Genomic DNA, 50,576 nt, shown 5'->3' on the forward strand with positions numbered 1-50,576 from the left:
GAACCTGAAGTTCCAGAAGTAAAACCTGAAGTAAAACCTGAAACTCCTGAAGTAAAACCTGAAACTCCAGAAGTAAAACCTGAAACTCCAGAAGAGAAGCCTGATACATCAGATAAAAAAGAAATACCAGTTAGTGTAGAATCTTCAGAAAAAAATAATAAGGAAGATGATAAATCAATACCTAAAACAGGAGGAGTTAATTCTCTTGGAATAATAGGACTTGGATCTACTATTTTAACTTTAGGTGGATTATTAACATTCAAAAAGAAGAGGAAAAAATAAATAAAATCATTTATAAATTGATTAAGTAAAGATAGTTTTGCTGATTATATAAATTAGCAAAACTATCTTTTTGTAATTTATAATAAAGAAAAAAAGATAGTTTTCGATAAATATTTTAGAAGAGATTTTAATTATTAATATAGTATAAAGGAGGAAATAATTCTATGAATAAAAAAATTAATAGAATTATTATAGGGATATTTTTATTTTTAGGTGCTTTATATATTGGTGGTTCATTAAGCCAGTATGCAGTTGGAGATAGAAGTAAAGAATTTTTATTATTAATTACTGGGAGTATAATAATAACAAATTTAGTAGCTATTATAGAATATAAGAGAAATAAATTGAGTAAAACTATTCCGTGGATATATTCAATTATATATTGTATTATATACTCAATAACATTATTAACAACCAAAACTGTAGTAACATATGTAATTGCATTTGTTTATATAATCTCTATAATTTTATGTAAAAATGTAAAATTAATAAGATTTATGTGTACATGGTGTTCTATTACAATAGCAATATATGTATATATGTTAATTTCGCAAGGAAATACCAGTGAGTCTATTATAGTAATTGCAAGTGTTATTGGATTTATACCTGTAAGTTTATTTGTAACAAGCAGTTTAAAAACTTCTGAGGAAATTACAGCAAAAATATTAGAGGAAATAAGTAATAAAAATTTACAACAACAACAATTAATAGATGATATGAAAAAAATAGTTGAAATATTATCAGAAAATTTTATATCACTAAATGAAATTATGAATGATTTTAATAATAGCAATGTAGAATTAAATAAATCATTTTTAGAAATAAAATCAAGTTCATCAAAAACTGTATTGGAAATAGAAGAGGAAAGTTCTTTAATAGAAGATATTAAAAATAAAATTGAAGATGCAACTAAAGCAAGTGAAAATGTAGAAGATTATTCAACGGATGCAGATAATGCTATTAATACAGGAATACAAAAGGTTAAAACATTACTAGAAACAAGTAAATTTGTTAATGAGAAAAACAATTTAGTAAATGAATCTATGAAAAATTTAGAAAATAAATTTTCTAATATAGCAAATATAACAGAAATTATATCTAGTATAGCAGAGCAAACCAATCTTTTATCTTTAAATGCATCAATAGAAGCTGCTAGAGTAGGAGAAGTAGGAAAAGGGTTTTCAGTTGTAGCAACAGAAATTAAGAAATTAGCAGAAGAAAGTAAGACTAATGCAGAAAATATAGAGCGTATCTTAGCAGAATTAAAGAATGAAACTCAGGTATCAGTTATGCAAGTTGAAAATTTATTAAAAGAAAGTATAAAACAACAAGAGTTGGTTTATGACACAAATGATGCATTTAACAAAATTCAAGATAATATGAATACTGTTAAAGGTGAAATAAATGTAGTAACCAATATGATGAGATTGGTATTAAATAATAGTGAAAAAGTATGTGATAGTATTTCAAATATTTCTATATTATCAAAAGAAACTATGGATAATTCAGAGTATACTGCTTCAATATCTAATAAAAATTCAGAAAAGTTAGAAGAAGTTAAAGAAATTTTTATGTCTCTAGAAAAGACTGTTAATGAAATAGAAAAATATATTTAGAATTAATAAAAGAAGCTTCCAATAAGTAATTATAGGGAGTTTCTTTTTTTAATTTAAATAAGGTTATGGTACTTAAGAGTATTGAAAATCTCATCTTTATCAAAAATAATTTAATTTTTGCAATTAAAGAGTCAATAGATAATATAATGAATAAATAGCAATAACAATGGAGGAACATATGGTACAACTAATGTTATGTTGTGGTTTGATACTTCTTATATGTATTACTTCTAGTAAGGTTTTATACAAGTTTGGAGTGCCTCTTCTTTTGATTTTTATATTTTTAGGCATGATATTTGGAATAATAGGAATTGACTTTAGTGACTTTCAACTAACTGGAGAAATTGCATCAATAGCTTTAGTTTTTATAATGTTTTATGGTGGTTTTGGAACTAATTGGAGTATGGCTAGACCAAAGGCAGTACCTTCTATTTTAATGTCTACTTTAGGAACTATCATAACTTTTTTTATTACAGGATTGTTTGTATATTTAATATTTAAAATATCTTTATTAGAATCTTTACTTATAGGTGCAGTGGTGAGTTCCACCGATGCAGCATCAGTTTTTACTATACTTAGATCACAAAAATTAAATTTGGAAGGTTCTTTAGCATCGCTTTTGGAAGTAGAAAGTGGTAGTAATGATCCAGTAGCTTATATGTTAACTTTGATTATTCTTACTATAATGGGGAACGGTACAGTAATGCAGCTTATACCAATGATAGTAAGTCAGATAGTTTTTGGAATTATTGTAGGAGCTGTGATAGCAATAGCTTCTATATATTTAATTAGGCATGCAAATTTTGAAATAGAAAGCTTTTACATTATTTTTATCATAGCTATAGCTATAATTTCATATTCATTGAGTGAATGGATGGGAGGGAATGGATATTTAAGTGTTTACATCAGTGGAATAATTATTGGTAATAGTAAGATACCTCATAAGAAGACTTTGGTACACTTTTTAGATGGTGTATCTTGGATTATGCAAATAATATTATTTTTTATTTTAGGACTTTTATCAAGTCCCATAGAACTACCTAAAGTAATAGGAAAGTCAGTGGTGATTTCTCTTGTTATAATTTTTATAGCAAGGCCAATATCAGTTTTTTTAGTGCTTAGAAGGTTTGAGTTTAATACTAGGGAAAAGCTATTTATATCATGGGTAGGTCTTAGAGGTGCAGCATCTATAGTTTTTTCCATATTTGCTTTAAATTATGAGGTTAATATAAATAATGATATATATCATATTATATTTTTTATTGCTTTGATGTCTGTTGGAGTTCAAGGAACTTTGATACCTATAATAGCAAGGCGTTTAGAACTTTTAGATAATAACAAACCTGTATTAAAGACATTTAATGATTATGTTGAAGAGAAAAATACAAAGGTTATGGAATTAAAAGTTGATGTGGGCTGTAATCTTATAAATAAAAGTATAATTGATGCTAATATTCCAGAAGAAATACTTATAGCTATGATAAAAAGAGAAGGTGAAATAATAATTCCTAAAGGATCTTCTATAATAAAGGAAGGCGATGTATTGGTGGCAGTTGGTAATTGTTTAGATGAGGACTTTTATAAAGTTATAAAGGCTAAATAGTAAATTTTTAAATAAAACAAAAAAAGAAGTTCAAAATTGAACTTCTTTTTGGTGCTGAAGACCGGAATCGAACCGGTACGGTATCGCTACCGCAGGATTTTAAGTCCTGTGCGTCTGCCTGTTCCGCCACTTCAGCAAGAACAATGTCAGTATAATATAAAAAGCTTATATGGTCAACACTTTTTTACAAAATAGTTATAAAAATTATTTATAGTATAAGTTTATATTATAATTTAATATGATAAAATTAATAAATAAAGTAAATAAGTAAAAGGGTGGTGATTAAAAGTATGAATATTATTTTTGAAGTTTTAAATAAATACTATGGATATACTTCATTTAAAGAAGGACAGTATGAAATAATAAGCAATATATTAAAAGGTAGAGATAGTTTTTGTATATTACCTACTGGGGGAGGAAAATCAATTTGTTATCAGATACCTGCAATGATATTTAAAGGAATAACAATAGTAGTATCACCACTTATATCATTGATGAAGGATCAGGTGGACAGTTTAAATGAAAATGGTATTGTAGCAGAGTATATTAATAGTACTCAAAGCTTAAATGATATAAATGACATAATAAAAAAATGTTATGAAGGAAAAGTTAAATTATTATACATAGCACCTGAAAGATTAGAAAATGATTTTTTTAAAAGAAAATTAAAAAATCTTAATATAAGTCAAATAGCTATAGATGAAGCTCATTGTGTATCAATGTGGGGACATGATTTTAGAAAAAGTTATAGAGAAATAGCACAGTTTATTAATGAATTTGATAAAAGACCAGTAATAACAGCATTTACTGCTACAGCTACAGAGGTGGTGAGAAAAGATGTGCTTGAATTATTAGGGCTTAGCAATCCTTATATTTATATTGGTGGTTTTGATAGGGAAAATTTAAATATACACTTATATATAGAAGAAGATAAGCTAGAATTTGTTAAAGATATAATTAGAGAAGAAGATAGCTCAGGAATAATATATTGTGTAACAAGAAAAGAAGTAGAAGGGCTCTATAATTACCTAAAAGATTTAGGCTATATAGTAGGAAAATATCATGGCGGTCTTAAAGATGAAGAAAAAGAATATTATCAAGAAGAATTTCTTAAGGAAAATATCAATTTAATGATAGCTACTAATGCATTTGGTATGGGAATTGATAAATCAAATGTAAGGTATGTTATACATTTTACCATGCCAAAGAATATAGAAAGTTATTATCAGGAAATAGGAAGAGCCGGACGTGATGGAGAAAATGCCAATTGCTATCTTTTATATAATAGAAGTGATGTGCGTACTTTAGAATATCTTATATATACGACATCGTCTTTAAATAGGAAAGAAATAGAGATAAGAAAGTTACAAGAAATGATAAATTTATGTGAAAGCAAAGGGTGCTTAAGGTATTTTATCTTAAACTATTTTGGTGAAAAAAATGCAAGGAATTATTGCAATAGCTGTAGCAATTGTTTAAAAGATGAAGAAATTCGTGATTATACCATAGAAGCACAAAAAATATTATCTTGTGTATATAGAAGCAGAGAAAAATATGGAATTGCTGTGTTGGTAGATGTTTTAAGAGGGATGACAGGACCTAAGATAGTTAATGATAAATTAAATCAATTGACCACTTATGGAATAATGAAAGAGTACAGTAGCAGATTTATTAAGGATATAATAAAGACATTGATAGATTTTGGTTATGTGGATTTAAAAGAAGGTACATATTCTATGCTTAAGCTAAATAAGAAGTCATTGAAAATATTAAAATCTGAAATGAAGGTTTTATTTAAGCTAAATGAAAGCGAAGAAGAAGTAATGTTAAATAAAGATTTATTTAATGTGTTAAGGAATTGGAGAAAGGATAAAGCTCTTAAAGAAGGAATTAAACCATATATAATATTTTCAGATGCTACTTTAATTCAAATAAGTAATATATTACCTAAGAATAAGGAAGAGCTTCTTGGTATAAGAGGAATGGGAGAAAAGAAATATGAAAAATTTGGAGAGGAACTATTAGATATAATAAATAATTATAAGTAGAAATCCATGTATGGCTCGCAACTAATATAGGTTGTGAGCCAATATTATAATATTACAAAAATTTTATATTAAATGTTTTTAATACTGTTGAAATAGGATTGAAAATACTATAGGAGGTGCTACTAGTAACGATATTATATATTTTGACACTAAAATCATTATTGGTCATAATATTACTCCTTATCATTTGTTAAAGAAAATAGCATAATATATACTACTAGGTTATTTTTAAAATTTGATATTAAATGAATAAATAATGGCATAAAAGGAAATAGTGGTAATTATAGAAAATAATATTAAGGAGGTAGTATGTTTAAAAAATTTTTAATAGGTATATTATTACTATGCATTAATCTTGTAGGTTGCTTAGAAAGTAAAGCAGTTAATTCTAACAATGTAGAGGAAAGCTATAAAAGTGAGAAATTAATAGAACTTTATGTACCAGATGATAATATTTCAAAATGGGTAGTTGAAGAGAAAAATGTAGATATTTCAGAATTAAAAAATGTTATTACAGCATTAAAAGATACTGAAAAATGTTGTATACCAAAAGAAACAGAAGTTAATTCAATAAAAATAGAGAATAAAATAGCATATGTAGATTTAAGCAAGGATTTTGATGATAGTCAAACAGGCTCTTCTGCAGCTGTTAAAGTAAAAATATATTCAATTGTAAATACATTATGTTTAAATGAATGTTTTAATGTGGATGGTGTAAAATTCCTTATTGATGGGAAGGAAGTGGAAACCATAGGTCCAATGGATGTAAGCCTTATAAAAACACCAAAACTAGAGCTTTAAAAAATAAATAAGATAGTAGAAGCTAATTGTTACTACTATCTTATTTATTTTTTAATTAAACGCTGTTTGATTTTATTGATAAATAATAATTGGTGCAGGTTAAATCAAAGTAAGCATTTATCCATAAATAAGCCCATGGTTTGGCTACGTTTATATTTTATTTAATCTAAAAAGATAAAAAGAGTAATATATTACGTTTGGTAATTAATATATTAAAGTAAAGGGGGGAGTGCTTATGAACTTCAAAGAATTTATTGTAACAGATAGAGAAAGTAGAAATAAAGAAAAATTTGAAGGTACATTTATAGATTACTTAGAACTTGTGAAGGCTAATCCAGATATTGCACAGCTTTCTCATAAGAGATTATATGAAAGGATTATGAGTGAAGGTGTTGAGGTACTAAAGGGGGATGAGAATCCTAAAATAAGAAAAATCTATGGAAATGAAACTATAAAGAGATATGGATTTTTTAAAGATGATTTCTTTGGTATTGATAAAGTATTAATGAAATTGGTAAATTATCTTCATTCTGCATCAATGAAAGGTGAAGAGGCAAGGCAAGTATTATATTTAGTAGGACCTGTTGGTGCTGGTAAATCATCTTTGGTTGAAGCATTAAAATTAGCTTTAGTAAGCTGTGATCCTATTTATTCTATAAAAGGCTGTCCAATGCATGAAGAACCTTTACATCTTGTTCCTAATCATCTAAGAGGAAAATTTAATGAAATGTTAGGCACACAAATTGAAGGAGATTTATGCCCAGTATGTAAATATAGGCTTATTCATGAATTTAATGGGGAATATGAAAATGTTCCTGTTGAAAGAAAGAATTTTTCTATAAGATCAAGAAAAGGAATAGGTGTAGTGCCTCCAGTTGATCCTAATAATCAAGATACATCTATTTTAACAGGATCAATTGATATATCTAAGATGGATATGTATCCTGAAGACGATCCAAGGATATTCTCATTAAATGGTGCATTTAATGTAGGTAACAGAGGGTTGGTAGAATTTATTGAAGTGTTTAAAAATGATGTTGAATACTTACACACTATAATAACAGCTACTCAAGAAAAATCAATTCCATCACCAGGAAAAGGTTCAATGATTTATTTTGATGGACTTATTGTAGCTCACTCAAATGAAGCAGAATGGGAAAAGTTTAAATCAGATCATACTAATGAAGCTATATTAGATAGAATTGTAAAGATTGAAGTTCCATATTGCTTAGAGCTTGATGAAGAAGTGAAGATATATGAAAAGATATTGAAGAGAAGTAATTTTAAAGCTCATATAGCTCCACATACCATAGAAATAGCAGCAATGTTTGCTATACTTTCAAGATTATCTCCTTCAGCTAAAGTAGATCCTATGACAAAGTTAAAACTTTATAATGGTGAGGATATTGTGGAAAAAGGAACTACTAAGAGGATAGATATACAGGAATTAAGAGAAGAAGCTGGAAGTTATGAAGGTATGAAAGGTATCAGTACTAGATTTATTGTAAAAGCAATAGATAATGCCTTATCTATTTCAGAATATGATTGTATAAATCCATTAAGCATAATGGAGAGCATTATTAAATCTATTAAAGAGATGGATGCTTCAGCAGAAGATAAAAAGAGATATTTAGGATTTATTCAAGACACTATTAGAAAAGAATATAATAAGGTATTGGAAAAGGAAATAACAAAGGCCTTTATACATTCATTTAGAGAACAAGCTGAAAGCCTATTTAATAATTATATAGATAATGCAGAAGCATTTGTAAATAAGACTAAGATAAAGGATAGTTCAACAGGAGAAGAATTAAATCCAGATGAAGACTTCATGAGAAATATAGAAGAACAAATAGGTGTATCTGAAGCATCTAGCAAGGGATTTAGAGCAGATGTTACATCTTATATGTTCTACTTAGTAAGAAATGGCATGAAAATAGATTATACTTCATATGAACCATTAAAAGAAGCCATTGAAAAGAAGCTTATGGCATCAGTAAAAGATTTGTCTAGAATAATAACTAAGACAAGAGTAAGAGATAAGGAGCAAAATGAAAAGTATGATGCTATGGTTGAAGAAATGAAGAACAATGGATATTGTCTACACTGTTGTGACGTCATATTAAAATATGCAGCAAACAATTTGTGGAAGGATTGATAAAGATGGCTATCTTTCGAGATAATAGTGAAAATCCAGTAGAACACGATAGAAGCATTGAAGATAGAAGACGTCATAGACAATTAGTTGAAAAATCTATCAAAGAAAATTTAGGTGATATCCTTTCTGAAGAAAGTATTGTAGGGGAAACGAAAAATAAAAAATTTAAGATTCCTATTAGAGGGATAAAGGAATATCAATTTGTATTTGGAAACAACAATAAAGGTGTTGCTACTGGTACAGGAGAAGAAAAAAGAGGAGACAAGATAGGTTCGGCAGAAAGTATTGGAAAAAAAGGTAAGAAAGGTGCTGGAAACAGTGAAGGTGATGATGTTTATGAAACTGAAATCACTTTGGAAGAATTAATGGACTATATAGTGGAAGACTTGGAGCTTCCAAATTTAGATAGAAAGAAATATTCACAGATTCTTTCTGAAAGCGCCAGCAGAAAAAGAGGATATGCAAGACATGGTATTAATCCAAGACTTGCTAAAAAGAAGACTGTTATAGCTAAAACAGCTAGAAAGCAAGGTAAAAAGAGAGCTTTAGCAGAAGCAGGCTTAGAGCAGGATATAGATAGATTTCCTTTTAGAGAAGATGACCTTAGATATTATAGAGTAAAAATGAAACCAAAGAAAGAAAGCAATGCTGTGATGATATTTATCATGGATGTATCAGGCTCTATGGATAGTACTAAGAAATATCTAGCAAGATCATTTTTCTTTGTATTATCTAGGTTTATAAAGAGAAAATATAATAATATAGCTTTTGAATTTGTATCTCATACAACAATAGCCAAGCTGGTAAATGAATATGAATTTTTCCATAAAGCTGAATCAGGTGGAACATATATATCCAGCGGACTTAATGTAGCTTTAGACTTGATTAAGGAAAAATATCCTCCAGAAATGTGGAATATATATCCTGTATATGCTAGTGATGGTGACAATTGGTCAGAAGATAATGAAAGGGCAATAACAGCACTTAAAGAACTTTGTGAAGTGAGCAATATGGTAGGCTATGCTGAATTGCTTCCTTCAACCTATTCAACTACAATGTACTATAGGTTTAGTAAAGAAGTAACCAATAAAAATTTCATTTCTGTGGTGGTAAAAGAAAAGAAAAATTTATGGGATGCATTGAAATTGATGTTAAGTAAAGAGCTTAGGGAGGAGTAGCCATGGAATATACAGTGAGAGAATTAGAAAAATGGAATAAGATTATAGAACAAAAGGCTACGGAGCTTGGACTTGATTATTATCCTCAAGAATTTGAGATAATAGGATTTAATGAAATGATAGGGTATGAAGCTTATGTTGGTATGCCTTCTAGATATCCTCACTGGAGTTATGGTAAGGCATATGAAAAGAATAAGACTTTATATTCATTTAATTTAACAGGTCTACCTTATGAAATGGTTATAAACTCAGATCCATGTTTAGGTTATTTAATGAGGGAAAATACCTTGTTATTACAAATATTGACCATGGCTCATGTGTATGGTCACAATGATTTTTTTAAGAATAATAGACTATTTAGAGAAGGGACTAAAGCTTATTATACCATTGAAATGTTTAAGCTTGATGCAGATATAATCAGAGATTATATTAATGATCCTAATATAGGATATGATAAGGTTGAAAAGATTCTTGATGCAGCTCATGCTTTGAGATTTCAAATACCAAGAGTTGTAGGTGTAAAGGAGCTCACTCAGGAACAAATCAAAAAAGCCTTAATTGATGAGTATAATAGCAAAGTGGATAATAAGGGAGCCTTTGATGAAAAAGAGGAAATTATTCTTCCTAACTTGAATAAGATACCTTTAGAGCCTTGTGATGATGTCATGGGCTTTATAATTAAATATTCTTCCCTAGAAGACTGGGAAAAGAATATATTAAAGATAGTTAAGAGAGAAAGCGAATATTTCTTGCCACAAATAGAAACTAAGATAATGAATGAAGGCTGGGCAAGCTATTGGCATTATACTATATTAAATGAGCTTAAATTAGAGTCAGGTTTACACTTTGAGTTTATTAAGCGGCACAATGATGTTATAGCACCTATTTTAGGAGGCTTAAATCCTTACTATATAGGTTTTAGAGTGTTCCAAGACATTGAAAAGCGATATGGACGAGAAAAGATGTTTGAAGTGAGATATTTAGAAAGAGATAATTCTTTTTTAAGAAAATATTTAACACAAGATTTATGTGAGGAATTAAACTTATTCCAATATGCTAAGAAAAATTTTGAATTTGTGGTAGAAGAGGTATCTGATGAAGATGGATGGAAGAGTATAAGAGATACTATATCAGATACTTGTGGAGTAGGGGGAATACCGTATATCAGAATAGTTGATTTTAACAGAAATGATGGTACTCTTACTTTAGAGCATGTATATGATGGACGAGAACTAGAACTATTATATGCAAAAGAAACCATAAAATATCTATTTGATTTATGGGGTCATAAGATAGTTTTAAAAACAAAAACAAAGGAAGGTAGGCAAATAGAATTAACTTGTGATAATGAACGAAAGGTTATAGTAAATTAATAAACAGGCTGTGTCAACGATTTTGATGCAGCCTGTTTATTTATAAAGAAAAAGTAACTAGAAAAATGTATTTGTATCGAAAATAAAAGCAACGAATATTTTATTTAATGAATAATTTTATAAATAATAAGGAGAGAGTTAAATGAAATATAAGGAAATGATGAAGAGTTATTATGGAGAAGTATACAATATATCTGAATTATTAAAGAAGGTAACAGACTCATATAGGCTACTAATTGCTGGAGCAGCAGAACTAAACAATATTCCTGAGGCTAAATCCAGTTATGTTAAAGATGCTGTAAAAAGAGCAGATAAATTAGGAGAAACTATAGATCATTTAATAACTCTTCTTGATAAGTGTGGTGAATCTTATTTTCAATATTGTTCAGTTTTAGGAAATTATATCATGAATAAAAGCACTCAAAAGGATATTTTAACTGAAATAGATGATGAATTGTTATATGATAATTCTTCTAATATAGGACAGGTTAAAAATAGGGAGGATAATTTTGTTAATTTTGATGACGATGATAATTAATTAAAGAGTATATTAAACTAAAAAATAAAAAAGAATTCAGCAATTTGAATTCTTTTTTATTTTAATTATGTTATAAAACTAAAATTTCTTTAATTTTAAATTACTGACCATTAAATATGAACCAATAAGCATCAATATTACTAGCAATGTTGGTGCAATAGTATATTTAAATGATAATAATGCCAAAATAGCTATAAAGCATCCTACAACAGTAATTGGAACGCCTGTAAATACTCCATCAAAGGAAACAGCATTATATCTAGCCAATCTGTATGCACCACATATTGGGAAAAGTAATAAAATAATAATTCCTATGATTCCAAATGGGCCATATGAGTTTAAGTCAAATAATAAAAATACAAGAATTGATGGTGCTACACCAAAGGATACTAGATCTGCTAGAGAATCCAATTCTTTTCCTAAATCACTGCTTACTTGCAGAAAACGAGCGATTCTTCCATCATATCTATCAACTAAAGCAGCTGCAATAATAAAGATACTAGCGAGTCTGTAATTCCCATTATGGGTTTCTATAATTGATAATATTCCAAAAGATAGATTAATAAAGGTAAATATATTAGGAACACAGCTTTTTCTCATTTTAATCACTCCTAAATAATTTCTATGTCAAAATATAATTATAGCACAAAAGTATTCACAATTTAATACTGAAAATATATGTATTATAAAATATAGATTGCAAAAAGCAATATATTTACAAGTTATTTATTTTATAAGTATAGAAATCGTGATATAATTTAAAAATAATGGTAGTAGGAGAGATAGTGTTATGAAAGTAAAGTTTATTTATAATCCATATTCAGGTGAAAATCTTATATTATCAAAATTAGATAAAGTTATAAGTCTTCATCAAGAGGCTGGATATACGGTAGTTCCATATAGAATCACAGCTGGAGAAGATGTAGGAGTGGCCTTAAGTGATATAAAAGATGGAAATTATAAATACATATTAATAGCTGGTGGAGATGGGACTGTTGATTCAGTTGTTAATGCTATGGCCAAGAGTGGTATATCATTACCAATAGGTATATTACCGGTTGGAACAGCCAATGATTTTTCTAAGTTTTTAGGGATGTCTTCTGATGTAGAAGAAGCATGTAAACAGATATTATCTTCAGAAGTCAAATCAGTAGATTTAGGAAGTATTAATGATAAGTATTTTGTAAATGTTGCTAGTACAGGATTATTTACTGATGTTTCTCAAAAGACAGATGTAAATTTAAAAAATACTATAGGTAAATTAGCATATTATCTAAAAGGGTTAGAAGAGTTACCTAATTTTAGAAAGCTTCATGTAAATATTTCATCAAAAGAAGTAGAGTTTGAAGGCGAAATGTATTTATTATTAGTATTCAATGGGGCTACGGCAGGGAATTTTAATCTGGCTATGAGAGCAGATGCTTGTGATGGTTTATTGGATATAATAATGTTTAAGGCTGTGCAGATATATGAGCTTTTACCTTTATTTATTAAGGTTCTTAAAGGTGAACACTTAGATTCAAATAAGGTGTTATATTTTAAGACAGATTATTTAAAGGTTGAATGTCATGAAGATATAGTTACTGATATTGATGGAGAAAAGGGACCAGATTTCCCATTAGAAATTAAATGTATAAAAGGTGGACTGAAAATTTTAGGTGTTAAGTAATTATATGTAGAATAAAATATAAAAAAAAATAATAGTTATAAATAACAGTAATTATGGAAGGAAATAAATGTGAAGGCTTTTTATTATTTATGTCTTTTGTTATTTATAATTACTATAATATTTTATTTAATTATGAAAGCAAGAAAAAGATGTCCAGTTAAGGTTAGGAAATACTATATTATTACTTTAACTATTTTATTACTGAGAAACATTACGTTACTATTGTTATCTTTAATTGAAAAGCAGGAAATAATGTATTTTTTAAAGCCCATGTCAATGATGGATATAATTACAATTCCGTTATTATCAATGGGGGCATTATATATATTTTTAAGAAATGAAAGGATGAGGTTTGATTATAATTTTATCTTGATGATATCAATGATAGGAATATATTGTTTCTTGATATCCTTTTATAGATTAAAGAGCTATATTGATGCTGAATTTGGCTACGTAGTTATTTTTAAAGATACGATGATTCCAAGCCTTATATATTTAATTGTTATGGCCATGGTTACAGTTATATCCTTAATAAATATAGATAAGCCATACAGTAATACTTTAGGTATGAAGCTTTTGACTTTTTCAACTGTAGTATTTGTTATAGAGTATATATTGTTCTTAGGGGGAATAAAGATATTTCCTTATCCTTTTATTGGTGAAATTAGTTTATTGATAGTGGTATTGCAATCTATAGATACTTTTAATTAGTTTAACCATTAGGAAGAATTTTTCATAAGTAAAAAGGAAAAAATAGTTGCCTTTTAAAACTAGTGTAATATAATATAAGTATATGAAAATGCCCTTTTATGGGCTTTTTTGATGTGTATAAAAATGAGTTTTTAAATAATGGTGGTGAATTTAAATGGAGGGTGTCCCTCAGAGGAATAATTTTAGAAAATTGAATAGGGATTATTAGAGGGAATGCTATTTATTAAATAAGCTCCTCTGATAATATAGGAGGAAGCTTTATGAAGAAAATGTCAGTATTTTTATTTACAAATATTTTAGGTAAAAAAATATATGATGAATTTGATGATGTTTTAGGTGAGTTAAAGGATATCTATGTAACTACAGATGAAGGATATCCAAGAGTAATAGGCTATAAAGTTAAGAAGGATGGGTCTACTTTTCACTATGAATTTAGAAACATTAATTTTTATGCTTCTGATAATAAGGTAAAGATACTTACTAGAGGAAGTAAAGAAATTTTACCTAGAACGTACTCATATCTATTATCTGAAAATCTATTAGATAAGAAAATAGTAGATATAAATGGAAAGCAAGTGGTAAGAGTTGATGATTTAAGGCTTGCTGAAATTGCAGGAGAATATAGGGTAATAGCTGTTGAAACAGGACCATTAGCTAAATTTAGAAGAATGGGATGCCAAGGCGTAGGAAAATTTATTTATAAAGTTATCAATAAAGATTATGAAGATAGAGTTCTTATGTGGGATGATGTTGAATCATTGGAAATGATAAACAATAATTTAAAGATAGCTGTTCCTTATAAGAAATTATCAACGCTGCATCCAGCAGATTTAGCAGATATTTTAGAAGAGCTTGATGATAGTTCAAGAAAGCTTGTATTTGAATCATTGGATGAAGACCTTGCAGCAGATACTTTAGAAGAAATTGAACCAGAGTATAAAGGGAGCATAATTAAAGATCTTAGTGAAGAAAAGGCTGCAGAAGTTCTTGAAAATATGCCTAATGATGAAATAGCTGATATCTTAGATGATTTAGATGATGATGAAAGAGAAAAGATATTAGTTAACTTAGAAACTGAAGATGCCAAGGAAGTTAAAGAACTTTTACAATATGAAGATGAAACTGTAGGAAGTATTATGAGTAAAGATTTTATATCTTTTAATTTAGATATAACTATAGGTGAAATAATAGAAATATTAAGAGAAACAGAATATGAAGATGATGAATTTAATAGTATATTCATCAAAGATGAAAAAGAAGAAGTCATAGGAGTTGTTTCATTAAAGGATTTAATTTTAACTAAACCTGAAACAAAGGTTAAGGAAATTATGAATGAAAAGACTAACGCTTTAAGATATGACTTAGATATAGATGAGGCAATAGAAAAATGTGCAAAATATGATTTAATGTCTATTCCGGTGGTAGATGAACATGAAGTGCTTATAGGTGTTGTGAATACTCATGATTTAATTGATGAGATATTATATCCTATTTGGAAGAGAAAAAATAAATAGATTTCATTGACATTTAAAAGCAAAGTCATATAATAATATATAAAGGATAGTTAAATAGTCGGAATTAAAACGATGAAAAAGAAAAGTAGTATAGATGATGGTTTAAGAGAGAAGAGGGGGCTGGAATCTCTTCACCTATAGTTTATATGAAGTGCACTTTGGAGTTTAAATCTGAAATATAAGTAAGATTCTACGGTAATCGTCCGTTATAGCGAAAGGGTATTATTTGTACCTGTATTTGAGTTGGAATTTATTGATTTAAAATTCAATTAGAGTGGAACCGCGATTATTACTTCGTCTCTAAGTTTAGAGACGAAGTTTTTTATATTTAAAGGAGGAAATAGTATGATTTATAACAATGTTTTGGAACTAGTAGGAAAGACACCAGTGCTAAAGTTAAATAATTTCAATGTAGAAAATGCAGCGGAAGTGTTTGTGAAATTAGAAAAGTATAATCCAGGCGGTAGTGTTAAAGATAGAGCAGCACTTGGTATGATTGAAGCTGCAGAAAGAGATGGGTTGTTAAAAGAAGGATCAGTAATAGTGGAACCTACAAGTGGTAATACTGGTATAGCATTAGCTATGATTGGTAAGTTGAAAGGGTATAAGGTGATAATAGTTATGCCAGATACAATGAGCAAGGAAAGAAGAGATTTAATAAGTGCTTATGGTGCTGAGTTAGTTCTTACTGAAGGCATAAGGGGAATGAAGGGTGCCATTGAAAAAGCAGAAGAAATGGTAGAAAAGTACGGATACTTTATGCCACAGCAATTTGAGAATTTTGCTAATTCATTAAAGCATTATGAAACAACAGCAAATGAAATATATGAAGATATAAAGGATTTAGATGTATTTGTAGCAGGTGTAGGAACAGGCGGAACTGTATCAGGTATAGCAAAGAGATTAAAAGAGCTAAATCCGCATATAAAAGTAGTGGCTGTAGAGCCAAAAAGTTCACCGGTTATATCAGGAGGGAATCCAGGAGCTCATAAAATACAGGGTATTGGAGCGGGATTTATACCGGGGATTTATGAAGGGAAATATATCGATGAAGTGATGACTGTTGATGATAATGACGCCATAAGAACTGCTGTAGAGTTTGCAGAAAAAGAAAGTGTTCTAATTGGTATATCATCAGGGGCAGCAGTATATGCAGCTATGGAAATAGCTAAGAGAGAAGGTGAAGGCAAGAAGGTATTAGCCATTGCTCCAGATGGAGGAGAAAAATATATATCAATGGGAATATACGGATAAGTAAAAAATAAGCAGCATATACTTCTAAAAAGGAGAATGAGAAGAAATGTTTGATAATTTAAAGTATGATTTAAACAGGATTATGGAAAATGATCCTGCTGCTAGAAGTAAGATAGAAGTTTTTTTAGTATATCCTTCGGTTCATGCATTAATTGCTTATAGAATTGCACATTTTTTGTATAATAAAAAACTATTTTTACTAGCTAGAATAGTATCTCAATTGTCAAGGTTTTTTACAGGGATTGAAATACATCCTGGTGCAACTATTGGAAAAGGTCTTTTTATAGATCATGGAATGGGTGTTGTTATTGGGGAAACCACAGAGATTGGTGATGATGTAACTTTATATCATGGAGTTACTTTAGGTGGTACTGGTAAAGATAAAGGTAAGAGGCATCCAACGGTGGGAAATAAAGTTGTAATAGGTGCAGGAGCTAAAGTATTAGGACCTATCAATATAGGAGATAATAGTAAGGTAGGCTCTAATTCAGTGGTTTTAAAAGATGTTCCGGCAGGTGCTACAGCAGTAGGCGTTCCAGCTAGAAATATTGTAAAGGCTAGTGAAAGTCAGGCAATTATAGATATAAGCCAGCGTAAGGGAATAAAAAGAAAAATATATAATTTATGGTGATTTAGCGTGATAAAGGATAAAATCATAGGATACTGTAATTCTTTAGGTTTAGATACGCTGGGGTTTATACCATGTAGGCGATTTGAAGAATTGGTAGAATTCTATAAGTATAGAAAAGAAAATAATTTAGAAAATGAATTTGAAGAAAAAGAAATTGAAAAGAGAATAAATCCTAAGGTTTATATGGAAGATGGGAAAACTATAATATCTATAGCTTTCCCTTATTATCATGAAGATGTCAATGAAAATAATAATGGATTTTCTATATATACTAAAAGAGGAGATTATCATAGAGTAGTAAAAGAGTATTTAGAGAAAATATGTACTTACATAAATTCTTTAGGATGGGAAGCAATATCTTTTGTTGATAGTAATTATTTACCTGAAAGATATATAGCATATTTAGCTGGTGTAGGTTTTATTGGTAGAAATAATATGATAATCACTGAAAAATATGGTTCATATGTATTTTTAGGAGAAATAATAACTAATGCAAAAATAGAATGCAATGAAGTTAGAAGCTTTCAAGATATAAGGCAATTTGATGAATGTAGTAAATGTGATATATGTATAAAAGAATGTCCTACAAAATCAATAAATAAAAATAGAATTAATCCTAATATATGTCTTTCATACATTACTCAGAAAAAAGATATAAATGATAAGGAAATTAAGCTTTTGAAAGGAAATGTATTTGGTTGTGATTTTTGTCAACTTAAATGTCCATATAACGAAGGTGTAAAAATTAATGTATTAGAAGAGTTTAATACATTAGAGTATATGAATGAAGATACATATATGTTTGCTAATATGGATAATAAAATATTTAAAGAAAAGATAGCTAAAACTTCTTGTGGCTGGCGAGGAAAGAATGTTATAAGAAGAAATGCTATAATTAAAATGCACAATGAAAATTATGATATTGAAGAGTTTAAGGGGCCATCTCCGTATATAAATAATTATATTGAAATTTTAAAGAAGAAATAATTGGAGTGATTAATGATGAAACAAAGGACAAAATTTATATTAGAAAAGCTTAAGGAAATGTATCCAGATGCAAAATGTGAATTGAATTATGAAACACCTTTTCAGTTATTGGTGGCAACAATATTATCAGCACAAACTACTGATAAAAAAGTAAATGAAGTAACAGAGACATTATTTAAAAAATATCCAGATGTTGATACATTTCTTACCATGTCTATTAATGAACTAGAAAATCATATAAAACAAATTGGTTTATATAGAAATAAGGCAAAGAATTTAATGATTATGTGTAACCAACTTAAAGATAAATATAATGGAGAAGTACCAGATACTATGGTAGAACTGGTGACATTGGCTGGTGCTGGCAGAAAGACTGCTAATGTAGTGCTATCTAATGCTTTTAATGTGCCATCTATTGCAGTGGATACACATGTTTTTAGAGTATCCAATAGGCTTGCACTAGCAGATTCAGATGATGTTTTAGAAGTGGAAAAACAACTACAAAAAGAGCTTCCTAAAAAGGAGTGGAGTCTTACACATCATTTACTTATTTTTCATGGTAGAAGATGTTGCACAGCTAGAAATCCTAAATGTGACGAATGTCCATTTACATCTAGATGTAGATATTATAAAGAAAATAAAAAGAAATTAAAATAAATATAAAACTCTATATTTTTATGTAGTAGAGTTTTATATTTATGTAAACTTCTAATTAGATATAGATAATGATATAATTAGTTAAGTGCGTTAATGAAATATATGCATTGTTTAACTTTATAATATGGAGGTAGTTTTGATGAAAGTTGGAGTAATCATGGGAGGAATATCCTCAGAAAGAGAAATTTCTTTAAAAAGTGGAAAATCAATTATTGAAAATATAGATAAAAATAAATATGAGGTAATACCAGTTGTTATTGATGAAAAGGTAGATATAATAAATAAAGTAAAGGATTTAGATTTTGCTTTATTAGCATTACATGGTAAGTTTGGTGAAGATGGAACAGTTCAATCAGTATTACAGACTTTAGATATACCATATTCAGGATGTGGACCATTAACTTCTGCTTTATGTATGGATAAAGATTTGACAAAGACAGTTTTAGAGGCTAATGGTATAAGAACTGCAAGATGGCTTAATGTAAAATCAGTAGAGGAAATAGATTATGAGGCAATAGAAAATATTGGTTATCCAGTATTTATAAAGCCAACTAATGGTGGTTCAAGTGTTGCTACTTTTAAGATATATGATAAAGAAAAGGTACAAGAAGCTGTAGAAGAGGGATTAAAGTGGGATACAGAAGTTATGATAGAAGAGTTTATTGATGGAAATGAAATTACTTGTCCAGTATTTGATAATAAACTATTTCCGGTTATAGCAATAAAGCCAAAAAGTGATTTTTTTGATTATACACAAAAATACTCAGAGAATGGAGCAGATGAAGTGCTTGTGGAACTTGAAGAAGATTTATATAAAGAAGTTAAAGAAATGGCATTAAAAACTTATAAAGCACTTAAGTGTGAAGTTTATTCAAGGATAGATATGATAGTTAATAAAGAAGGAACTCCTTATATATTAGAAGTTAATACACTTCCAGGAATGACTGCTGCAAGTCTTTTCCCTAAAAGTGCAAAGGGAGAAGGATATAGCTTTTCAGAGTTCTTAGATTTAATAATAGAAACATCTTTAAAGGTAAATAGAGCGGTTTAGAATGTTAAGAAGATTGGTGAGTTAAGATGTTAAGGAAGCAATTACATTAAATAGTGTAACTGCTTCTTTTTTAATAGCAGAAGATTGAGGTACGTTTTAAATTCACTAATAAAAGATTTTTATTACCAAATAGGAAACTATTTTGAAAAATATTAATAAGCTATAAAGTAAGGAAATTTTATGTACGGAGGAGCTATGCAAAATAGAACTGATAAAAGTCTTTTTGGTATAGATATAAATGAGTATACTCAGGGAGTAGATTTTGCAGTTTTGGCAAGGACGGTAGATTTTTTATATCTAAGATCATCAGGATCAGCTTCAGGGAGATTTAGAACTGATAGAAAGTTTATTGATTTTGCTTCTAAGGCAAGAAATTATGGTATTCCTGTAGGAGCATATCATTTTGCAGTGCCTAGCTATGATTTGAATACAGCAGATGCTCAATGCGATGGTTTTATTAATGTATTGCAACAAGGATTTGGTGATGGTGATTATGGAGATTTATTTCCAGTAGTAGATGTAGAAACACCTACAGATAAATCTATTTCTACTACAGCTTTAATTAATTGGATTGATAGATTTAGGAAGAGATTTGAAAAGTCCACTAGAAGAAGACTTATGCTTTATACAGGAGTATTTTTTGTACAGTTATATAATAATTTTTATATTGAAGGCAGAGGATATCCTCTAAAAAATATGCCTCTTTGGATAGCTTTATATACTGCTATATCTGGAAATCCTAAAGTACCGCCAGATGTAGGAGGATGGACAAGGTGGAGAATATGGCAATATAGTGAAAGTGCAACAGTTGCAGGTATAAGCAATAAAGTAGATGCAAACTGGGGGCCTAACAACATAGACTTATTAACACCACCAGATGTGGTTAAAGGCTTACAAGCCAGCAGACAAGGTAATGTAATAAATATAAGCTGGATTCAAAATGCAGACTTTGATTTGCTTGGTTACAATATATTTGCCAATGGTTATTGGATAGGAACAGTAGATGCAAATGATACTAGTTTTTCAATTGGAATAAATGAGTTACCATTCACAGTAAAGGGAAATATTTCTATAGCTATAGAAGCATTTGATCAAGATGGTGAAGTTTCTGTAAAAAGAGCCACTGTTAAAGTATAATTATATAATAAAAGCCATCTGTTTCAGGTGGTTTTTATGCTGTTTTGAATATAACAATAAAATCAAGTATATTTTACATTTGCATTGAATTCACATAACACATGGAAAGTTTTCATTGTTGTTTTAGACAAAATAATATACTATAATAGTAAAAGTACTATAAAAATACATTTTTTATAGTATTTCGTATTATTGAAAGATGGGGGAGGTATATTGTTTGCAAGAGAATAATATAGAATCTAAAGATCAAAGTAAATTCAGTGAGTTTATAACTGATAAAAGGAAAATTATAATTTGTACTGCTTCCGTATTAGTAATAATTTTAGCTGCAACTATTGGGTATATATTTAGTATAAAAACTAAAGTTGCTTCTTGGGATAATAGGATTTATTCAGGAGTAAGCATATATGGTGTGGATTTATCAGGACAGACTGCTGAAGAAGCTAAGACAACTTTAGAATCACAATTAATGACGCAAATTAATAATAAAGTAATAGATGTTATGGTAGGAGAGCAGAATTTTCAATTAAGCTATAATGACATAGATTCATCAATAGATGTTGATGGTATTGTTAAGGAAGCATTAGCTTATGGAAAAGGTGAAGGGTTATTTGAAAAAAATTCAATGATTAAAAATGGAGTAAATCATCAAATGAAAACAGTATTAGTTTATGATGAAAGTAAAATTATTGAATTTGCCAATGAAATAAATAATTCAGTAAAGATTGAACCAAAGGATGCTACTATAAATATCAGTGCAGGTGCTATATCAATTTCTAATGAAACTGTTGGAAAGAAGATAGATGTGGATGCATTAGTTAATAAAATAAAAGAAAGTATTTCTCCAGATAATTTTGCAGGAAAAGCTATTGTTATTGAACTTGAGGAAAATGTACCAAGGGTTACATCAGCAGAATTACAAAAAATTAATGGTGTAGTATCAAGTTTTTCAGGTAGTTATGTGAATAATGCAACTGGCAGAGTTAACAATATGAAGATAGCTACAAATTCAGTTAATGGAACGCTTTTAATGCCAGGTGAAGAATTTAGTTATAATAAAGCAATAGGAAAAACTACACCAGAAAATGGTTATCAACAAGCTGGAGCTTATGTAGCTGGTGAAGTAGTACAAGAATATGGTGGTGGAGTATGTAATATTTCTACTATACTATATAGAGCTGCCATGAGAGCTAATTTAAAATCTTCATTAAGATATAACCATTCAATGATGGTAAGTTATGCAGAGCCAAGCTTAGATGCAACTGTTTATGAAGGAGAGATAGACTACAGATTTGTTAATACATATGATTTCCCTATATATATTGAAGGATATATGACTTCTAATACTATAGTATTTAATATCTATGGAAATAAAGAAAGTTTTGGAAACAACACTTATGAGTTAGTAAATGAAGTTATAGAAAAGCTAGATTATACTACAGAATATGTTAATGATAATACACTTGCAGAGGGAAGTAGAGTTACAACTGTAAATGGTATGGCTGGATATAGATCAAAAGCATATTTAGTTACATATTCAAATGGTGTTGAAGTGTCAAGAGAGTTTATTTCATCAGATTATTATGCACCAATGAATACTGTGGTAAAAGTAGGAACTAAAAAAGCAACTACTACAGAAAATTAAAATAATTAATTATACAAAAAATCGTTGTAAGTTTAATACATACAGCGATTTTTTATTTTGGTGAGTTTTTTGCACCATTTTTTCTTTGTTGTTAATAAGGACTTAAATAGAGAAATTATAAATTTAATTAAAATTAACATTCTGTAAAATGCTTTGACTAATAAATAATCATATAGTATTATAAAATTTATAGATAGATACATACATATATTAAAGTAAGAGACTTTCATTTTACTTTTTGGAGGGTGAATTCATTGAATTTAAATATAGTTTTATATAAACCAGAAATACCACAAAATACTGGGAATATTGCTAGAACTTGTGTTTTAACGGATTCTGTTTTACATTTAATAAAGCCTTTAGGATTTAGCATAGATGACAAGGCAGTTAAAAGATCTGGATTAGATTACTGGAAAGACTTAAAGCTTGAAGTGCATGAATCTTATGAAGATTTTATGGCTAAGTATGGAGAACAAAGAATATTTCTAGCTACAACTCATGGAGGAAAATTCTATAATGAAGAAAGTTATAAGCCAGGAGATTTTATTATGTTCGGAAAAGAATCAAGTGGGGTTCCAGAAGAAGTGCATAATGCGCATAAAGGTATACGAATACCAATGATAAAGACTAGTACAAGAAGCTTAAATTTATCCAATACAGTGTGTACAATAGCTTATGAAGCATTAAGACAAATGGATTTTCCAAATATGAAATAAGAAATGGGGGTACTGTTCATGGAAAAAATTAAAATTATAACAGATAGTACTTTAGATTTACCGGCAGAACTTATAAGAGAAAAAGACATTGAAGTGTTACCGTTATTAATAAACTTTGGAGAAGAAAGTTATTTAGATGGTATAGAAATTACCACGAAGGAAATGATTGATAAAATTGATGCTACAGGCGTTTTACCTACAACAGCTCAAGTAACTCCTAATAGATTTGAAGAAAGTTTTAAAAAGTATTTAGATGAAGGGTATAAAATAGTAGCCTTAACATTATCTTCAGACATGAGTGGAACATATCAATCAGCATGTATAGCAAAAGATATGTTAGAAAGTGATGATATTATTGTAATTGATTCTAGAAATGTTACATCAGGATTAGGATTATTAGTATTAAAAGCTTGTGAACTTAGAGATAAAGGTTTAGGAATAAAAGAAATTGAAGAGGGAATTCTTAAAGCAATACCTAAGGTTAAGTGTTCATTAAATTTTGAGTCATTAGAAAACCTTGTAAGAGGTGGAAGACTATCAAAAACTGCAGGAACAATAGGTAGTGTGTTAGGCTTAAGACTAATTTTAGAAATAAAAGATGGTAAAATGTCTGTTAAAGATAAGGTTAGAGGAAGTAAAAAGGCTTTAAAGAAATTAGTATCAGATTTTGAAAGTGCTGATGTTGATTTTGACTCGCCAATAGTATTATTAGAACTTTTAAATGAAGATGTATACCAAGGGTTAAAGATATACTTCCAAGAAAAAAATATAAATTATATAGATGCTAAAGTAGGGTGTACAGTAGGTATTCACTCTGGAATTAAGCCTTGTGGAATATTTTTCTTTGAAAAATAAAAAAAAGCCATGAGGCTTTTTTTATACTGTTAGAAAATACATTACATATATCTAGAATAACCGTGGCAAAATATAGAGGGTAAATGGGGATTAGCCTTCTAATAAAAGAAAGAAGAAGTTAGATAATAAAAAAATATATAAAATTTTACTATAAAGGGTTTAAAAATTCTAAATTCTGTTTTATAATAATATATGCGGGACACAAAAAGTTATAAGTGGGACGCTTTAAGACCAAAAGGAGGGCTAAAAGTGCAGGAAATATTATCAGTTCAGAAAAAGATAGTTCCTGAATTGGTTGATATCTTAGAAAAAAGATACAATATTTTAAAGACTATATATTTCAACCAGCCAATTGGTAGAAGGGTTTTAGCATCAGAACTTTCATTAGGTGAAAGAATTGTGCGTACTGAGATTAACTTTTTAAAAGAGCAGGATTTAATTGAGATAAATACTCTGGGAATGACTGTTACTGAAGAGGGTATCAGAGTAGTAGAACAATTAAACGATTTTATGCATGAGATAAAAGGATTAAACGACGTTGAGGAATTTATTAAAATATCTTTAGGATTAAAAGATGTAATAATTGTTCCGGGAGACGTGGAAAGTAATCCGTATGTATTAAAAGAATTAGGAAAAGCTGCTTCTAATTATGTAAAAGATATTATTAAAGATGATAGTATAATAGCTATTACAGGTGGAAGTACAGTTAAGGAATTAGTTGAAGCTTTCCCTAAAATAAATAATGTCTCCAATGTTCTTGTTTTGCCTGCAAGAGGAGGAATGGGAAGAAAAGTTGAAAGCCAAGCTAATACTTTGGCAGCTGCCTTAGCACAAAAAGTTAATGGGAGTTATAAATTGCTTCATATTCCGGAAAATGTTAGTTTAGAAGTCTTAGATGGGCTTTTAAAAGAAAAGCAAATCAAAGATGTTATAGATTGCATTCATAAAGCAGATATACTTATATATGGTATAGGAAATGCTATTCATATGGCAGGGAAAAGAGGAGCTTCTGAAGAATTTATTGAAGAGCTTAAAAAAAATGGCGCAGTAGGCGAAGCGTATGGATGTTATTTTGATAAAAATTCAAAAGTTGTATCTGAAAATACTACCATTGGTATAAAAATAAATGATGCAAAAAAAATTAATACACATATTGCTGTAGCAGCTGGAAAAAATAAAGTAGAAGCTATAATAGCAGCTGAAATGAATGATAGTAATGCAGTTCTAGTAACTGATGAAGCAGCAGCAAATAAGATAGTGGAACTGATGAAAGCTCAAAATTAATGTTGTTTTAAAATTTTTATTTTAAATATATTATATTTATTATTTAGGAGGTAATTGTAATGGTAAGAGTTGCAATTAATGGTTTTGGACGTATAGGACGTCTAGCATTTAGACAAATGTTTGGAGCAGAAGGGTATGAAATAGTTGCTATCAACGATTTAACAAGCCCATCAATGTTAGCTCATTTATTAAAATATGATTCAGCACAAGGTAGATACGCTTTAGGAGATACAGTTGTTGCTGGAGAAAACTCAATCACTGTAGATGGAAAAGAAATAAGAATCTACGCTGAAGCAGATGCTTCAAAATTACCATGGGGAGAAATTGGTGTTGACGTAGTATTAGAATGTACTGGATTCTACGTATCAAAAGCTAAATCTCAAGCTCATATCGAAGCAGGTGCTAAGAAAGTTGTTATATCAGCTCCAGCTGGAAATGACCTTCCAACAGTTGTATTCAACGTAAACCAAGATATATTAACTGCTGAAGATAACATAATATCAGCTGCATCTTGTACTACAAACTGCTTAGCTCCAATGGCTAAAGCTTTAAATGACTTTGCACCAATTCAATCTGGTATAATGTCAACAATTCACGCTTACACTGGAGACCAAATGATCTTAGATGGTCCTCAAAGAAAAGGTGATTTAAGAAGAGCTAGAGCTGGTGCTGTTAACATAGTACCTAACTCAACTGGAGCTGCTAAAGCTATCGGATTAGTTATTCCAGAATTAAACGGAAAATTAATCGGATCTGCTCAAAGAGTACCAGTTCCAACTGGATCAACTACTATATTAGTTGCTGTTGTTAAAGGTGAAAATGTAACAGTAGAAGGAATCAATGCTGCTATGAAAGCTGCTTCAAATGAATCATTCGGTTACACTGAAGAAGAATTAGTTTCTTCAGATATCATCGGAATCAAATACGGTTCATTATTTGATGCAACTCAAACTATGGTATCTGAAATCGGAGAAGGATTATACCAAGTTCAAGTTGTTTCATGGTATGACAACGAAAACTCATACACTAGCCAAATGGTTAGAACTATTAAATACTTCGCTGAATTAGCTTAATTTTAATAGTAAATTTAATACGGATTTAGATGCTTATAAAAGCACTCTTATAAGATCCTAAACAGGGTCCGGTCTCTAAGGCATACTTATAAGACCGGGCCTATTTTAAAATTATAGATAAAACTATAAAAATTTATGAGGTGAAAAGAATGAGCTTTAATAAAAAGACAATTGAAGATGTTCAAGTTAAAGGTAAAAGAGTTTTAGTAAGATGTGACTTTAACGTACCATTAAAAGATGGAGTTATAACTGATGAAAATAGATTAGTAGGAGCTCTTCCAACAATCAAATACTTAATTGAAAATGGAGCTAAAGTTATACTTTGCTCACACTTAGGAAAAGATGCATCTAAGAGCTTAGCACCAGTTGCTGTAAGATTAAGCGAAATGTTAGGTAAAGAAGTTGTTTTCGCTAGAGACGAAGAAGTTGTTGGAGAAAACGCTAGAAAAGCTGTTGCTGATATGAAAGACGGAGATGTTGTATTATTAGAAAACACTAGATGCAGAAAAGAAGAAACTAAGAACGGAGAAGAATTATCTAAGGAATTAGCTTCTTTATGTGACATTTATGTTAACGATGCATTTGGAACAGCTCACAGAGCTCACTCATCAACTGTAGGAGTAACTAACTACGTTGATACAGCTGTATGTGGATACTTAATCCAAAAAGAATTAAAGTTCTTAGGAGAAGCTGTAAACAATCCAGTTAGACCATTCGTAGCTATATTAGGTGGATCTAAAGTTTCTGATAAGATTGCTGTTATCAACAACCTTTTAGAAAAAGTTGATACAATAATCATTGGTGGAGGAATGGCTTATACATTCTTAAAAGCTCAAGGATATGAAATAGGAACTTCTTTATGTGAAGATGATAGATTAGATTATGCTAAAGAAATGATAGCTAAAGCTGAAGCTAATGGAGTTAGATTCTTATTACCAGTAGATCATAGAATAGCATCTGAATTTAAAGATGTTGAAGCTACTGTAACAGAAGATCAAAACATACCAGCTGGATTCATGGGATTAGATATTGGACCTAAGACAGAAGCTTTATATGCTGATGCAGTAAAAGATGCTAAGACAGTTATATGGAACGGACCAATGGGAGTATTCGAATTTGAAAACTACAATAAAGGAACAATTGCAGTTGCTAAAGCTATGGCAGATGCAGATGCTACAACAGTTATCGGTGGAGGAGACTCAGCTGCTGCTGTTAACATCTTAGGATTTGGAGATAAGATGACTCACATTTCTACAGGCGGTGGAGCTTCACTTGAATTCTTAGAAGGTAAAACTTTACCAGGAATCGCTGCTTTAAATGATAAATAATTATTTAAATTAATAATTAATAATTGATAATTTATATATGAGGTGAAAATAATGAGAAAAGCAATCATCGCTGGAAACTGGAAAATGCACTATACTCCAGAAGAAGCTGTTAAATTAGTAAATGAATTAAAACCATTAGTAAAGGATGCTACTTGTGATGTAGTAGTTTGTCCTACTTTTGTATGCTTAGATGCAGTATTAAAAGCTGTTGAAGGGTCAAACATTAAAGTTGCTGCACAAAATATGCACTTTGAAGAAAAAGGAGCTTTCACAGGAGAAATAGCTCCAGGAATGCTTGAAGCTATGGGAGTTAGCTATGTTGTTTTAGGACACAGTGAAAGAAGAGAATACTTCAATGAAACTGATGAAGCCTTAAACAAAAAAGTTAAAGCTGCATTTGCTCATAACTTAACTCCAATCCTTTGCTGTGGAGAAACTTTAGAAGAAAGAGAAAATGGAACAACTAACGAAGTTGTTGGAGCTCAAATAAAAGCTGATTTAGAAGGTTTAGCACCAGAATTAGCAGAAAAGGTTGTTGTAGCTTACGAACCAATCTGGGCTATAGGAACAGGTAAAACTGCTACTGATGAACAAGCTAACGAAACAATTATGGCTATCAGAAATATTTTAGCTGAAATGTTTGGAAAAGAAGTTGCTGACAAGATAAGAATCCAATACGGTGGATCAGTTAAGCCAGGAACAATCAAAGCTCAAATGGCTATGTCTGACATAGATGGTGCTTTAGTTGGTGGAGCTAGCTTAGTTGCTGCTGATTTTGCACAAATAGTTAACTACTAATTATAAAGTTAAGGAAGCCTTAGGGCTTCCTTTTGTATATTAGTGTAAATTAAGAAAAAGATAAAAATTATTAATTCATAGATAAACATTTACAAAAATAGCTATTTTATTGTTATACACATATAATTATAGTATAATAATTATGAATTAAATTAAAGATAATAAATATAGATAAATTTATTATCTTTAATTTATTTAAAGCATTAATTGATGAACTTTACAATAATTTGTTTTATTGTATAAAAAATGATTTACGATATTTGGAGGGAATTATGGCTAAGAAACCAGTAATGTTAATGATATTAGACGGATTTGGAATAGCTCCAAAAGGCGATGGAAATGCTGTTGAAGCAGCAAAAAAAGAAAATTTTGATAAATTAGTTGCTAAATATCCACATAGTGAATTACAAGCAAGTGGAATGGCAGTTGGTTTACCTGATGGACAAATGGGTAACTCAGAAGTTGGACACTTAAATATAGGTGCAGGAAGAATTATATACCAAGAATTAACTAGAATTACTAAAGAAATTCAAGATGGTGGATTCTTTAAAAATGAATCACTTTTAGATGCAATGAATAATGCTAAAAAGAATAATGCAGCTTTACACTTAATGGGATTATTATCTGATGGTGGAGTTCACTCTCACATCGATCATTTAAAAGGTTTATTAAGATTAGCTAAAGAACAAGAAGTTCAAAATGTATATGTTCATTGTTTCATGGATGGTAGAGATGTTGCTCCAGGTTCAGGAATTGAATTTGTTAAAGATTTAGAAAGCTATATGGCTGAAATAGGTGTAGGACAAATAGCTACTTTATCTGGAAGATACTATGCTATGGATAGAGATAATAGATGGGAAAGAGTTGAACTTGCATATAATGCTATGGTTCTAGGAAAAGGTGAAAAAGCAACTAGCGCTGTGGAAGCTTTAGAAGCATCTTACCATGACAATAAATCAGATGAGTTTGTATTACCATGTGTAGTAAACGAAAATGGTAAAATTAAGAATGGAGATTCAGTAGTATTCTTCAACTTTAGACCAGATAGAGCTAGAGAAATAACTAGAGCTATTAATGATAAGGTATTTGATGGGTTTAAGAGAGAAACTTTAAATTTAGTATTTGTTACTATGACTCAATATGATAAGACATTAGAAGGTGTTGAAGTTGCTTATAGCCCACAAACAATTACTAATACTTTAGGGGAATATGTTGCAAGCAAGGGATTAAATCAATTAAGAATTGCTGAAACTGAAAAATATGCTCACGTAACATTCTTCTTCAACGGTGGTGTTGAAAAAGAAAATGAAGGTGAAGATAGAGCGTTAATTGCTTCTCCAAAGGTTGCTACTTATGATTTAAAACCTGAAATGAGTGCACCAGAAGTTACTGAAGAATTAATAGCAAGATTAGATTCAGGGAAATATGATATGGTTATCTTAAACTTTGCAAATCCAGATATGGTTGGACACACAGGAGTTTTAGAAGCTGCTAAAAAAGCTATTGAAGCAGTGGATGTATGTTTAGGAAAAGTTGTAGATAAAGTATTAGAATTAGATGGTACTGTATTTATAACAGCTGACCATGGTAATGCTGAAGTTATGATTGATTATTCAAATGGTAAGCCATTTACAGCGCATACTACTGATCCAGTACCATTTATATGGGTTTCAAATCATACTGAAGGTAAAACTTTAAAGAATGGTAAATTAGCTGATATAGCTCCAACTATGTTAAATGTAATGGGATTAGAAGCTCCAGTTGAAATGACAGGAGAAAATTTAATAATTTCTAAATAACAATAATAAAAGAGTAAGATATTTTAATAAACACCTTACTCTTTTATATTTCGACAAACTTTGATAATCAAAATATTTGACAATAGAACTAAAATTGATATAATAATATTAAAGAAACAATCTAATGTTTTAGGAGGGTATTATGACTATTAAGATAGTAACAGATTCATCTTGTGATTTAGGTATTGATTTTGTAAAAAAAAATAACATAGAGTTTATTCCATTATTATTAAATTTAGATGGTGAAAATATAGAAGATGATTTAGGCAAGAGTTTAGGATATAGAGAATTTTATGATAAATTAAGGGAAGGTAGTATGCCTAGTACTTCACAAATAAATATTTATACTTTTGAAGAAAAGTTTAGAGAGTTATTAAATGAAGGATATGAAATATTATATGTAGGTTTATCTTCTGCTTTAAGTGGAACTTTTAATAGTGCAAATATGGCTAGAAATAATATATTAGAAGAAAATCCTAATGCGAAAATATCTGTAGTTGATAGTTTATCAGTAAGTATGGGTGTTGGAATGTTAGTAAAAAAATCTTGCGATATGATAGAGGAAGGTAAGGATTTAGAATATATTACAACATGGATTGAAGAAAATAAAAATAAAGTCATTCATTCTATATTAGTAGATGATTTAAAACATTTAAAAAGAGGGGGAAGAATATCGGCATCTACAGCAGCGGTAGGATCGTTATTAAATATAAAACCTATACTTAAAATAGATAATAATGGAGCTGTTGAAGCTACAGAGAAAATAAAAGGAAAAAAGAAAGCACTAAAATATTTAGCTACAGTTGTTAAAGAAAAAGCTGTAAATATCAAAAGTGAAACATTATATATAATGCATGGTGATGCGTTAGAAGAAGCTCAAGCATTAAAAGATATAATTTTACAGGAATTAAATTTTAAAGAAATAAAAATACAATATATAGGAACTGTTATAGGAAGTCATGGAGGACCAGGAACTATTGCAACTATATTTTGGGGTAATGAAAGATAAGTGAATTTAAATATTAATTTAGCAAAATTAATTATGTTTTTGTTAAATTAATATTTTTTTTATAAATAAAAATAGTTACTCACCGATAATAAGAAGAGAAGTTACTTAATTTATAGGAGAGTTTAAATGAAAAAGAAGACAATAAGTTTAAGATTTATTATTACTTTTATAATAGTTATGTTAGTTGCTATAATTTTATTTACATCAACATTACTTAATTATATAACAGTAAAGAAAAGTGTATCTAAAGAAGTTGAGGATAAGGCCAAGCTTACATCTAAGCAATATTCAGATGAGGTAAAGGAGTGGTTAAATGAAGAAATAGGAGTATTAGAGGAAATGTCTAGAACTATTTCTGTTGTGAATAATTTTGAAAATTCTTTTATAAAAAATTATTTAAAAAAACAAGGAGATGAAAAAGGTTTAACATTTTATATGTCTTTAGTTAATGGTACATATATTGGGAGTGATGATTGGATACCTGATTCTGATTATAATACATTAGAAACAGAATGGTATAAAAGTGCATTTGACAAAAAAGATACAGTAATAGGAAATCCATATGTAGACTCTGCAACAGGAAATATTATAATAACTATTTCAGTACCTATAAAAAATTCAGAAAATACAGAAGAAATACTTGGAGTATTGGCTAGTGATATAAATATATATAATTTACAAGAAATAATAAGTAAAAAGTCTATGGGAGAAAAGGACTATTCATTTATAGTGGATAAAAATGGAATAATAATTACACATAAAAATGAAGAATTTATGACAGGTAAAAAAGAATTATCATCTATAAATTCAGGAAGTTTAATGAATTTTGTAAATGATATAAAAAAGAATGATTCAGGTATTGTGAAATCTGTAGATTACGATAATGTTAAAAAATATTTTGCTTATAATACTATAGAAGGAATGGATTGGATATATGTTATTGCTATTCCAGAAAGCCAACATTTAAATAGTATTAATATTCTTTTAAAAACTTCAATAAGTATTTTTGTAGTTTCAGTAATAATAACTATAATTATTGGATATTTTGGCTTGACTTTAATAGTTAATCCTATAAAAAGATTGCAAAAAGAAGCAGCACTACTGTCAGAAGGTAATTTTAGTGGAGTTATTAAAAATACTTCAAGAAGTGAAATAGGAGATTTAATTAATAGTTTTAATACTATTAATGAGAAACAAAGTATATTTATAAATAATCTTAAAGAGATAGTTAAAGAAACTAATGAAAAGAATAGTGAATGTAAAATTGAAATGGATAAGATATCAGAATCAGCAGGTGAAATAAAGAGTGGTATTGAAAATATAACTGAAGGAATTAATGAACAAGCTAAAGATATGATTAATATGGTTGATGAATTAAATAACCTAGCTGATGGAATTGTTAATATTGAAGGTATGTCTAAAGAATTATTAAATATGAGTGATTTAGTTAAAAGTAAAAATTCTGAATCTATTGAGCTTATTAATAATATCAAGGAAAATATACTGGCTAATTTAAATAGTGCAGAAAATTTAAATGAAGGGATTGTAAACTTATCAGAAAAATTTAATTCAATAAATAATATTACAAATACAATAAGGGGAATTGCTGAACAGACAAATCTTTTAGCATTAAATGCAGCAATAGAAGCAGCAAGAGCTGGAGAACAAGGCAAAGGGTTTTCTGTTGTAGCAGATCAAGTAAGAGAACTTGCTAATCAATCATCGGAATCAGTGAATGAAATACAAGAAATAATAAAAGAAATATCATTATTAGTATCTAATGTTAGAGGAGAGGTAACAGAAACTTTAACAATTGCTAAAAATTCAGATGAACAAATTAATAAAACTATGGGTGAATATGAGCAAATTGTAAAAACTTCTGAAAATCTTATATCTGAAATATATAAAGTAGGTAATGAAATTAAAAAGGTAAATGAAAACCAAAAAGAAGTCATGACCAATGTTGATAATACTGCACAAATAACAGAAGAGCAATCAGCATATATAGAAGAAATTAATGCTATAATACAAAATCAAACAGAATCTATTGAAGAAGTTAAAAATGTAGTTTATGAAATAAATGAGATAAGTAATATCATTGATGAAAATGTATCTAAGTATAAAACTAGAGAATAAAAAGTAAATATAAATAGTAGATAGGAATAGTATAATGTAAGTAAGTATTTCGTTTTAGGTAGGTATAATGGTTAGGACATATGCATACTCAGCTAATTTTGATAAAGAATTAGAAAAACTTTTTAGAGAAGCAAAATTTTTAGGGGAAGGTCATAATGGAATAGTTTATGAACTTCCTGAAAATAAAGCTGTTAAGATATTTACTAATAAAGATATATGCAGGGAAGAAGCTAAAATATTATATAAAGTAAAAAGGTCTAAATATTTTCCAAGAATTTTTAGGTGTGATAGATATTATATACTTAGAGAAAAGGTTAAAGGAAAGAGACTTGATCACTATATTAAGGAAAATGGAATGTCTAAAAAACTTGTGATGAATTTATATAAACTTATCAATGAAATGAAAAGATTAAAGTTTTCTAAGTTAGATGCAAGGTGCAGAGATATATATGTTGATGAAAATGAAAATTTAAAAGTAATAGACCCAAAGCAATGTTATACAAGAAAAGTTTCATTTCCAAGGCATTTAATGAAGGGGTTAAAAGGAATAGATTATTTAGATATATTTTTAAAGTATATGCGAGAAATTGATTATGAAAGTGCAAAGAAGTGGGAAATGAAATTTGAAGAGTACTGCAATGAAGAAGAATAAAGAGATGGACTGTTTGTTAAAAGAACAGTCCATTTTTCATGCTGATAAATTTATGAATATTATTTTATATTTATGAAAAAAATAATGAAGTAGTTTAAAGTGATTATTATTTTTTACATAAAGGAGGAAATATTCATGAAAAATTATGTTGAAATAGTAGACGTAGTTGCTAGGCAGGTATTAGATTCAAGGTGTTTTCCAACTGTAGAAGTAGAAGTTTATCTTGAAGACGGAACTATGGGCAGAGCGGCAGTTCCTTCAGGAGCATCTACAGGTATTTATGAAGCAGTAGAATTAAGAGATGGGAACAAAGACTACTTCATGGGAAAAGGTGTTTTAAAGGCAGTAGAAAATGTTAATGATACTATTAGCGAAGAATTAATAGGATGTAACGTATTTGATCAAACTTATATTGATAAAATATTAATAGAACTTGATGGAACTAGCAATAAGGGAAAATTAGGAGCTAATGCTATCCTGGGAGTTTCCTTAGCAGTGGCACATGCAGCAGCAAATTATTTAGGAATACCACTATATCAATATGTAGGAGGAGTTAATGCTAAAGTTCTTCCAGTACCTATGATGAATATAATAAATGGTGGTTCACATGCAGATAATTCTGTAGATTTACAAGAGTTTATGATAATGCCAGTAGGATTTGATTCATTTGATAAGGCAGTTCAAGCTTGTGGAGAGATTTATCATTCTTTAAAGAAAACATTAAATGATAAAGGATATTCAACAGGTGTAGGAGATGAAGGCGGTTTTGCACCTAACTTAAAATCAAATGCAGAAGCAATTGATGTTATTTTAGAAGCTATTACTAAAGCAGGATATGAACCAGGAAAGGAAATCTTTATTGCTATAGATGCAGCTTCATCTGAATATTATAAAGATGGTAAATATGTATTAGAAAATGAAGGCAAGACTTTAAGTGCCACTGAAATGGTAGATTTCTTTGAAGAGTGGGTTAATAAATATCCAATAATTTCAATTGAAGATGGTATGGCAGAAGAAGATTGGGAAGGCTGGAAGTTACTAACTGATAGATTAGGCGATAGAGTTCAATTAGTAGGCGATGATTTATTTGTTACTAATACAGATAGATTAAGTGATGGAATATATAGAGGAGTTGCTAATTCAATACTTATTAAATTAAATCAAATAGGAACTCTTACAGAAACATTAAATGCTATAGAAATGGCAAATAGAGCTGGTTATACAGCAGTTATTTCTCATAGAAGTGGTGAAACTGAAGATACAACTATAGCAGACCTTGTTGTGGCAGTAAATGCTGGACAAATAAAGACTGGTGCCCCTGCTAGATCTGAAAGAGTAGCAAAATATAATCAATTAATAAGAATAGAAGAAGAATTGGATGATGTTGCTGAATATAGAGGTAAAAAGGCATTTTTTAATTTGAAGTAATTTAAAAAGGCATTTCAATTTTAAGAAATGCCTTTTAAGTTATGAAAAGTAAAGAAAATAAATGACAGAATATGTAGCTTGCTTGTAATTTATAACTTATTATGGTATGATTAAACCACATAATTAAGAGGAATTACATATGGGAGGTGCACCATGTTAACTAAAATTTTATTTGCAATTGAAATTGTAGTAGGATTAATTGTTATAGTATCAATATTAATGCAAAAAAGTAAAGCTGATGCTTTAAGTGGACTTATTCAAGGAAGTAAAAATGAAACTTTCTTTGCTAAAAATAAAGGAAGAACAAAAGAAGCATTATTAGCAAAGGTTACAATGATTTCAATGTTATTATTTGTTATTAATACAATAGCTTTAAACGTAGTTAAATAGATTATACATAGATCGCTATAAAGTATAGTGGTCTATTTTATTGTTAATAATTAAAGTAGGATAAAATATATTAAAGAATATAAGTTTACATGAATAAAATATAGATATAAAAATGGAGGAATAAATTTATATGGGAATAAAAGAAACATTGTTAAGCTTCATGAGAGAAGAAGCTTACAGGCCAATGGATATTAAAGAGCTTGTAGCTGTTTTTGATATAAGCAAGAATGAATATACAGATTTTAAATGGACTTTAAAGATAATGGAAAAGGAAGGACTTATCGTAAGAACTAAGAAGGATAAATTTGCAGTTCCAGAGAGAATGGGATTAATAACAGGAAAATTACAGGTACACAAAAAGGGATTTGGGTTCTTAATTCCTGAAAATGAAGGTGAAAATGATGTATTTATACCAAGTTCATGTATGAATGGTGCCATGAATGGTGATAGAATATTAGTTCAAATTACGAGAGATGATTTAAATGGCAAGAAAAGAGAAGGAGAAGTTGCTGAAATACTAGAAAGAGCAAATACAAAAGTTATTGGAGTTTACGAGGAAAGTAGAAACTTTGGATTTGTAGTACCAGAAGATACAAGACTTACACAAGATATATTTGTTTCTAAAAAAGATAGCAATGGAGCAAAACATGGAGATGTGGTAATAGTCAAAGTTGTTAAATGGGCAGATAAGAGAAGAAGTCCAGAGGGAGTAATAACTGAAGTATTAGGTAAAAAGGGTGAAAAGGGTCTTGATATATTAACAATAATCAAAAAGCACGGACTTCCAGAAGAATTCCCAGAAAAGGTTTTAAAATATGCTGAAGGAATATCAGAAGAAATAGATTCAGCTGAAATTGCTAGAAGAAGAGATATAAGAGATTTAAGAATGGTAACTATTGATGGAGAGGATGCCAAGGATTTAGATGATGCTGTATCTATCGAAAGATTGGCTAATGGCAATTATAGATTAGGGGTGCATATTGCTGATGTTTCACATTATGTTAGAGAAAAAAATCCACTAGATAAAGAAGCTTTAAAAAGAGCAACTTCTGTATACTTAATAGATAGAGTTATTCCAATGCTTCCTAAAAAATTATCAAATGGTATATGTTCATTAAATCCAAATGTAGATAGACTTACATTAAGTTGTTTTATGGAAATAGACCATAAGGGTAAAGTTCTAGCTCATGAAATTGATGAAACAGTAATTAAAACAAATGAAAGAATGACTTATACTGATGTAACTAAAATATTAGAAGGCAAAGCTGATGAAGAGCTATTAAATAAATATGATTATTTAATAGAAGACTTTAAGACTATGGAAGAGTTGTGCTTAATTTTAAGAGAAAAGAGAAGAAAAAGAGGAGCAATTGACTTTGATTTTGAGGAATCAAAGATAGTTCTTAATGAGCTTGGACGTCCAATTGATATAAAACCATATGAAAGAGCAATAGCTAATAGAATAATAGAAGAGTTTATGCTTGTATGTAATGAAACTATTGCTGAAAATATGTATTGGCAGAATTTACCGTTCGTTTATAGAGTACATGAAGAGCCAGATGATGAAAAGCTTCAAAGATTTAGAGATTTTATTTATAACTTAGGATATACAATTAAATCTTCACAAGAGATACATCCAAGAGCTCTCCAAGAAATCTTAGAAAAGGTTCAAGGTAAACCAGAAGAAACAGTGGTAAGTACACTTTTACTTAGAAGTATGATGCAAGCTAGATATTCACCAGAATGTGCAGGACACTTTGGTTTAGCAGCACAATACTATTGTCATTTTACTTCTCCTATAAGAAGATATCCTGATTTACAAATTCATAGAATAATTAAGGAAAATCTAAATGGTAAGATAAATGATAAAAGAAGAGAAAGACTTGCAGTTATTGTAGATGAAGCAGCAAAACAATCATCTGAAATGGAAAGGTTAGCAGAAGATGCTGAAAGAGAAGTTGATGATTTGAAGAAAGCTGAATATATGATGGATAGAATTGGAGAAGAATATGATGGAATAATTTCATCTGTAACTTCATTTGGTATTTTTGTGGAATTATCAAACACCATTGAAGGATTAGTTCATATTACAGATTTAGATGATGATTATTATGTATATGATGAAGCACATTTAATGCTTATTGGTGAAAGAACTAAGAATATCTATAGATTAGGTGATGCGGTAAAAGTAAGATGTAGCAGAGTAGATATTGATAACAGAGAAATATTCTTTGATATAGTTAAGAATGAAGGAGAAAAAGAAGAAATAGTTCCAAGTAAAAGAACGGCTTCAATAATTGCTGAAATCAAGAAAGAGTTTGGACCAAAAGAAGAAGGTCAAAAAGAGGAAGATGAAGGTATGTAAATAATTATATAGAAGTTATTTGCAGTTAAACGCTACGCTAATTAAACTACAAGTTAATAAGCACTGCGTTAATTTTAGTTTCAAATGTTTATTATTTTGTTATAATAAAAGAAAAAGTACGTAATAAATAAAGTGGGTGGAAAAAGTGGCAAGGGTTAAAAACAAAAACAATTTAGCTGAAAATAGAAAGGCTCGTCATGACTATTTTGTAGAGGAGACTATAGAAGCAGGGATAGCTTTAGTTGGAACTGAAGTAAAATCTATTAGAGCTGGTAAATGCAATTTAAAGGATTGTTATGCAGATGTAAGAAATGGTGAAGTTTTTATTTACAACATGCATATTAGTCCTTACGAACAAGGAAATATATTTAATGTTGATCCATTAAGAGAAAGAAAGTTACTTTTGCATAAAGAGCAGATAGCTAGATTCAATGGATTAATAGCAAGAGAAGGATATACGCTAATTCCTTTATCTCTATACTTAAAAGAGGGAAAAGTTAAGGTGGCTTTAGGATTATGTAGAGGTAAAAAGAATTATGATAAGAGAGATTCTATGTTAGAAAAAGCCCATAAGAGAGATATGGAAAGAGCACTTAAAGAGAGAAATAGATAATTATAAAAACAGATGTATTAGAAAAAATTTTAGGTACATCTGTTTTTTTTTATCATAAAATCACCAAAAATGAAGCTAAGTATATTATAAAATATAGGACTAGCTAAGATACTTATTTCACTTTACGAGAATAGGGGGTGTGTCATATATCCCATAATAAATATAAAAAAGACAAAAATGCTGGAAGAAATGAAACTGGTTATTCTGAAGAAACAATTAATAAATACAATAATTATACATTACAAGATTTGCAAGATATAGAATTATTGCAGACCCAATGGAAAGCTCAATTAATTTTAGTATTAGGATATTTATTAGAATATACAGCTTCAGTTCAAGGGATAAATATATTACAATTTAGAATTAAAAGGAGAAATGAAATTTTTCAAGCTGGCCAATATGGTGATAAAGAAGAAAGTGAGCTAATTAATGAAGTTGCAGATGAATTTGAAGATATGGGAATTAATGTTGATGCTACAGCAGTATTAGCAGCTCAATTAGAATTATTTGGACAAACTATATTAACACCGATTTATTGGACAAAGTATCAAAGATTACCACATAATTTAGATACTGAAGATTTTTTAGTTACTAAAAGTGCAAATAAAGAAATATTTATTGGAGCTGTATTAGAAGAAATAGCATATATTTTTAATTTGATAGGAACCACTGCATTATATCGGGAGAATAGTACAGGTGATACAAATAATGTAGATGATTAGTTTTTATATTTTTTATATAGGATGTTTAGTATTTTGAGTATAATACCATATAGTATATATTACTATAAAAATAAGTATATATTTATAGTAATATATACTATAATAGTAATAATGGATAAGTGTAGGAGATAGATAGGACTAGAATATATCCTGCTGATATATAAAGTGAGGGATAAGAAATGACATTAAATATAATTGATATAGCCAAATTAGCAGGCGTATCAAAATCTACAGTTTCAAGATACTTAAATAATGGCTATGTTGGAGCAGAATCCAGGGAAAAAATAAAGAAGGTAATTGATGAGACTGGTTTTATGCCACAAAGTTATGCTAAATCATTAAGGACTGGTAAGACAAATCTTATTGGAGTAATAGTGCCAAAGATATCTACAGAAACAGCACCAAGAGTTGTACAAGGAATCACAGAAGTGTTATCGGAAAATAATTATGATGTACTGATAGCTAACACTAACCTTTCAGTGGAAAAAGAATTTGAATATTTAAATATTTTTAAAAATAATCAAGTAGATGGCGTAATATTCATGGGAACTAAAATAACTCCAAAACATAAGAAGATTATGGATAAGTTAAATGTGCCAATAGTTGTGGTGGCACAGTATATGGATAACTATCCTTGTGTATATCATGATGATTTTAATGCTGCAAAATATATGACAGAGTATCTTATAGGAAAAGGTCATAAGAATATTGGTTTCATAGGGGTTTATGAAGAAGATAGATCTGTTGGTCTTGAGAGAGAAAATGGATATATAGCAGCTTTAAAAGAAAATAATATAGAGATGGATATAGAAAATTTAAAAGTGGGAGATTTCTCTTATGAAAGTGGTTATAAATTAGCTAATGAGCTTATAAATAAAAAGAATACACCAACAGCGATTTTTGCAGTTACGGATAATCTAGCTATAGCTGCCATAGATTGTTTGAAAGATAAAGGTTTAAATATACCAAAGGATGTAGCAGTGGTGAGTATTGGAGATACTAGGATTTCAGAAGTTGTTTCACCCAAATTAACTACAATTCACTATCATTACAAGACATCAGGTAGAAAGAGTGCAGAAATAATGTTGGAATTATTAAAGAGTAGTATAAAAACATCAAAAACTATTAAAAAAAATATTAAGCTTTCATATATACTTATAGAAAGAAATAGTGCATAATGAAATAATAGTAAGACGTAAATTTTATATTTGAAAATATGGGAACGATACCTTGTATTGCAAATTTATTTTGAAACTTATGAAAAGGTTTTACAAAGTGAGATATTGCAAGTTTATACTAGTAAATATTTAATCAGGTATACACCACAGCTTCCATGCTATAGAATTAGGACTTATAGCAACAACAGGATTTAATTGGAGCTGCCATTGGTGGAGCAGCAGCTTGAGCTTATGTAGTAGCTACTAAAGTTCAAATGACAGCAGTTGAAGTTACAGCTTTACCAGCTATAGCTATTACAACTAGTGATACGATGCTAAATTACTGTATAGGATTAGTTATTGCAGGAGCAGTTTCTTTTATTGCTACTTTTATTATGGGAATTAAAGAAGAAGCGTAAAATAGTGTCAAAAACAATAAATATTAATATAATATAAATTATGAAGTGATAGAAGTTGTTAGGTTTGTATAGCTTTTATCACTTTTTTTATAAAAATTATCTGTTAATCTTTGATACTGTTGTTAAAGAAAATAGTATTTGTAGACGAAAAATTATAATATGAGAGATTGATTTATAATGAGTGTTATGGAATTATATAAGAGGGGAAAAGGTGGAGTAGAAGAATGAAAAAGTATGTTCTAGGAAATGTACTAAGATTATTTATTTATATTCTTAATGGAACAGATGAAGAATTATTTCTACACGGTCACAGAGTTGCATACATATTATTAAAATATTTACAAGAACAAGGCAAATACAGTGAAGATGAAATAAATCAAATGGTGCAAATAGCCATTTTACATGATATTGGCGCTTGTAAATTAGAAGAAAAATTTAAACATGATAAATCTGTAACAGCAGATTTGAGTAATCATTCAGTATTCGGATATATATTTTTAGAAAATTACACTGTTTATTCTACAGATATGGCTGAGATATGTTTATATCATCATCTTCCGTATGATAAATATTCTTTAATAAGTATTAGATATAAAGAAATAGCTATTTTGTTTAATATATTAAATGATATTGATAATATATATATAAACGGGCTTAGTTTAAACATGGGAAAATTATTAAGCCATATTGATGAAGAGTTTACTATAGAAGTTTGTAATATTTTTTCAAAAATAAATGAAGATGATATTTTATATAAGAAGATAAGCAGTGGAGAATATTTGAGTGAACTTTATAATTATTTAGACACTATAGAAATATCAAAAGAAGAGTTAGAGCAGTTTATCAAGATGATAATACAATGTAATAATTTTAGAAGTAGAGGTACATTAGAACACTCTATAACTGTAGAAGTAATTACGTATAATTTATATAAGCTTTTAGGAATAGTAAGAGAAGATATGGATACTATTTTACTTTCAGCTTTTTGTCATGATTTAGGGAAGTTATTTACTCCTATAGAAATATTAGAAAAGTCAGATAAATTAACTTATGAAGAAATGGAAATAATGAAAGAACATGTTATATATACAGGTATGATTTTAAAGGAACTTGGATTGGAATATATAGGAAGAATAGCAGAGATGCATCATGAAAAGTTAGATGGAACTGGGTATCCATATGGGCTTAAAGATGAAGAAATACCTATGGAAGCTAAGATATTGGCAGTAGCTGATATTTCAAGTGCATTAATGGAAAAGAGGCCTTATAAAGAAAAGTTCTCTAAAGATAAAACTCTTGATATATTAAAAGCTATGGCAGATGATAATAAAATTGATAAAAATATAGTAAATAAAGTTATAGAGAACTATGATTATCTTGTAGAGATATGTGAAAAAGTAAGAAAGAAAAATAACTCTAAGTATAATGACTTAATTAGAAAATATAATGAAATAAATAATCAATATGAGGAACTTTGTAGAGATAAAACTGAAAGTTGACAATAAATTTTAAATGAATTATAATTAAATCCTAATAAGAAACTTATTAGGATTTAAAACTTAATATGGATGGTAAGTAAGCTATCATATCATATTACTACATGGGGGCGTTTTGGCTTCGACGGGGGTAAGATGGGTTTGATAAGCGAGCCGAGGCAAGCATGTCACCTCGATAATAAAGTATGCATTAAATATAAACGCAGAAGATAATTTTGCATTAGCAGCTTAATTTAACGCTGCTCATCAGCCCTGTGTGCCCACGCATAGGATTACTGGTGTCATTAAAGTGGGGAACGAAGTTTAGCAAAGCTTTGAGCTAAAGGGGTATTTATGAAGCTAGGGAATCAGGAGTTTGTTTGTGAGCGAACTGAGGACCGAAATTTTAGTCACAAACTACGCTCGTAGAAAGTCAGACTGGTCTGCTTTCGGACATGGGTTCGACACCCATCGCCTCCACCATGAAACCCTCGACAATACAGATTGTGTTGTCGAGGGTTATTTATTTTGTAAAGAAAAAGATATAAGTATTTACTAAAGAACTAAAGTTCTATAAAAGACTCATATACATATATAATGATGAAAATATAGATAATTGAAATACGATATTGTTATTCAAAATAGTATGTGGTAAAATGGTGTGACTGAAAGGAGAGAGTTTTTTATGTCGAAAGGTGGAAGAAGAAATAACTCTGGACGAAAAAAAGTTGGTGTAGTTGTAAATACTAGGATAGAAGATTATATATTGCAAGAGATTGATAATAAATTTGAAGGAAGTAGTAGAGCGGAAAAGATAAGGAATTGTTTAAAGAAAGGGCTGGAAAATATAAATGGAAAGAGTAGCATATAGACAAAGGCATCTAAGAACTGTAAGTTTGTTTTCTGGTGCAGGAGGATTAGATTTAGGGTTTTTAAATGCTGGGTTTGATATTATTTGGGCAAATGATATAGATAAATATGCGGTAGAATCATATAAGCATAATATTTCAGAACATATAGTTGGTGGAGATGTTAATCAGTTACTAGATGATATACCTCCTCATGATATACTGATAGGGGGCTTCCCATGTCAACCGTTTAGCTTAATGGGGCAGCAATTGGGATTTGATGATGAGAGAGGTACATTATTTTTTACTATAGAACAAATTGTAAGACGACATAGGCCTAGAGTTATTGTATTAGAGAATGTTAAAAACTTAGAAACTCATAATGGTGGAGAAACTTTTGATAGAATGCAAAGAATACTTAGAGAGCAATTATTAGATGAGAATGGATTTGGGTACGAGGTTTTTTATAAGGTACTTAATAGTTCTGATTATGGAGTTCCACAGACAAGGCGTAGAGTGTTTGTTATTGCATTTGATAGAGGTTATTTTGGTGAAAATAATATTAATTTTCAATTTCCAGAACCAATACAATTACAAAGAACTTTAAGAAGTATCTTAGATGAAAATGTAGATAAAAAATATTTCTTAAGTGAAAAAATATTACCTACGATATTATCTCATGGTACTGGGAATTACTATTCTAAATCAGAAATAGACTTACAAATTGCAAGACCTTTATGTGCAACAATGCATAAAATGCATAGAGCTTCTCAAGATAACTATGTTACAGATATAGAGAATAGAAGCAAATTTGAAGATACAGATGAAAAGAAAATATCTAACGTAAGGAGATTAACTCCGAATGAGTGTAGAAAGTTACAAGGTTTTCCAAGTGATTGGGAGATAAATGTATCAGATACTCAAGCATATAGGCAGTTTGGCAACGCAGTTACGGTTGATGTTGCATATAATGTAGCAATGCAAATTGTTAGAACGTTAAATATAGAATTAGAAATTGAGGGATAAAATATGAAGGAGATTAATAAGTCGGTATATAGTCTATTTAATAATATAAATACTATTACTACTCTAACTGAAAAGAAAAAAATAAAATCAATATTAAAAGACTTTACAGATTGTATATGTGAGTTATATAGGATAGATAGAGATAGTGATATAAAAAATATTGAAGCAAATGATGATACAGTTCAATTTTTAATTAAACTAGGAGTAATAGATAATCCAGATGAGATTAGTATATTAAAGAATTTATTAAATAATGATTATAATTTATTTATATCTATAGTTAATAAATTTTTAAACTTAAATATAGAGATTGATAAGTCTATAAAGAAATATATGGATTTTTATAGAAGAGATAGTGTTAAGAACTATTTGCAGAATAATAAAAGTCCAACTCTGGTGGATTTTTTCTGTGGAGCTGGAGGAATGAGTTTAGGGTTTTCTCAAAATAATTTTAAAGTACTATTAGCTAATGATATAGAAGCTGTTTGTACAGAAACATACTCATTTAATCATCAAGAAATACCTAAAGAGAGAATTATTACAGGAGATATAAAAAGTATTGTAGACAATGTAGATGAATATATAGAAGAGAATGTTGATGTTATAATTGGAGGACCACCGTGTCAGGGGTTTTCAATGGCTAATAGGCAGAGGATAATAGATGATCCTAGAAATATACTGTATAGATATTATGTAAATGGGGTAGAAAAGTTAAAGCCAAAGTTTTTTGTTATGGAAAATGTTAAAGGTATGTTGAGTGTAGCAGAACAGGTTAAAGAAGACTTTCATAATCTAGAGGGTGAAGATTATGATGTAGCATACCATTTATTTAACTCAAAGGATTTTTCAGTACCTCAGAATAGAGAAAGACTTATTTATATTGGAATAAGAGCAGATATAAGTAAAAAAATAAACAAAACAGCTAAAGATATTATAGAAGAAATAAAAAATAAAACTAAAAATGTTAAAAGGTATGTGTTGGATGATGCAATAGAAGATTTAAGAGAACTACAAGCTTTAACAATAAAAAATTCAACAGAATTAGATACTGAGATATCTGGAAGGAAAATAGAATTTAATAGAGTGAAGATAAATACAGAGTATGTTAATTTAATAAATCAAGATAGGTTTAGTAAATTAATATTTAATCATAAAGCTAGATTCAACAATGAAAGAGATATAGAGATATTTGGAAGAATGATTCCAGGTGATAAATCAGATAGTGAAAGAATAGCAGATATTATGCCTTACAAAAGTAGAAATGATATTTTTAAAGATAAATATTATAAATTAAAACCAAATGAGATTTGTAAAACAATTACTGCACATATGAAGTTTGACTGTAATATGTATATTCATCCATATCAAGCAAGAGGGCTAACACCTAGGGAGGCAGCAAGAGTTCAATCATATCCAGATGACTATATGTTTTTAGGGTCTTTCACTAAAACGTATATGCAAGTAGGAAATAGTGTACCTCCATTAATGGCAAGAGTTATTTCTAAGGTATTAAAAAAATATATAGGATAATAGAGAAAATCTATTGTCCTATTTTTTGATTAAATACATTATTTTAAAATAATGATATAATTACAATAAGTATAAGAAAAGAATTTATATAATAGGAGTTTAAAATGGAATTTTTAGAATCATTTGAAATAATAAATAAAGTGTTAAAAAATAATGGGATTAATATAAAAGATAAACAAGAGTATGATGGAATAGCTGTAAAAAAGTTAAGTCTATCAAATACACTAGATGAGAGAGAAAGTGGAAATCAGACACATATAGCAATAACGGGAGAACAAATGGATATATTCCCGTATTTAAGAGCGAGTGGTTATTTTGATGAGGAATATGAGAATCGTGATGAGCTATTAAAAAAATATTTTACATTACGAATACCTATAATTTTATTAAGAGAGAATTATAAGTATTTAAAAGACTCAGATAAAGAATATATGGAAAAGATTGATTTTGATGATAGCGAGTTAAGAGTTTTTTCCCATGTAGTGCGTTCAAGAAGAAAAAATGGGGGAGATCAACTACAGTTATCATTTAAAGATTACGATGATGTAGCGTTTATTAGGTTTAGAAGGTTAATCCATAAAGATGATTACTTAATAATTTTAAAATTAAAAGGAAAGTTAGAGTATGAGTTTTATGGGATAAGAAATAGAGATTCTATATTTGATAATGCAGATTTAAGTGTTCTAAACAATAAATTTAAAAAAATAAATAATAGTACATTTATATATCCAGATAATATTTGTAGCGAAGATAGTAGAAATTTAGAAAATGATATAATCAAGACCTTTAAAGCGTGGTTAAGAGAAGGTGAGCTAAAAGATAAAACAATATCTAATTATATTAGTGGAATAAATAAAATATGTAATGAATTTAAAGAAGATATTTTAGAATTGAAACCTGTTGAGTTTGAGAAATTTTATAATGAGATAAAAGAAAATAATGAATTTCAAAAAATAAATCAACAAAGCAATAGAACATTAAGTTCAGCATTGATAAAATATCGTGAATTTATAAATTTGCAAAATATATGCTTTAGTCTAAATAAAGCACATAATAGAATAGTATTTGGAGCACCAGGAACAGGGAAAAGTTATAAGATAAATAAGGCGATAAAAGAAAACAATTTAAAAAAGTTATCTAAAAGGGTAACATTCCATCCTAATTACACATACTCTCAATTTGTAGGTTCGTATAAACCAGTAAGTAAAGTTGTTGTGGAGAATAATGAAAAAAAGGAGATAGTTGCATATGAATTTGTAACAGGGCCATTTTTGAATGTTTTAATTGAAGCATTGAAAGATGAGAATAAAGGAATTCCACATATTCTAGTTATAGAAGAAATAAATAGAGCTAATCCAGCAGGTGTATTTGGAGATGTGTTCCAGTTATTAGATAGAAATAGTGATGGGAAAAGTACATATACAATAAATATGCCTAATGAAATGAAAAAGTTTGTTAATAAAGAGTTAGGGATTGATTCAAATAATTATATTGATGAATTATATATACCTAATAATATGTATATTTGGGCAACTATGAATAGTGCTGACCAAGGTGTATATCCAATGGATTCTGCTTTTAAGAGAAGATGGTCATTTGAATATATAGGAATTGATAAAAATGAAGAAGAACTAAAAGGTAAAGATTATGAATTTATTAGCTTAAAGGATAAGGAAAACACGTATTCTTTATATGAATGGAATACAGTAAGAAAGGCTATAAATAGAAAACTTAAAGTAGATGGAAAAATAAATGAAGACAAGCTTTTAGGGCCATTTTTCTTAAGTAAGACAGAATTATTAAGATGTAAAGAGAATCAAGAAGAGTTTGATGAGATATTTAAGAGTAAAGTTTTAATGTACCTATATGAGGATATATTGAAGCATAAGAAAATAGATTTTTTTATTGAAGGTGTACAAACATTGTCAGATGTAATGAATGCTTATGATAATGGGAAAGTATTTAATTTTGAAATAGAGAAGAGGCAAGTAGAGGGTGATAACTACAATTTGAAAGTTGCTGAAGAGCAAAGTTCATATAATACAAAGGGGTAGTTTGAACTATGATATTATTAAGGGAGCTTAGAGCTTATTCATCAGAAGAATTAATGAATAAGTTAGAAGTAGAAAATGATGATTTCAAAAAGATAATAAAAATATTAGATGATAAAAAAATATTAAAATATAATTACAGAGGTGAAATACAATTCTCATATGTTGGAATAGTTACAGTAAAAGGTAAAGCTATTTTTATTTTTCCAAAGTATGTAGAATGTAAAAATAAAGAAAGTGAAATACAGGCAATAAAGCAAGTTATAAAGTTATTAAATGAGTTTACTGAAAGGGAAAAATTAGATAAGAATAATTTAGATAGTTTTTCTTTAGAGCAAGAGACATTAGAAGATAATTTAATCCCTATAATTTGCTTTTTATTAGAGGACTATATTGAAAATAATATATATGAAAATGAGATAGATTCTTCTGAACTAAATGGTGATGGTGAAATTAATTGGGATAAAACTATAGATTTAGTTGACCCAATAGTAATAAATAGTCAATGGTTTTATTCAGATTTAATTACAAATAAAAGTATAATTGATAATGATAGATATATAACTAGATTACATGGAGCAGTAATAAATGAATGTATGGAGTTTTTAAAAAATACAGGTTTAAATTTTGTATTAACATATAATGTGGATAATATAGAAAATTCACTCGAAGATTTAGAAGAAGTAGATAGAATAGAGAGAGAAATTGAAAATGAGATAATGGTACAATTCAATGATAGAAAGAAGAGAGTATTACAAGCTATAAAGGCGTACATATCTAAAAGAAGCGATACAAGTGAAATAAATTTATTATTATATGGTACAAGAAACTTTAAATGGATTTGGGAAGTAATATGTGGATATGTGTTTCACAATGAGTTTGTAAAGAGCGGCAAGAAAAGCAAGTATAAAATTTATGAAATAGAGTCTCCAAAATGGTATATTGATAATAGTAATAATCTAAAGAGTGATGATTCAAATGAATATGAAATGCAAAAAAATAGGCTAACTCCTGATATATTAAAGGTAGTAGTGTATGATGATATAAGATGCCTGTTGATTTTAGATGCTAAATACTACAATTTGAGAATTGAAAATGAGTGTTTAAAGGGAAATCCAGGAATTGATGATATTACTAAACAATATTTATACCATACAGCTTTAAAGAAATATATAGAGAATAATAATATTAATAAGCTTATAAATGCATTTCTATTTCCTTGTGAATTAAAAACTTATGTACAAGGTGAAGTTGTATTAGATTTTATGAAACAATTTTCAGATATTAATATAAATTTAATTAAACTTAATGTGAATGAAGTAATAAATATGTATTGTTGTTATAAAAAATATAATCTACAATATTTTATTTCTATGATAGATGCATGGAATAAAAATATAGATTAGTATTTAAGTAAGGTTATAAATATATATTATATTAAAGAAATGTAGTATTTACGTTAATAGGAGGTGTTGTTATTGGATAGTAAGAGAATGTTAGTGTTAGATTTCCTACAGTGGAATGATAGAAATGGCTGCTATACTGATAAAAATTGTGATTTAGAAGATTTACCAAGAATGACTTATGAAGATGCAGTTAAATATTTCTTTTGTGTAATTAATGATGATTTTTATTATAGTATAACAGATAATATTTTTGACTTATCTTATGAAGAAATAATTAATTATGCTAAAGAGAATAGATTTTATGAAGTAACATATGAAAAGTTAAATCTATTAATAAATAATGATAACCCAACAATAGAATTTTATAAAAGCTTAGTTTAGTAGAACTCTTACTTGTATTAAATGTACAGGTAAGAGTTTTTATATTTAGAGAGGAGAAATGTAAAGTGAAAAAGATTTATTTAAGTGAACAATTAGAAAAGTTAAAAGAGTATCCGCTATTGTGACAGCCCAAAGTTCGGTAAGAGATCCTTATAGGACTATAGAAAAACCACCAGATAAGCTGGTGATTTTTTAAAGTACAGGAAAGTATAAAATTTTTGATGGCTGAAAGTTAGATGTTATCTAGCTTTCAGCCTTTAAA

General features: G+C 28.8%; 44 protein-coding genes, 1 tRNA gene, 1 other RNA gene and 1 other annotated feature. Of the genes, 44 read left to right on the top strand and 2 right to left on the bottom strand.

Going from position 1 to position 50,576, the window contains the following annotated elements; genetic code table 11:
• From Q5O29_RS00200 to Q5O29_RS00210, 3 genes are all read left to right on the top strand, one after another.
• Positions 1-282 (top strand): LPXTG cell wall anchor domain-containing protein (locus Q5O29_RS00200; protein ID WP_302631502.1); only part of this gene is annotated, 282 nt, incomplete at its 5' end.
• Positions 283-446: 164 nt separating this feature from the next.
• Positions 447-1,898: a methyl-accepting chemotaxis protein gene (locus Q5O29_RS00205; RefSeq protein ID WP_022211014.1), complete on the top strand. Its 1,452-nt coding sequence runs from the start codon at positions 447-449 to the stop codon at positions 1,896-1,898.
• Between the two features lie 178 nt (positions 1,899-2,076).
• Positions 2,077-3,501, top strand: coding sequence for a potassium/proton antiporter (locus Q5O29_RS00210; protein ID WP_022211015.1), 1,425 nt, complete (start codon positions 2,077-2,079; stop codon positions 3,499-3,501).
• 49 nt (positions 3,502-3,550) lie between these two features.
• On the opposite strand, the gene Q5O29_RS00215 is transcribed toward Q5O29_RS00210, so the two are convergent.
• Positions 3,551-3,637 (bottom strand) — tRNA-Leu (locus Q5O29_RS00215).
• A gap of 145 nt (positions 3,638-3,782) precedes the next feature.
• On the opposite strand from Q5O29_RS00215, the gene recQ reads away from it, so the two are divergent.
• The 6 genes from recQ (at position 3,783) to Q5O29_RS00245 (ending at position 11,597) form a co-directional block, all read left to right on the top strand.
• The gene (gene recQ, locus Q5O29_RS00220) at positions 3,783-5,549 is read left to right on the top strand and encodes a DNA helicase RecQ (protein ID WP_370545588.1); all 1,767 of its coding nucleotides are present in this window, start codon (positions 3,783-3,785) and stop codon (positions 5,547-5,549) included.
• A gap of 309 nt (positions 5,550-5,858) precedes the next feature.
• On the top strand, positions 5,859-6,350 hold the full coding sequence (locus tag Q5O29_RS00225; protein ID WP_022211017.1) for a GerMN domain-containing protein: 492 nt from the start codon (positions 5,859-5,861) through the stop codon (positions 6,348-6,350).
• A gap of 235 nt (positions 6,351-6,585) precedes the next feature.
• Positions 6,586-8,508 (top strand): PrkA family serine protein kinase, encoded by a 1,923-nt coding sequence (locus Q5O29_RS00230; RefSeq protein ID WP_022211018.1) that lies wholly within the window; start codon positions 6,586-6,588, stop codon positions 8,506-8,508.
• Positions 8,509-8,513: 5 nt separating this feature from the next.
• Positions 8,514-9,686: a sporulation protein YhbH gene (gene yhbH, locus Q5O29_RS00235; protein WP_022211019.1), complete on the top strand. Its 1,173-nt coding sequence runs from the start codon at positions 8,514-8,516 to the stop codon at positions 9,684-9,686.
• A gap of 2 nt (positions 9,687-9,688) precedes the next feature.
• The gene (locus tag Q5O29_RS00240) at positions 9,689-11,059 is read left to right on the top strand and encodes a SpoVR family protein (RefSeq protein ID WP_022211020.1); all 1,371 of its coding nucleotides are present in this window, start codon (positions 9,689-9,691) and stop codon (positions 11,057-11,059) included.
• 142 nt (positions 11,060-11,201) lie between these two features.
• Positions 11,202-11,597, top strand: a complete 396-nt coding sequence (locus tag Q5O29_RS00245) for a hypothetical protein (RefSeq protein WP_022211021.1) — start codon at positions 11,202-11,204, stop codon at positions 11,595-11,597.
• 78 nt (positions 11,598-11,675) lie between these two features.
• On the opposite strand, the gene pssA is transcribed toward Q5O29_RS00245, so the two are convergent.
• A complete protein-coding gene (gene pssA, locus Q5O29_RS00250) occupies positions 11,676-12,197 on the bottom strand; it encodes a CDP-diacylglycerol--serine O-phosphatidyltransferase (RefSeq protein ID WP_022211022.1) in 522 nt (173 codons plus the stop codon).
• Between the two features lie 190 nt (positions 12,198-12,387).
• Here pssA and Q5O29_RS00255 point away from each other — a divergent pair, with 190 nt between their 5' ends.
• The 35 genes from Q5O29_RS00255 (at position 12,388) to Q5O29_RS00425 (ending at position 50,314) form a co-directional block, all read left to right on the top strand.
• The gene (locus Q5O29_RS00255; RefSeq protein ID WP_022211023.1) at positions 12,388-13,266 is read left to right on the top strand and encodes a YegS/Rv2252/BmrU family lipid kinase; all 879 of its coding nucleotides are present in this window, start codon (positions 12,388-12,390) and stop codon (positions 13,264-13,266) included.
• Between the two features lie 252 nt (positions 13,267-13,518).
• Complete coding sequence (locus Q5O29_RS00260; RefSeq protein WP_186835714.1) at positions 13,519-13,977, top strand: hypothetical protein; 459 nt, start codon at positions 13,519-13,521, stop codon at positions 13,975-13,977.
• A gap of 260 nt (positions 13,978-14,237) precedes the next feature.
• On the top strand, positions 14,238-15,491 hold the full coding sequence (locus tag Q5O29_RS00265) for a magnesium transporter MgtE N-terminal domain-containing protein (RefSeq protein ID WP_022211025.1): 1,254 nt from the start codon (positions 14,238-14,240) through the stop codon (positions 15,489-15,491).
• Between the two features lie 63 nt (positions 15,492-15,554).
• Positions 15,555-15,796: a binding site (T-box leader), on the top strand.
• 40 nt (positions 15,797-15,836) lie between these two features.
• Positions 15,837-16,745, top strand: a complete 909-nt coding sequence (cysK, locus tag Q5O29_RS00270) for a cysteine synthase A (protein WP_022211026.1) — start codon at positions 15,837-15,839, stop codon at positions 16,743-16,745.
• A 46-nt stretch (positions 16,746-16,791) separates the two neighbouring features.
• Entirely contained in the window at positions 16,792-17,376 is a 585-nt protein-coding gene (epsC, locus tag Q5O29_RS00275) for a serine O-acetyltransferase EpsC (protein WP_022211027.1), read from the top strand.
• Positions 17,377-17,385: 9 nt separating this feature from the next.
• Positions 17,386-18,363 carry a tRNA epoxyqueuosine(34) reductase QueG gene (gene queG / locus Q5O29_RS00280; protein ID WP_368073579.1) on the top strand — a complete coding sequence of 326 codons (978 nt, stop codon included), beginning with the start codon at positions 17,386-17,388 and terminating at the stop codon, positions 18,361-18,363.
• Between the two features lie 15 nt (positions 18,364-18,378).
• Entirely contained in the window at positions 18,379-19,020 is a 642-nt protein-coding gene (gene nth, locus Q5O29_RS00285) for an endonuclease III (RefSeq protein ID WP_302631505.1), read from the top strand.
• A 139-nt stretch (positions 19,021-19,159) separates the two neighbouring features.
• Complete coding sequence (locus Q5O29_RS00290) at positions 19,160-20,071, top strand: D-alanine--D-alanine ligase (RefSeq protein ID WP_022211030.1); 912 nt, start codon at positions 19,160-19,162, stop codon at positions 20,069-20,071.
• Between the two features lie 195 nt (positions 20,072-20,266).
• Positions 20,267-21,208 carry a glycoside hydrolase family 25 protein gene (locus tag Q5O29_RS00295; RefSeq protein WP_022211031.1) on the top strand — a complete coding sequence of 314 codons (942 nt, stop codon included), beginning with the start codon at positions 20,267-20,269 and terminating at the stop codon, positions 21,206-21,208.
• 217 nt (positions 21,209-21,425) lie between these two features.
• The gene (locus Q5O29_RS00300) at positions 21,426-22,853 is read left to right on the top strand and encodes a VanW family protein (protein WP_022211032.1); all 1,428 of its coding nucleotides are present in this window, start codon (positions 21,426-21,428) and stop codon (positions 22,851-22,853) included.
• A gap of 254 nt (positions 22,854-23,107) precedes the next feature.
• The gene (locus Q5O29_RS00305) at positions 23,108-23,569 is read left to right on the top strand and encodes a tRNA (cytidine(34)-2'-O)-methyltransferase (protein ID WP_022211033.1); all 462 of its coding nucleotides are present in this window, start codon (positions 23,108-23,110) and stop codon (positions 23,567-23,569) included.
• 18 nt (positions 23,570-23,587) lie between these two features.
• Complete coding sequence (locus Q5O29_RS00310) at positions 23,588-24,424, top strand: DegV family protein (protein ID WP_022211034.1); 837 nt, start codon at positions 23,588-23,590, stop codon at positions 24,422-24,424.
• A gap of 249 nt (positions 24,425-24,673) precedes the next feature.
• On the top strand, positions 24,674-25,708 hold the full coding sequence (locus tag Q5O29_RS00315) for a sugar-binding transcriptional regulator (RefSeq protein WP_022211035.1): 1,035 nt from the start codon (positions 24,674-24,676) through the stop codon (positions 25,706-25,708).
• A 59-nt stretch (positions 25,709-25,767) separates the two neighbouring features.
• Positions 25,768-26,781 (top strand): type I glyceraldehyde-3-phosphate dehydrogenase, encoded by a 1,014-nt coding sequence (gene gap, locus Q5O29_RS00320; protein WP_022211036.1) that lies wholly within the window; start codon positions 25,768-25,770, stop codon positions 26,779-26,781.
• A gap of 149 nt (positions 26,782-26,930) precedes the next feature.
• Positions 26,931-28,109: a phosphoglycerate kinase gene (locus Q5O29_RS00325; protein ID WP_022211037.1), complete on the top strand. Its 1,179-nt coding sequence runs from the start codon at positions 26,931-26,933 to the stop codon at positions 28,107-28,109.
• Between the two features lie 51 nt (positions 28,110-28,160).
• Positions 28,161-28,907 (top strand): triose-phosphate isomerase, encoded by a 747-nt coding sequence (tpiA, locus tag Q5O29_RS00330; protein WP_022211038.1) that lies wholly within the window; start codon positions 28,161-28,163, stop codon positions 28,905-28,907.
• Between the two features lie 272 nt (positions 28,908-29,179).
• Positions 29,180-30,706 carry a 2,3-bisphosphoglycerate-independent phosphoglycerate mutase gene (gpmI, locus tag Q5O29_RS00335; RefSeq protein WP_022211039.1) on the top strand — a complete coding sequence of 509 codons (1,527 nt, stop codon included), beginning with the start codon at positions 29,180-29,182 and terminating at the stop codon, positions 30,704-30,706.
• Between the two features lie 142 nt (positions 30,707-30,848).
• Entirely contained in the window at positions 30,849-31,715 is an 867-nt protein-coding gene (locus tag Q5O29_RS00340) for a DegV family protein (RefSeq protein ID WP_022211040.1), read from the top strand.
• A gap of 126 nt (positions 31,716-31,841) precedes the next feature.
• Positions 31,842-33,851: a methyl-accepting chemotaxis protein gene (locus tag Q5O29_RS00345; protein WP_022211041.1), complete on the top strand. Its 2,010-nt coding sequence runs from the start codon at positions 31,842-31,844 to the stop codon at positions 33,849-33,851.
• Positions 33,852-33,918: 67 nt separating this feature from the next.
• Complete coding sequence (locus tag Q5O29_RS00350) at positions 33,919-34,503, top strand: hypothetical protein (protein ID WP_022211042.1); 585 nt, start codon at positions 33,919-33,921, stop codon at positions 34,501-34,503.
• A 135-nt stretch (positions 34,504-34,638) separates the two neighbouring features.
• Positions 34,639-35,931, top strand: coding sequence for a phosphopyruvate hydratase (gene eno, locus Q5O29_RS00355; RefSeq protein ID WP_022211043.1), 1,293 nt, complete (start codon positions 34,639-34,641; stop codon positions 35,929-35,931).
• Between the two features lie 153 nt (positions 35,932-36,084).
• Positions 36,085-36,321, top strand: coding sequence for a preprotein translocase subunit SecG (gene secG / locus Q5O29_RS00360; RefSeq protein ID WP_022211044.1), 237 nt, complete (start codon positions 36,085-36,087; stop codon positions 36,319-36,321).
• Positions 36,322-36,451: 130 nt separating this feature from the next.
• On the top strand, positions 36,452-38,686 hold the full coding sequence (rnr, locus tag Q5O29_RS00365) for a ribonuclease R (RefSeq protein WP_022211045.1): 2,235 nt from the start codon (positions 36,452-36,454) through the stop codon (positions 38,684-38,686).
• A 145-nt stretch (positions 38,687-38,831) separates the two neighbouring features.
• The gene (smpB, locus tag Q5O29_RS00370; RefSeq protein ID WP_022211046.1) at positions 38,832-39,299 is read left to right on the top strand and encodes an SsrA-binding protein SmpB; all 468 of its coding nucleotides are present in this window, start codon (positions 38,832-38,834) and stop codon (positions 39,297-39,299) included.
• 137 nt (positions 39,300-39,436) lie between these two features.
• Complete coding sequence (locus tag Q5O29_RS00375) at positions 39,437-40,021, top strand: hypothetical protein (RefSeq protein WP_022168156.1); 585 nt, start codon at positions 39,437-39,439, stop codon at positions 40,019-40,021.
• 179 nt (positions 40,022-40,200) lie between these two features.
• Positions 40,201-41,199: a LacI family DNA-binding transcriptional regulator gene (locus Q5O29_RS00380; RefSeq protein WP_022211047.1), complete on the top strand. Its 999-nt coding sequence runs from the start codon at positions 40,201-40,203 to the stop codon at positions 41,197-41,199.
• 254 nt (positions 41,200-41,453) lie between these two features.
• Positions 41,454-41,597, top strand: coding sequence for a hypothetical protein (locus tag Q5O29_RS00385; protein ID WP_186835033.1), 144 nt, complete (start codon positions 41,454-41,456; stop codon positions 41,595-41,597).
• Between the two features lie 224 nt (positions 41,598-41,821).
• Positions 41,822-43,096, top strand: a complete 1,275-nt coding sequence (locus Q5O29_RS00390) for an HD-GYP domain-containing protein (RefSeq protein ID WP_022211048.1) — start codon at positions 41,822-41,824, stop codon at positions 43,094-43,096.
• A gap of 103 nt (positions 43,097-43,199) precedes the next feature.
• Positions 43,200-43,555: a transfer-messenger RNA gene (ssrA, locus tag Q5O29_RS00395) on the top strand.
• A 202-nt stretch (positions 43,556-43,757) separates the two neighbouring features.
• Positions 43,758-43,943: a hypothetical protein gene (locus tag Q5O29_RS00400; RefSeq protein ID WP_022211049.1), complete on the top strand. Its 186-nt coding sequence runs from the start codon at positions 43,758-43,760 to the stop codon at positions 43,941-43,943.
• Entirely contained in the window at positions 43,924-44,946 is a 1,023-nt protein-coding gene (locus tag Q5O29_RS00405) for a DNA cytosine methyltransferase (protein ID WP_022211050.1), read from the top strand. Before Q5O29_RS00400 ends, Q5O29_RS00405 begins: the two co-directional genes overlap by 20 nt.
• Before the next feature lie 3 nt (positions 44,947-44,949).
• On the top strand, positions 44,950-46,476 hold the full coding sequence (locus tag Q5O29_RS00410; protein ID WP_022211051.1) for a DNA cytosine methyltransferase: 1,527 nt from the start codon (positions 44,950-44,952) through the stop codon (positions 46,474-46,476).
• 104 nt (positions 46,477-46,580) lie between these two features.
• Positions 46,581-48,530, top strand: a complete 1,950-nt coding sequence (locus Q5O29_RS00415; protein WP_022211052.1) for an AAA family ATPase — start codon at positions 46,581-46,583, stop codon at positions 48,528-48,530.
• An 8-nt stretch (positions 48,531-48,538) separates the two neighbouring features.
• A complete protein-coding gene (locus tag Q5O29_RS00420) occupies positions 48,539-49,933 on the top strand; it encodes an LlaJI family restriction endonuclease (protein WP_022211053.1) in 1,395 nt (464 codons plus the stop codon).
• An 87-nt stretch (positions 49,934-50,020) separates the two neighbouring features.
• On the top strand, positions 50,021-50,314 hold the full coding sequence (locus tag Q5O29_RS00425; protein ID WP_302631514.1) for a hypothetical protein: 294 nt from the start codon (positions 50,021-50,023) through the stop codon (positions 50,312-50,314).
• Positions 50,315-50,576: the final 262 nt, after the last annotated feature.

This window comes from Clostridium sp. CAG:265 (genome assembly GCF_000436575.1).
Lineage (GTDB): Bacteria > Bacillota > Clostridia > Clostridiales > Clostridiaceae > Clostridium > Clostridium lentum.

Excerpts from the sequence above, each read along its gene's own strand:
- eno (WP_022211043.1), top strand. The coding sequence starts at position 34,639 with ATGAAAAATTATGTTGAAATAGTAGACGTAGTTGCTAGGCAGGTATTA.
- gpmI (WP_022211039.1), top strand. The coding sequence starts at position 29,180 with ATGGCTAAGAAACCAGTAATGTTAATGATATTAGACGGATTTGGAATA.
- Q5O29_RS00225 (WP_022211017.1), top strand. The coding sequence starts at position 5,859 with ATGTTTAAAAAATTTTTAATAGGTATATTATTACTATGCATTAATCTT.
- Q5O29_RS00340 (WP_022211040.1), top strand. The coding sequence starts at position 30,849 with ATGACTATTAAGATAGTAACAGATTCATCTTGTGATTTAGGTATTGAT.
- Q5O29_RS00385 (WP_186835033.1), top strand. The coding sequence starts at position 41,454 with ATGACAGCAGTTGAAGTTACAGCTTTACCAGCTATAGCTATTACAACT.
- nth (WP_302631505.1), top strand. The coding sequence starts at position 18,379 with ATGAAACAAAGGACAAAATTTATATTAGAAAAGCTTAAGGAAATGTAT.
- Q5O29_RS00405 (WP_022211050.1), top strand. The coding sequence starts at position 43,924 with ATGGAAAGAGTAGCATATAGACAAAGGCATCTAAGAACTGTAAGTTTG.
- Q5O29_RS00295 (WP_022211031.1), top strand. The coding sequence starts at position 20,267 with ATGCAAAATAGAACTGATAAAAGTCTTTTTGGTATAGATATAAATGAG.
- epsC (WP_022211027.1), top strand. The coding sequence starts at position 16,792 with ATGTTTGATAATTTAAAGTATGATTTAAACAGGATTATGGAAAATGAT.
- Q5O29_RS00210 (WP_022211015.1), top strand. The coding sequence starts at position 2,077 with ATGGTACAACTAATGTTATGTTGTGGTTTGATACTTCTTATATGTATT.
- Q5O29_RS00245 (WP_022211021.1), top strand. The coding sequence starts at position 11,202 with ATGAAATATAAGGAAATGATGAAGAGTTATTATGGAGAAGTATACAAT.
- Q5O29_RS00345 (WP_022211041.1), top strand. The coding sequence starts at position 31,842 with ATGAAAAAGAAGACAATAAGTTTAAGATTTATTATTACTTTTATAATA.
- Q5O29_RS00260 (WP_186835714.1), top strand. The coding sequence starts at position 13,519 with ATGTATTTTTTAAAGCCCATGTCAATGATGGATATAATTACAATTCCG.
- Q5O29_RS00410 (WP_022211051.1), top strand. The coding sequence starts at position 44,950 with ATGAAGGAGATTAATAAGTCGGTATATAGTCTATTTAATAATATAAAT.
- Q5O29_RS00310 (WP_022211034.1), top strand. The coding sequence starts at position 23,588 with ATGGAAAAAATTAAAATTATAACAGATAGTACTTTAGATTTACCGGCA.
- Q5O29_RS00400 (WP_022211049.1), top strand. The coding sequence starts at position 43,758 with ATGTCGAAAGGTGGAAGAAGAAATAACTCTGGACGAAAAAAAGTTGGT.
- Q5O29_RS00205 (WP_022211014.1), top strand. The coding sequence starts at position 447 with ATGAATAAAAAAATTAATAGAATTATTATAGGGATATTTTTATTTTTA.
- gap (WP_022211036.1), top strand. The coding sequence starts at position 25,768 with ATGGTAAGAGTTGCAATTAATGGTTTTGGACGTATAGGACGTCTAGCA.
- Q5O29_RS00420 (WP_022211053.1), top strand. The coding sequence starts at position 48,539 with ATGATATTATTAAGGGAGCTTAGAGCTTATTCATCAGAAGAATTAATG.
- tpiA (WP_022211038.1), top strand. The coding sequence starts at position 28,161 with ATGAGAAAAGCAATCATCGCTGGAAACTGGAAAATGCACTATACTCCA.
- pssA (WP_022211022.1), bottom strand. The coding sequence starts at position 12,197 with ATGAGAAAAAGCTGTGTTCCTAATATATTTACCTTTATTAATCTATCT.
- Q5O29_RS00290 (WP_022211030.1), top strand. The coding sequence starts at position 19,160 with ATGAAAGTTGGAGTAATCATGGGAGGAATATCCTCAGAAAGAGAAATT.
- Q5O29_RS00255 (WP_022211023.1), top strand. The coding sequence starts at position 12,388 with ATGAAAGTAAAGTTTATTTATAATCCATATTCAGGTGAAAATCTTATA.
- Q5O29_RS00380 (WP_022211047.1), top strand. The coding sequence starts at position 40,201 with ATGACATTAAATATAATTGATATAGCCAAATTAGCAGGCGTATCAAAA.
- Q5O29_RS00390 (WP_022211048.1), top strand. The coding sequence starts at position 41,822 with ATGAAAAAGTATGTTCTAGGAAATGTACTAAGATTATTTATTTATATT.
- yhbH (WP_022211019.1), top strand. The coding sequence starts at position 8,514 with ATGGCTATCTTTCGAGATAATAGTGAAAATCCAGTAGAACACGATAGA.
- Q5O29_RS00240 (WP_022211020.1), top strand. The coding sequence starts at position 9,689 with ATGGAATATACAGTGAGAGAATTAGAAAAATGGAATAAGATTATAGAA.
- Q5O29_RS00265 (WP_022211025.1), top strand. The coding sequence starts at position 14,238 with ATGAAGAAAATGTCAGTATTTTTATTTACAAATATTTTAGGTAAAAAA.
- Q5O29_RS00350 (WP_022211042.1), top strand. The coding sequence starts at position 33,919 with ATGGTTAGGACATATGCATACTCAGCTAATTTTGATAAAGAATTAGAA.
- Q5O29_RS00415 (WP_022211052.1), top strand. The coding sequence starts at position 46,581 with ATGGAATTTTTAGAATCATTTGAAATAATAAATAAAGTGTTAAAAAAT.
- cysK (WP_022211026.1), top strand. The coding sequence starts at position 15,837 with ATGATTTATAACAATGTTTTGGAACTAGTAGGAAAGACACCAGTGCTA.
- Q5O29_RS00425 (WP_302631514.1), top strand. The coding sequence starts at position 50,021 with ATGTTAGTGTTAGATTTCCTACAGTGGAATGATAGAAATGGCTGCTAT.
- rnr (WP_022211045.1), top strand. The coding sequence starts at position 36,452 with ATGGGAATAAAAGAAACATTGTTAAGCTTCATGAGAGAAGAAGCTTAC.
- Q5O29_RS00325 (WP_022211037.1), top strand. The coding sequence starts at position 26,931 with ATGAGCTTTAATAAAAAGACAATTGAAGATGTTCAAGTTAAAGGTAAA.
- Q5O29_RS00230 (WP_022211018.1), top strand. The coding sequence starts at position 6,586 with ATGAACTTCAAAGAATTTATTGTAACAGATAGAGAAAGTAGAAATAAA.
- secG (WP_022211044.1), top strand. The coding sequence starts at position 36,085 with ATGTTAACTAAAATTTTATTTGCAATTGAAATTGTAGTAGGATTAATT.